Genomic DNA, 56,744 nt, shown 5'->3' with positions numbered 1-56,744 from the left:
GCATGTGATCGACAACGGGCCAGGCGTTCCCGATGCCATCAAGGAGCGGATCTTCTATCCGCTGGTATCGGGAAGGGATGGCGGTTCGGGACTGGGGCTGACGCTGGCGCAGACCTTCGTGCAGCGCCACCAGGGGCTGATCGAATGTGAAAGCCAGCCGGGCCGCACGGATTTCCGCATCCTCATTCCCCTGCCTTGAGGCCCACGGAAGTCAACACTGCAACAAGGGAAGGAAGCACCACCAATGAAACCGATCTGGATCGTGGATGATGACCCTTCCATCCGCTTCGTGCTGGAAAAGGCACTGGGCCGGGAAGGCTGGGCAACGCGCAGCTTCGTTCAGGCGCGCGACGTGCTCACGGCACTGTCCGATGTCGATGCCAGCGACCCGGCGCGCCAGCCACCACAGGTGCTGGTCAGCGATATCCGCATGCCCGGCGGCTCCGGCCTGGAACTGCTCGAGCAGATCCGCGCCCAGCAGCCCGGCCTGCCCGTCATCATCATGACCGCGTACTCCGACCTGGACAGTGCCGTCTCGGCCTTCCAGCGCGGAGCCTTCGAGTACCTGCCCAAACCCTTCGACCTGCCCAAGGCGGTGGAACTCATCCGCCGCGCGGTCGAGGAAAGCCTGCGCGAGGACGTGGCCGAGGCACAGGCCCCGCTGCAGGCCGAGATGCTGGGCCAGGCGCCTGCCATGCAGGACGTGTTCCGCGCCATCGGCCGGCTCAGCCAGAGCCAGGTCACGGTGCTGGTCACGGGCGAGTCGGGCTCGGGCAAGGAACTGGTGGCGCGCGCGCTGCACAAGCACTCGCCCGTGGCGGGCGGCCCCTTCGTGGCCATCAACACCGCCGCCATCCCCAAGGACCTGCTGGAGTCCGAGCTGTTCGGCCACGAGCGCGGCGCCTTCACGGGCGCACAGACCCAGCGGCGCGGCCGCTTCGAGCAGGCCGAGGGCGGCACGCTCTTTCTCGATGAAATCGGCGACATGCCTTTCGACCTGCAGACGCGCCTGCTGCGTGTGCTGTCGGACGGGCATTTCTACCGCGTGGGCGGCCACCAGGCCGTCAAGGCACATGTGCGCGTCATCGCCGCCACCCACCAGGACCTGGAGCAGCGCGTGCGCAACGGCGCCTTCCGCGAGGATCTGTTCCACCGTCTCAACGTCATCCGCCTGCGCCTGCCCGCGCTGCGCGAGCGCAACGAAGACGTGCCCATGCTGGCACGCCACTTCCTGCAGCAAAGCGCGCGGCAGCTGGGCGTGGAGCCCAAGCGCATGGGGGTCGATGCCATGCAGCGGCTGCAGTCGTTCGCCTTTCCCGGCAACGTGCGCCAGCTGGAGAACATCTGCCACTGGCTGACCGTCATGGCGCCAGCCCAGGTCATCTCGGTCAAGGACCTGCCTCCCGAGGTGCTGGGCGAGGCAGCGCCACCCGTGGGCGGCGGCAATGCCGGCGTGCCCGCACCGGTGGTGCTGTCGCATGCGCCGGCCGTGGCGGAAGAGGGAGTGGGCCGCATCGCCATGCCAGCCCCGTCGCTGGCCCAGCCGCATGACGGGGGGCTGGCCACGTCCGACCTGGACTGGGTGCATCTGCTGGGGCAGCAGGCGCGCCAGCTGCTGGAGCACACCCAGGCCCAGGGGCATGGCGAGGTCTGGGACCAGCTGTCCCGCCGCTTCGAGGCGCAGTTGATCCGCTCGGCCCTGGCCGTCACCCACGGCCGCCGGGTCGAGGCCGCCCAGCGCCTGGGCATAGGCCGCAACACCATCACCCGCAAGCTGCAGGAGCTGGGCATGGACGAGGACGCCTTCGAGTAAGGCAAGCCGGCGGGCGGCCGGGCCCTTGCCTTGGCAAGGGTCCGGCTCCTACAGGCCGGCGCCCGGGGTGCTGACGGGCCGGGCCGCCCGGGCTTGGGACAATGGAGTCCTCTTCGCTGGAACGGCCTACGTCCCGACCTATCGTGCCCACAGTCCTCTCCAACCTCTGGCAAAAGGCCAAACCCGCCCGCCCGGGCGTGATGTACCCATCGACACCGCGCAAGCTCGGCGAGCCGGTCGATGCGTACTGGCATGACCGCTATTTCCTGGAGCCGTACTTCGTGCCGGGGCGCGGCTACGACCAATACCGGCCCGCCTATGCACTGGGCTGGAAGGCTTCCCTGTCGCCGGAACACGCGCAGCAGGATTTCGAGTCCGCAGAAGCCCGGCTGGAAGAACGCTGGGAGCAGGAACGGGGCGGCAGCCTGCTGCACTGGAACCAGGTGCGTGAGGCCGTGGAGGCCTCCTGGCTGCAGGCGCGCCGGCGCACGCCCGCACAGCCTGCGGCTTCCACGCTGGAACTGCAGACCACGGCGCTGCTCAATGCCGTGCTGGCCCTGGGTCGCCAGGCCCATGTCCGGTTGGGCGAATGCATGGATCCCATGCCCCAGGGACTGATAGGCCAGGTACTGGCGCGCCACTTCAATGCCAGCCAGGTCCTGGTCGATGACCTGGAACGCGCCATCGACGCCAACGGCGGCGTGGTGCTGCCCGTGCGCGACAGCCGTGCCGCGCTGCGTCGCAACGCCTTCTGGGACGGGCTGCTGGGCAGGGAAGAGGGCGCGGACTACGTGCTGGACCAGGCAGAGTCCTGCCAGCAGCAATGGCTGAGCGCCTATGAAGCCGCCGAGCAGGCACGCCTGCCCAGGGCGCTCAGCGAGATTCTCCACCGCCAGTCCCTGATGCTGCGCGGCCATATCGAGGCCATCCACTGGCTGCGCTGCTACATGCTGTAGCGCAAGTCTGAAAGCCTAGCCCAATGTCACGACGACCGGCGCATGGTCGCTGGGCTGAGGGTTCTTGCGCGGCGCGCGGTCCACGATGCAGGCGGTGACGCTGGGACGCAAGGCCTCGCTGACCAGGATGTGGTCGATGCGCAGGCCCCGGTTCTTCTGGAAACCCAGCATCCGGTAGTCCCACCACGAATAGCTTTTCTCGGGCTGGTCGAACATGCGGAAGGCATCGGTCAGGCCCAGCTGCAGCAGCGCCTGGAAATGCGTGCGCTCTTCCACCGTGTGGTGGATCGTGTCCTTCAGGCCGATGGGATCGTAGGAGTCGCGGTCCTCGGGGGCCACGTTGAAGTCGCCCACCAGCACCAGGCGCGGATGGGCTGCCATCTCGCTTTTCACCCAGTCCTGCAGCGCCTGAAGCCAGCGCATCTTGTAGGCGAACTTGTCGGTGCCCGGCGCCTGCCCATTGACGAAGTAGCCGTTGATCAGGCGCACCGGGCCGCCTTCGGCATCGAGGGTGGCGGCAATGATGCGGGCCTGCTCGTCATCCAGGCCCGGGATATTGCGCACCACGTCGTGCACCGGCGTGCGCGTCAGCCAGGCCACGCCGTTGTAGGTCTTCTGTCCATGGCTGACCGCGTGGTAGCCGGCTTCCAGCAGCGCCTGCAGCGGAAACTTGTCGTCGGTGAGCTTGAGCTCCTGCAGCGCCAGCGCATCGACAGGATTGGCCTGCAGCCAGGCCAGCACCTGCGGCAGGCGCACGGACAGGGAGTTGACGTTCCAGGTGGCGATTTGCATAAATAAATCCAATTAAATCAAATGGTTGCGTGATTTTTCGATGGCTGCTCTTGTGGTGGTTGCCAGCCTGTTCACCCGAAAAATCATGCCCTTGCCGCAGCAGTCAGCCCCTATTTTGATGCGCGATTGCGCTTGGGTGTTTTTCAGGCGATTCGGCAGCGCGGCTGTCAGCCCTGGCTTCGGCCAGCGTATCGGCATGCGGGGCCGTTGACGTGATGGGACCTGCCTCGCCACGACCTTCATGGCACCGGGCAGACCTTGAATCAGATTGATCTGATTTCATCTCGGATGAAAGGTCCCTATGATTGAAAATTTACCAAGGAAATGCGGCCTTGGAATTTTTTATTATCCGGAGGTATTCAAAATGCATATATTCGCAGGTGCTTTTTGCAGAATAAACAAGGCTGTCATGATATTTATTTTGGCAATGATGGCCACCTCCGCATGGTCCCAATGCGAAATTAAAGATACAAGTGATGGGGCAGGCTATTACAAGTATGTGTTCAGTAATTTCAATCCCCCAGAATTCAATCCCACTGTGGCCAAGAACACGGTGATTTACTCAAAAGCCGCTGTGGCGGTACTGAGTAATGGGGTTGGCAAGAGATTGATGAATTGTAAGCAACGGGTCATGGGCTATAGCGTAGGTAAATCTACACCAGTCAATAATATATACCCGACGACAGTCGAGGGTATTGGAATGAGGGTTTCGACTATACATGGTGCTGCGCCTGTAAGTACTTCGGAGCATTCCGATCACCCCGGATCTTTTGCATATCAATTTTCCGATGTCAAAGTTGAGTTGATCAAGACCGCAGATGGCGATATCACTGCAGGTGGCGTGCTGGACAGCGATTTCCTGTATGAACGCGCGACTGATGCATCTGGCCAGATTCTCGCTCAATACAGCTTTTCCTCGCCCGTCGTCCTCCGGCCCAGGGTGCCCACTTGTACCCCACAGGCGCCGGAGCCCGTGCGCATGGCCCAGACTGTCGCTCAAAAACTCACCTCAATCGGCTCCACCGGTGCTCCCCGCTCCTTCCTCATCTCGTTGTTGTGCAAGGGCGGCATCCCAGGTTCGTTGACCAACGCCTATGTCACGCTGACGGACGTGGAAAATCCTGCAAATATCGGGAATGTTTTGACCCTGTCCAAAACCTCGGTGGCAAAAGGTGTGGGTGTGCAGATCCGCAAGGATGACCAGATACTGGGCTTTGGCCCGGACTCCAATGCCGCCGGCAACAGGAATCAATGGTTTGCAGGGTCTGTTGCCTACGGGCAGGAGCGGTTGGATATCCCGCTGACGGCGCGCTATGTCAAGACCGGAGAGAACGTGACCATAGGCAGTGCCAATGCGGCGGCGACCTTCACCATCAGCTACCAGTAGTTCCCCCTGATCCCTTGCGCTTTCGGTCTGACCGCTGCCAGGCCATTCAGCGTGGTCAGGCAAGTCTGCGGGTGCGCGGCCATGCCCGCAGAATACGCAGATGCTTGATCTACTCGTCATTCACGCCACGCTGCCCGACGGCCGCCAGGACATGTCCATCGCCGTGCAGGGCGGGCGCATCGTCGAGGTCGCGGCGGGCCTTTCAGCGCCTGCCCACCAGGTGGTCGATGCACAGCACCAGCTGGTGTCGCCTCCCTTCGTCGATCCGCATTTCCACATGGATGCCACGCTGAGCCACGGCCTGCCGCGCGTCAACCGCAGCGGCACGCTGCTGGAGGGCATAGCGCTGTGGGGCGAGCTCAAGCCGCTGCTCACGGCCGAGGCGCTGATCTCGCGCGCGCTGGAGTATTGCGACTGGGCGGCGGCCAAGGGGCTGCAGGCCATCCGCAGCCATGTGGATACCAGCGATGCCCGCCTGCTGGCCGTCGATGCGTTGCTGGAGGTCAAGCGCCAGGTGGCTCCCTATATCGACCTGCAGCTGGTGGCGTTTCCGCAGGACGGCGTGCTGCGCTCGCCCGGCGGCGTCGCCAACCTGCGGCGGGCGCTGGACAAGGGCGTGGACGTGGTGGGTGGCATTCCCCACTTCGAGCGCACCATGGCCGAGGGTGCCGACAGCGTCAGGCTGCTGTGCGAGCTGGCGGCCGAGCGCGGCCTGCTGGTGGACATGCACTGCGACGAGTCCGACGACCCGCTGTCGCGCCACATCGAAACCCTGGCCTTCGAGGCGCAGCGCCTGGGCCTGCAGGGCCGCGTCACGGGCTCGCACTGCACCTCCATGCACAGCATGGACAACTACTACGTGAGCAAGCTGCTGCCGCTGATCGCCGAAAGCGGCGTGGCCGTGATTGCCAATCCGCTGATCAACATCACGCTGCAGGGCCGCCAGGACAGCTATCCCAAGCGCCGCGGCATGACGCGCGTGCCCGAGCTGCTGGCCGCAGGCGTCAACGTGGCCTTCGGCCATGACTGCGTGATGGACCCGTGGTACGGCATGGGCTCGGGCGACATGCTGGAGGTCGCCCACATGGGCCTGCATGTGGCGCAGATGACCGGCCAGGACGGCATGCGCGACTGCTTCGACGCCGTGACCACGCGCGCGGCGCGTGTGATGCACCTGGACGGCTATGGCATCGAGGCCGGCTGCGATGCCAGCTTCGTGCTGCTGCAGGCGCGCGATGCGGCCGAGGCGATACGGCTGCGCGCCACGCGCCTGAAGGTGTTCCGCAAGGGCCGGTTGCTGGCCGAGGCGCCTGCTGCAACGGCTGCGCTGCATCTGCCGGGCCGCCCGGCAAGAATCGACTGGCGGCGCTGAACCGGCGCTGAACCGCCGGCGCGCTGGCGCCGGCCTCAGGCGCCGGCCAAGCTGGCCTCGCGCACGATGGTCTGCAGGGCCACCAGGTCCCTCACCACCAGGCCCTGGGCTTCCACGCGAATGCAGGCGTCGCGCTCCATGCGCTTGAGCTCCTGGTTCACGCGCTGGCGCGAGGCGCCCAGCAACTGGGCCAGCTCCTCCTGCACCAGTTGCAGGCCTATGCGCAGCTCGCGCGGGTCGTCCAGCACCTGTGTGCCGTAGCTGCGCGACAGGTGCAGCAGCTGCTTGGCCAGGCGTGCGCGCAGGGGCAGGGTGTTGAGGTCTTCCACCAGCCCGTAGGTCTGGCGTATGCGGTGGGCCTGCAGGCGCAGCAGGGCGTCGTAGAACTCCACATGCGTGGCCAGGATGGCGTGGAAGCTCTCCTTGTCCACGCACAGCAGCGTGGTGTCGCCGTGGGCATAGGCATCGCGCGTGCGCGGCTCGTCAAGAAAGGTGGACATGGCGCCGAACCAGGCGCCCGGCTCCACATAGGCCAGCGTGGTCTGCCGACCCGACAGGCTGGTCGAGCTCATGCGCACGGCGCCCTGCGCACAGGCATACCACCTGTGCGGCACATCGCCGCGTGCATAGATCAGTGCCCCGTCCTTGAGCCGCCGGACCGTGGTCTGGCGCAGGATGTCATGGCGCAGCGAGGGCGAGAGGCTGCAGAACCACTGGCCGGAATTGATGGCCTCGCGCTCGGCGGGGGTGAGCATGGGCTCGTGGGTACTCGTTTGCAAACCGCTTGTCTCCAATCGGCCGCAATTTTAGGGCGTGCGGGCCTGCGGATAGGCGTGCAATTGCTCGCGCAGCAACTGCACGAAGCAGTCGGCCCTTTCGGTGGGGGCGTATTGGGGCGGCAGGGCCAGCACCACCTCCACCGCGCAGGCTGGCAGCAGTGGCAGCACACGCAGGTCGCGCGCGAACACCGAGGCCACGTAGGGGTTGACCACGCCCAGCCCCAGCCCTTGGGCGGCCAGGGTGCAGATGGTGGAGGAGTAGGTGGTCTCCATGGTGGAGCCGGCTTCTATTCCGTGTTCCTGCATGGTGTGGCGCAGTTGCAGGTAGATGTCGTCATCGGCGTTGAGCGTCAGCAGCAGCTGGCCCTGCAGGTCGCGCACATGCAGCCGTGTGCGCGTGGCCAATGCATGGTCCGGGTGCATGACGCAGACGGCGCGGCTGCGGTGCAGCACGGTGGCGTCCAGCTCGGGCGTGCTCAGCGCCATGGTGCTGACCACCAGGTCGAAGTGGCCATGCAGCAGGCCCTCGCGCAAGGGCGTGGAGCCCAGGGTCTGCAGGCTGATGTGGGTGCCCGGGTAGCGCTGCGCGAAGCTGCGCACCACGGCCGGGATCACGCTCAGGCCCAGGGCCGGCGTGCAGCCTATGCGCAGCGTGCCGGCGCCGGACTGGCGCAGTGCGGCCAGGTCGCGCTCTATGCGCTCGCGCCCCAGGAAATGCTGCTGCACGGTGGCGAACAGTTCCACGGCCTCGGCCGTGGGGCGCAGGCGGCCCTTGTGCATGTCGAACAGCTTGAGCCCTGCGGCCGCCTGCATCTGGGCCAGCAGCCGGCTGACCGAAGGCTGCGTGGTGTGCAGCAGCCGCGCGGCGGCCGTGGTGGTGCCGGTCTGCATGACGGCGCGGAAGGCCTCGATCTCTCGGGAGCTCAGGGGTCTGGACATGGCGGTTCGGTCCTGCTCGGGGTGGCTGGCAATGTATATCTTTTCTGTATAGAGGCCACGGAAAAATGCATTTTTCCAAAGATGCCCCGCTTTCTACACTGGCCTCATTGCATCGTTTGCCCAGGCGCAGCAGCGCCATCGAAAGGATTCCATGATCAAGACAAGCGCAGGCCGCAAAGCCGCCATGCTCGCTGTGGCCATCTCCGCCTCGTTGGCTGGCACGGCACCAGTCGCCGCCATCGCGCAGGATGGCTTTCCCCAGCCGGGGCGCCAGCTGCGCATCATCGTGCCGTTCACTGCAGGCGGCAGCTCCGACGTGCAGGCACGCATGCTGGCCGACCGCCTGAGCCGGCTCTGGGGCCAGCCGGTGGTGGTGGAAAACAAACCCGGCGCGGGCGGTCATCTGGGAGGCCGATATGTGGCCGATCAGCCGGCCGACGGCTACACGCTGATGGTGGGCTCCATCGGCCTGCATGCCGCCTATGGCGTGTACGGCAAGCTGGCCTATGACCCCGCAAAGGATCTGCGCGTGGTGACCGTGCTGGCCGAGATGCCGCATGTGGTGGTGGCCACGCCCAGCCTTGCCGCCAGCAACCTGGCCGAGCTGACGGCGCTGGCCAAAAAGGCGCCTGGCACGGTCAACTTCGGCTCGGCCGGCGTGGGCTCGTCGGTGCACATGATGGGTGAGCTGTACAAGCTGCAGGCGGGCGCGCCCATCGTGCACGTGCCTTATCGCGGCAGCTCGGCCGCGATCAACGACCTGCTGGGCGGCCAGATCCAGCTCATGTTCGAGAACCCGCCCACGGTGCTGTCGCACATACGCGGCGGCAAGCTCAAGGCGCTGGCCGTCACGGGCAGCCAGCGACTGCCGGCCCTGCCGGACGTGCCCACGGCGGCCGAGTCCGGGCTCAAAGACTTTGTGGCCACCTCCTGGACCACGGTGGCCGTCTCCTCCAAGGTGCCCGAGGCCATCGTCAAAAAGCTCAATGACGACATCCGAAAGGTCGTGGCCACGCCCGAGTTCCGCAAGGGCCTGCAAGAGCAGGGCATGAGCGCCGTCGCCAACAGCCTGCCTGAGGCGCAATCCTTCGTTGCCCGCGAAAAGCAGCGCTGGGACCGCGTGATCGCCGAAGGCCACATCTCCGCCCAATGAAACGCTCCATGACTTCGAACACCCCCGCATCCTTCGTCCCCTGCCGCCGCCTGGGCGATGGCCGCCAGCACCACTTTTTCGGCTACTACAACAAGTCCAGCTGGGACCGCAGCAATCGCCTGGTGCTGGCGCAGCAAACGCCGTGGATGGACCAGTACCTCACGCCCCAGGCGCGGGCGTCCATCGGCTACTTCGATACCGAAAACGGCGACCGCTTCCACGCCGTGGGCGAGACCGGCGCCTGGAACTGGCAGATGGGCAGCCAGCTGCAGTGGCTGGACGGGCTGGCGGGCCGCCAGCTGATCCACAACGACAGGACGGCAGATTCCGGGGGGCGCTATCCGGGCTTCGGCTCCGTGGTCATCGATGTGGACAGCGGCGCGCGGCGCACCCTGCCCATGCCCGTCTATGTGGTGGCGCCCAGCAGTGCCTGGGCGCTGTGCGTGGACTACCGGCGCCTTTACATCACGCACGAAACCATTGGCTACAGCGAAGAGGGTGGTCCCTTCGCCTTGCCCCTGGCGCCCGAGGAAGACGGCATCTGGCGCATGGAGGTCGCGACGGGCGAGGCAAGGCTGCTGGCCAGCTATGCGCGCCTCAAGGCATTTCATCACCGCACATCGATGGACAAGGCCATCCACTGGGTCAGCCATATCGAGGTCAACCCGTCTTCCTCGCGCATTCTTTTCCTGCACCGCTGGACCGAACGCGTCAAGGACGAAACCTGCTTTCTGCACCGCCTCATCACCATGGCGCCTGATGGGTCCGACATGCGCCTGCTCGAATGCTCGGACCATCCGCTGCCCCAGCTGGCCGACGACTTCGACCCGATGGCCGTGGGCACGTTCGACTACGAAAAGTCCGAATACCAGATCTCGCATCCGCTGTGGCAGGACGACAGCCACATCATTGTGTGGGGCCCGCATGCCGGGGAGATCCACTATCACCTCTATGACGATGTGGACGGCGGTGACGTGCAGGTGGTGGGCGCAGGCGTGCTGGTGGAGAACGGCCACATGAGCTTCTCGCCCGTGGACACGCGCTGGCTGCTCAGCGACACCTATCCCGACGACCGAACGCACGAGCGCTTCCTTTTCCTGTACGACATGCACACGGGCGAGCGCCACGACCTGGGCTGCTTCTACGCCTCTCCCGATCTCAGCAAGGAAAACCGCTGCGACCTGCACCCGCGCTGGAGCCGTGACGGGCGCCAGGTCTGCATCGACTCCGTGCACGAGCACCAGCGGCAGATGTATGTGCTGGATGTGTCGGGGATCGTGGAGGCCCCGAGATAGCTATTTGCGGGGCCTTGGAACCTCAGTGCCCCCAGCGCAGCACCAGCGGATCGAGCCGCCGTGCAATGTCCAGCAACTGGCGGCGCACCTCGGGGTGCATGGGCGGCCAGGGCGCGCGCGGCGCGTCGCAGGCGATCACGCCGCCGGCCTTCATCAGCGCCTTGGCGGCCAGGAAGCCGGCCTGGCGGTTTTCGTGGTTGATCAGGGGCAGCCAGCGCTGGTAGAGGGCGAATGCGGTGTCGGGGTCGCCGTTTCTGTGGGCTTCGATGATGGGGCGTATGCCGTCGGCAAAGCCGCCGCCCGTCATGGAGCCCGTGGCGCCGGCCTCCAGGTCGGCCAGCAGGGTGATGGCTTCCTCGCCGTCCCAGGGGCCTTCGATGGCCTCGCCGCCCAGGGCGATGAGTTCGCGCAGCTTGCCGGCGGCGCCTGCGGTTTCCATCTTGAAGTAGCAGACCTGCTCGATCTCGCGGGCCATGCGCGCGAGGAAGGCGGGGGACAGCGGCGTGCCTGCGGCCGGCGCGTCCTGCACCATGATGGGAATGGCGATGGCATCGGACACGGCCTGGAAGAAGCCCTGGATCTGGGGCTCGCCGAAGCGGAAGGTGGCGCCGTGGTAGGGCGGCATGACCATCACCATGGCCGCACCCATGTCCTGCGCGCGGCGGCTTCGCTCGGCGCACACGCGCGATGAGGTGTGCGTGGTGGTGACGATCACGGGCACGCGGCCCGCCACATGTTCCAGCGCCGTGCGCGTGAGGACCTCGCGCTCGTCATCGGCCAGCAGGAACTGCTCGGAGAAGTTGGCCAGGATGCACAGGCCGTCCACGCCCGAGTCGATCATGAAGTCCAGGCAGCGCCTCTGGCTGGCCAGGTCGAGCGTGCCGTCCTCGTGGAAGGTGGTGGGTACCACGGGGAAGATGCCGCTGTAGCGCGGCCGAGAAATTCCGGGCATGGCGTGCTCCCTCATTCGACGATGCGGAACTGGTCCAGGTACTCGGTCTTGAGCGTGAGGCCCAGGCCCGGCACATCGTCCCTGAGCTGCAGGAAGCCGTTCTCGGCCACGGGCTCGCCGTCGAAGATGTACCAGAACAGCTCGTTGCCCACTTCCACGTCGAAGATGGGGAAGTACTCGGCCATGGGCGAGGCCAGCGTGCTCATGGTCAGGTGGTAGTTGTGCATCTGGCCCGCATGCGGGATCACGGGCACGCTGAACGCCTCGCACAGTGCATTGATCTTGTGCGCGGCCGTGATGCCGCCCACGCGGTTGGTGTCGTACTGCACGACGCTGACGGCCTTCTTGTCCAGCAGCTGCTTGAAGCCGTAGAGGCTGAACTCGTGCTCGCCGCCCGAGATCGGAATGCTGCTGAGGCGGCTGAGTTCGGCGTAGCCGTCGATGTCGTCGGCGATCACGGGCTCCTCCAGCCAGCGCGGCTCGAACTTCTCCAGCTTGGGCAGCATGCGCCTGGCGTACTCCAGGTTCCAGCCCATGTAGCACTCCAGCATCAGGTCGCAGTCGTAGCCTATGACTTCGCGCACGGCCTCGACCGAGCGCAGGTTCTCGCGCACGCCTTCCTGCAGATGGGCCGGGCCGTAGCCGAAGCGCATCTTGAAGGCCTTGAAGCCCTGGTCCAGGAATTTTTGCGCCTCTTGCTGCATGGCCTTGAGGTCGGTGCGGTAGAGCTTGCTGTAGTAGCAGGGAATCCTTTGCTTGGTGCGCCCGCCCAGCAGCTTGAACACGGGCTTGTTCACGCTCTTGCCCAGGATGTCCCAGATGGCCAGGTCCACGGCCGAGATGGCGGCCATGGTCACGCCCTTGCGGCCCCAGGCGTGCGTGGCGCGGTACATGCGCTGCCACAGGTATTCGTAGTCCCACGGGTCGTGGCCGATGACCAGGGGCGCCAGGTACTCGTCGATGATGGCTTTGGCGATGCGCGGCGCCAGCGCCACGTTGCCCAGGCCGACGATGCCGTCGTCGGTCTCGATCTCCACCACCGTCCAGGAATGGAAGCGGAAGGTGGACATGGTCTCCTGCGGCGCATAGAGCAGGTCCATGGCGTTGGAGCAGAAGTTGCCCTGGGGCGGCACGGTCTTGCCTTGCCATTCGTAGACGCGGGAGCGGACGGATTTGATTTTCATGATGGTGAGGGCGGGGGAGTGAAGTCAGTCAGGACAGGCGCGCGGCGCCCATGCGGCAGGCGATCAGGAAGGCCTGCCAGGTGGCCTCCACGCTGGCCCGGCCCTGGCCCGCGATGTCATAGGCCGTGCCGTGGGCCGGCGTGGTGATGGGGATCGGCAGGCCGCCCTGCACGGTCACGCCGCGCGAGAAGCCCAGCAGCTTGATGGCGATCTGGCCCTGGTCGTGGTACATGGTCACGATGGCCTGGTACTCGCCGGCCTGGGCCTTCAGGAAGATGGTGTCGGCCGGGAAGGGGCCGTGGAACGGGTCGGGCGTGGGCCAGTCGCGGGCCTGCAGCGCGCGCACGGCCGGCGCGATGATGTCGATCTCCTCGCGCCCGCAGGTGCCGCCGTCGCCGTTGTGCGGGTTGAAGCCCGCAATCGCCACCTTGGGGGCTGCCATGCCGCTGGCCAGCAGCGCGCGGTAGATCAGCTCGGCCGCCTGGGCGATGCGCTCCTGGCTCAGATAGCTGGCCACGTCCCTGAGCGGCACATGGGACGAAATGCGCGAGGTCCACAGATCGCCCAGCGTGTTGAATTCGCAGAAATAGCCGCTCACACCCAGGTACTCGGCAAAGTGGTGCAGCTCGTCCTCATGGCGCAGGCCGCCCAGCTTCATGGCCTGCTTGTTGAGCGGCGCAAAGCAGATGGCGTCGATCTGGCCGGCCTGGGCCGCGTCCATGCACCGGTCCAGCACCTGCAGCACCGAGCGCCCGCCTGCGGCTTCGGCACGGCCTGGGTGCACGGCATCGGGGGCCACCGTGTCCAGGGCCAGGAAGGCGGGCAGTGCAGTATCGGTGCGGCCCCGTGCAAGGGCCATGCTGGCGATGGGCGCGGTGGCCACCTGCAGGCCCGCGATGCGCTGGCCCTGCTGCCACAGCCAGGGGTCGCCGGCCAGCACGATGTTGGCCTTTTGCATGGCCTCGGGCCGCGCCAGCAGGCGTGCGATCAGTTCGGCGCCTATGCCGGCGGGATCGCCCAGGGTCAGGGCGACGACGGGAAGTTCGGATGCGGGCATGTGCGGCTCAGTCGATCTTGATGTGGTTCTTGCGGATGATTTCGCCAAAGCGCTGGTACTCGGCGTTGTGCAAGGCAATGAACTCCGCCTGGCCCATGGGCTGCAGCTCGGCGCCCACGGCCTCCAGGCGCGTGCGCGTCTCGGGCAGGGCCAGCACCTTGTTGACTTCGTCGTGCACCCGGGCCTGCACGGCGCGGGGTGTGGCCGCTGGCATGTAGATGCCGTACCAGGCGCCTATCTCCACGCCGGGCAGGCCGGCCTCGGCCAGCGTGGGCACCTGGGGCAGTTGGGCGTTGCGCCGGGCCGATGTCACGCCCAGGGCGCGCAGCTTGCCGGCCTTGATCTGGCCGATCACCGAAGGCATGGTGTCGAAGCTCATCTGCACCTGGCCGCTGACCAGGTCCACCAGGGCGGCGGCGCTGCCCTTGTAGGGCACGTGGGTCAGTTCAATGCCGGCCGCGTCCTTGAACATCTCGGCCGCGATGTGCTGGGTGCTGCCCGTGCCGCTGCTGGCGAAGTTGATCCTGCCGGGCTCCTTGCGGGCCAGGGCGACCAGTTCCTGCACCGAGTTGGCGGGCAGATTGTTGCCCACCACCAGCACATTGGGCACTGCGCCCACATAGGCCACCGGCACCAGGTCGCGGTTGCTGTCGTAGCCCAGCTTGAGCAGGTGCGGGGCAATGGCATGGGCCGTGACCACTCCCATCACCATGGTGTGCCCGTCCGTGGACTTGGCCGTCATGTCCACGGCCAGGGTGTTGGAGACGCCGGGGCGGTTTTCCACGATCACGGGCTGGCGCAGCAGCGGCGCGAGCCGGTCGGCCACGGCGCGTGCCATGGCATCCGTGCCGCCGCCCGGGGCCGAGCCCACCAGCATGCGCACGGGCCGCGCGGGCCAGTCGGGCGGGGTTGGCGGGGTTTGAGCGGTGGCGAGCGAGGGCAGCAGGGCGGCTGCGGCCAGCAGGATGCGGCGTTGCATGTCTTGTCTCCGGTGCTTTTGTTGTGGGTCCATGCTAGGCAGGCAATTGATTGCCGTAAACTGAAAATTGCTGATGAATGGATAACTCCAGGCAATCAATTCAAAGGGACTTCCATGGGCTCCATCGACCGCAGGGACAGCACGCCGCAACTGCTCAACCGCCTGCGCATGCGGCAGGTGGCGCTGATGCTGGCCATAGAGGAGCAGGGGACGCTGCGCGGCGCTGCAGCCCGGCTGGGCCTGAGCCAGCCGGCGGCCACCAAGATGCTGCATGAGCTGGAAGGCGCGCTGGGCCTGCCGCTGTTCGAGCGCGTGGGCCGCGGCCTGCAACTGAACGCCGCCGGCGAGCGCGTGACGGGCTACTTCCGCCACCTGCGCGGCGGCATGGAGGCGCTGAACCGCGAGCTGCAGGAACTGCGCGAAGGCAGCGCGGGGCGGCTGGCCGTGGGCAGCATCATGGCGGCGTCGCCGGGCCGCCTCACGCAGGCGCTGCTGGCGCTCAAGCGCCAGTGGCCGCTGTTGTCCATCGAGGTGGCCGTGGACACCAGCGACCGGCTGCTGGCGCAGTTGCAGGACGGGGTGCTGGAGGTGGTGGTGGGCCGTCCGGCCGGGCCGTCCGACGCGGATCACCGGTTTTGCTCGCTCGATGATGAGGCCCTGTCCATCATCGCGGGCTGCAGCCATCCGCTGGCGCGTGCCCGCAGCGTGGGCTTTGCGCAGTTGCAGGCCTATGGCTGGGTGCTGCAGCCGCCGGGCAGCCCCATGCGCGCGCTGATCGACCAGGAGTTCCAGGCCCACGGCCTGCCGCTGCCGCGCGGCCTGATCGAGACGGGCTCCATCCTCACCACCATGAACCTGGTGCGCAACTCCGATCTGGTGGCCGTGATACCGCAGGCCGTGGCCCGCGACCATGCCGAGCACGGCATGGTCCGCATCCTGCCCTACCGCATGCGCCGCAACCTGCAGTCCTACGGCAGCCTGGTGCGCCGCGACCGGCCGCTGAGCCAGGCGGCCGCCAGCTTTCTGGCGCTGTTGCACGGGCAGGAGCCGCCGCCGGCATCCGCGCCCTAGCCGATGTACCGCACCAGATGCGGGCTGACCCGCTTGCAGTAGCTCTTGCAGACGCGGCGCAGCACCTGGGCGGTGTCGGTGACGCCGGGCGGCGGGCTCTTGGGGTACCAGGTGGTGATGCGAAAGGAGGGTGGCGTGGGCAGATCCAGCTCCACCAGCTCCCCGCTTGCCAGCTGCGGCGCCACCAGCATGCCGTGCATGATGGCGACGCCCAGGCCCTCGCGCACCAGCGAGACCAGCGCCGCCAGCGAGGGCGATCCCGAGATGCGCAGATCGCTGGAGACCATGCCGCTTTGCACGGCCAGTTGCTGTGCCATGGCCACGGCCTGCTCGTAGGGGCCGGTGCCGCGCATCTGTGTCAGCAATTGCTTGCCCAGCGCCTTGTGCAGTCCATCCTTCCTGGGCACCAGGCCCCGCCTGGCAATCCAGTGCACGGGCACCTCCAGCAGGTTCTCGACCACGGCGAACTGGGGGTCCACGCCGCTGCCGGTGCGCACGATCAGGTCCAGGTCGCGCCGCATCATCTGCTCCGACAGGTGGGTGCTCAGATCGACGGTCAGGTCCAGCTCGATGTGCGGCAGGCTGGCGCCCATCGCCTTGACGAATTCGGGCAGGAAGGTGTGTACCGCCGTCTCCAGCACGCCGACCCGCAGGCGGCAGCCGATGGCGTCGTCGGACCTGGCGGCACGCTCCAGGGTGCGTGCGGCTTCAATGACGGCCTCCGCATGCCGCAGCAAGCGGGCGCCGGCGTCGGTGATCTGCAGCGTCTTGCGGTCCCAGTGGAACAGGGTCACGCCCAGGTCCGACTCCAGCCCGCGTATGCGCATGGAGACGGCGCCGGGGCTGGCATGCACCAGTTCGGCCACGCGGCGCACGCTGCCGATGCGTGCCAGCAGCACAAAGGTTTCCAGAAAGCGGATGTTCATGGGGGTCTGCGCGGGCTGTGGTGGCTGTTCAGTTTTTCTGGGAGAGGCTGCGCACAATTCCTGAGTGGACCGGTGGCCTGCTGCTTTTTACATTGGGAGGCATCTCCACTCAATAGAGGCTCACCCATGACGCACTGGACCCATCCGACCGAGTTCCGACAGGAGGTGCGCGCCGGCCGCTTTCGCGGGCAGACGGCAGGGCAGTGCCCCGGCTACACCCAGGGCAACCTGGCGATATTGCCGCGCGAGTGCAGCGAGGAGTTCCTGCGCTTTGCTCGCCTCAACCCCAAGTCCTGCCCGCTGATCGGCGTGACCGAGCCCGGCAGCAGCCGCGTGCCCGAGCTCGGCGATATCGATCTGAAGACCGACCTGCCCTCGTACTGGGTGTTTCGCGATGGTCACAGGGCCGAGCAGGTGAATGACCTCACGAACTTGTGGCGCGACGACCTGGTGGGCTTCGTCATCGGCTGCTCCTATTCCTTCGAGGATGCGCTGCGCGAGGCGGGCGTGCCCGTGCGCCACATCGATGAAGGCCGGGGCGCGCCCATGTTCATCTCCAGTATTCCCAACGGCCGGGCCGGCCGCTTCGGCGGCAGCATGGTGGTCAGCATGCGGCCCATGACGGCGGCCCACGCCATCCGCGCCATCCAGGTCACTTCGCGCTTTCCCAGCGTGCATGGGGCGCCCGTGCACCTGGGCGATCCCGCGCAGATAGGCATTGCCGACATCGACAGGCCGGACTTCGGCGAGCCCATGGCGCTCAGGCCGGGAGAGATTCCCGTGTTCTGGGCCTGCGGCGTGACGCCCCAGCAGGCCATACGCTCGGCGGCCCTGCCATTCGCCATCACGCACGAGCCGGGCCACATGCTGGTGACGGAGTTGCGCAACAGCCATCTGGCCGCGTTCTGACGGCCTGCCTGCCTGGCTTGGGGCCCGCTTCGGCGGGCCTTTTTCTTTGCGTCGCTGGCCGGCAAGGGGCCGCTCCTGTTCAGTTTTCGTGAACAGAGGGGGCGAAAACTTCTCGATGGACGCGGTCCAGGGGCACTTTTAGATTGGACGCCAGTGGTGGGCACCGGCGGAGGGCCGTGCTCCAGGCCACGGTTTTCCTGACTTCAACTTCGAGACAAACGGGTTCCGACACCATGCAAGAACGCTCCATTCCCCATGACAGGCGCTGGCAATTCTGGATAGACCGTGGCGGTACGTTCACCGATGTGGTGGGCAAGCGGCCCGATGGCAGCCTGGTCACGCACAAGCTGCTGTCGGAGAACCCCGAGCAGTACCGGGACGCGGCCGTGGCCGGCATCCGCCACCTGCTGGGGCTGGCGCCGGGCGAGCCGGTCCCCGCCGATCAGGTGGAGTGCGTGAAGATGGGCACCACGGTGGCCACCAATGCGCTGCTGGAGCGCAAGGGCGAGCCCACGCTGCTGGTGACCACGCGGGGCTTTCGCGATGCGCTGCGCATCGCCTACCAGAACCGTCCGCGCCTGTTCGACCGCCATATCCAGTTGCCCGAACTGCTCTACAGCGAGGTGGTCGAGGCCGTGGAACGTGTGGATGCCCATGGGAAGGTGCTGCGCGAGCTGGACGGGCTGCACCTGCACACGGCGTTGGCCGCAGCCCATGCGCGCGGCCTGCGCAGCGTGGCCATCGTCTTCATGCATGGCTACCGCCATACGCGGCATGAGCAGATGGCGGCGCGCATTGCGCGGCAGTTGGGTTTCACGCAGGTCAGCACTTCGCACGAGACCAGTCCGCTGATGAAGTTCGTGAGCCGGGGCGATACCACGGTGGTCGATGCCTACCTGTCTCCCATCCTGCGCCGCTATGTGCAGCAGGTGGCTGCAGAGATGCCGGGAGTGCGGCTGTTCTTCATGCAGTCTTGCGGAGGGCTGTCCGACGCGGGCAGTTTTCAGGGCAAGGACGCCATCCTGAGCGGGCCGGCCGGAGGCATCGTGGGCATGGCGCGCACGGCGGGCCTGGCCGGGCACGACAGGGTCATCGGTTTCGACATGGGTGGCACATCCACCGACGTCAGCCACTATGCAGGCGCCTTCGAGCGCGAGTTCGAGACCCAGGTGGCCGGCGTGCGCATGCGCGCGCCGATGATGAGCATCCACACCGTGGCCGCCGGCGGCGGCTCGGTGCTGGCCTATGACGGCTCGCGCTTTCGCGTGGGACCCGAGAGCGCGGGTGCCCATCCCGGCCCGGCGAGCTATCGCCGCGGCGGCCCCCTGGCCGTGACCGATGCGAACGTGATGGTCGGCAAGGTCCAGCCGCGCTACTTTCCCAGCGTGTTCGGGCCTGCCGCCAACGAGCGACTGGACGGCGAGGCCGTGCGTGTCCGCTTCGAGGAACTGGCGCGGCAGACGGGGCGCACTCCCGAGGACGTGGCCGAGGGCTTCATCCGCATCGCCGTGCAGCAGATGGCCAACGCCATCAAGAAGATCAGCGTGGCGCGCGGCTATGACGTCACGCGCTATACGCTGCAGTGCTTCGGCGGCGCGGGCGGCCAGCATGCCTGCCTGGTGGCCGATGCGCTGGGCATGTCCCGCGTGTTCGTGCATCCGCTGGCCGGCGTGCTCAGCGCCTATGGCATGGGCCTGGCGGACCAGACCGTGATCCGCGAGCAGGCCATGGAGCTGGCGCTGACTGCCGAGGCCCTGCCGCTGATCGCCGAATGCCTGGATGCGCTGGGCACGGGCGCGCAGGCGGAGCTGGAGCGCCGGCAGGTCGGCGCAGGCCCTGTGCAGGTGCGGCACAACGTGCATGTGCGCTACGAGGGCTCCGATTCCGCCTTGGTCGTGCCCTTTGGCTCCCTGCCGGGCATTCAGTCGGCTTTCGAGTCGGCCTACCGCCAGCGTTTCGCCTTTCTGATGGCGGGCAAGGGGCTGGTGGTGGAAGCCGTGTCGGTCGAAGCCGTGATTGCGGGCGATGCGCCCGGCGAGCCGCTGCAGCCGGAGCATCCGCCGCGCGAGCATCCGCGCCGCGAAACCGTGCGCATGTACTCCGGCGGCGCCTGGCATGGCGCGGCCCTGGTGGTGCGCGAGGACCTGCGGCCCGGCGACGTCATTGCCGGCCCGGCCATCATCGCCGAGCGCAACGCCACCACCGTGATCGAGCCTGGCTGGTCGGCCAGGCTCACCGGGCTGGATCACCTGGTGCTGGACCGGGTGGTGCCGCGCAAGGTCGAGTACGCGGCCGGCACGACGGTGGACCCTGTGCTGCTGGAGGTCTTCAACAACCTGTTCATGAACATCGCCGAGCAGATGGGCCTGCAGCTGCAGAACACCGCCTATTCGGTGAACATCAAGGAGCGGCTGGATTTCAGCTGCGCGCTGTTCGATGCCCGGGGCCATCTCATCGCCAACGCGCCGCACATGCCCGTCCATCTGGGCTCCATGGGCGAAAGCATCCAGACGGTGATCCGCAGGAACGCCGGGCGCATGGCCCAGGGCGATGTCTATGTGCTCAACGACCCCTACCAGGGTGGCACCCATCTGCCGGACATCACCGTCATCACGCCGGTCCATATCGCCGGCGAGGCATCTCCGACCTTCTACGTCGGCAGCCGGGGCCACCATGCCGATGTGGGTGGCATCACGCCGGGCTCCATGCCGCCGTTTTCCACGCGCATCGAGGAAGAGGGCGTGCAGATCGACAACTTCAAGCTGGTCGATCGCGGCGTGCTGCGCGCCCAGGAGATGGTCGAGCTGCTGCAAAGCGGCGAGTACCCGAGCCGCAACCCGCAGCAGAACCTGGCCGACCTGAAGGCCCAGATCGCGGCCAATGAAAAAGGCGTGCAGGAGTTGCACAAGATGGTGGCGCAGTTCGGCCTGCCCGTGGTGCAGGCCTACATGGGCCATGTGCAGGACAACGCCGAGGAGTCGGTGCGCCGCGTCATCACGCGGCTCAGGGACGGGCAGTTCACGCTGGAACTGGACAACGGCGCGCAGATCCGCGTGGCCGTCACCGTCGATACGGCCGAGCGCAGTGCCGTCATCGATTTCTCGGGCACCAGCGTCCAGCAGACCAACAACTTCAATGCGCCGCGCGCCGTGTGCATGGCGGCCGTGCTCTATGTGTTCCGCACGCTGGTGGACGACGACATCCCGCTCAACGCGGGCTGCCTCAAGCCTTTGAAAGTCATCATCCCCCAAGGCTGCATGCTCAACCCCAACCCGCCCGCTTCGGTGGTCGCGGGCAATGTGGAGACCTCCACCTGCATCACCAACGCGCTGTTCGGCGCGCTGGGCGTGATGGCGGGCAGCCAGCCCACCATGAACAACTTCACCTTCGGCAATGCGCACCACCAGTACTACGAAACCATTGCCGGCGGCAGCGGCGCAGGCGCGGTGCTGGACGCCGAGGGCCGGGTGGAGCGCGGCTTCAACGGCACCAGCGTCGTCCAGACGCACATGACCAATTCGCGCCTGACCGATCCGGAGGTGCTGGAGTTCCGCTTCCCCGTGATGCTGGACAGCTATGCCATCCGCGACGGCTCGGGCGGCGGCGGGCGCTGGCACGGCGGCAACGGCGGCGTGCGGCGCGTGCGCTTCCTGGAGCCCATGACGGCCAGCATCCTGTCCAACGGGCGCCTGAATCCGGCCTTCGGCATGGCAGGTGGCCAGCCGGGGCAGCCGGGCATCAACCGTGTGCTGCGTGCCGATGGCCAGGTCGAGGAACTGGACCACATCGGCGCCGTGCACATGCAGCCGGGCGACATCTTCGAAGTCTGCACGCCGGGGGGCGGCGGCTACGGAACGGCGGCCTGACACGCCGCCAGCAGGGGGCATGGCGCGGGCGGGGGAGGGCCGCCCGGCCAGGCCCGGATCACAACCGATGGAGTGCCATTGAATGCAAGACGCTTCGCGCAGCCGAAGTGCAAGGAGACAACAAATGACAAGCCTTGACAACGCAAGGACCCTGGCCGCAGAGCAGCCCCGGGGCCACTGGCTGGGCCAGCTCGAGCCCAAGGAAAAGCGGGCGCTGACGGCCTCGTTCGGCGGCTATGCCGTGGACGCCTTCGACTACTACACGCTGCCCCTGGTCACCCCGATCCTGCTGTCGCTGTGGGGCATGAGCAAGACCGAGGTCGGCCTGATCGGCACCTCGACGCTGGTGGCCTCGGCCATCGGCGGCTGGATGGCCGGCATCCTGGCGGACCGCTACGGGCGCGTGCGTGTGCTGCAGTGGACCATCCTCGTATTCGCTCTTTTCACCTTCGCCTGCGGCCTGGCGCAGACACCGGGCCAACTGCTGCTGGCCCGCACGCTGCAGGGCCTGGGCTTTGGCGGCGAGTGGGCCGTGGGCTCGGTGCTGATCGCCGAGACCATACGGCCGGCCTTCAGGGGCAAGGCGGTGGGCCTGGTGCAAAGCAGCTGGTCCATAGGCTGGGGCGCGGCCGTGCTGGTGTCCATGGCGCTGTTCTCGTTTCTGCCGCCCGAGATCTCATGGCGGGCCATGTTCCTGCTGGGCCTGCTGCCGGCCCTGCTGATCCTGTACATACGCCGCACCGTCAAGGACCCCGAGGTCTACCTGAAGACGCGCGCCGCCGTGGGCCGGGGCGAGCGCAGCGGGCACTTCCTGGACATCTTCAAGGGCGGCATGCTCAAGACCACGGTGCTGGCCAGCCTGATGTTCACGGGCATGCAGGGCGGCTACTACGCCATTGCCGTGTGGCTGCCCACCTTCCTGAAGAACGAGCGCCACCTGACGGTGCTGGGCTCGGGCGGCTACCAGTTCATGTTCATCTTCGGCGCCTTTGCAGGCTACCTGTGCGGTGCCTACGCCTCCGACCGGCTGGGCCGGCGCCTGGCCTTCACGCTGTTCGCCATCGGCGCCGGCAGCCTGGCCTATGCCTATACGCTGCTGCCCATCACCGATGCCTGGATGCTGGTGCTGGGCTTTCCGCTGGGCTTTTTCATGTCGGGCATCTTCAGCGGCGCCGGAGCCTTCCTGGCCGAGCTGTTCCCCAACGAACTGCGCGGCTCCGGCCAGGGCTTTTGCTACAACTTCGGCCGCGGCATCGGGGCCACCTTTCCTGCGCTGGTGGGCGTGTTCAGCGACCGGCTGGGCCTGTCGCTGGGCATGGCCATCGGCATCTGCGCCACGGCGGGCTACGTGATGGTGGTGTTGTTTGCCATGTGCCTGCCGGAGACGCGAGGCCGGGATCTGGCCGCGCAGTGAAGCGCTGGCCAGACCGGCCACGGCACGCTCAGTAGCTGCCCATGTAGTCGCGCTTGCCGACCTCGACGCCGTTGTGGCGCAGCAGGGCATAGGCGGTGGTCACATGGAAGAAGAACTGCGGCAGGCCGTAGTGCAGCAGGTAGGCGCTGGCGGTCAGCTTCTTTTCCTTGGGCGTGCCGGGGCGCAGCACGATCTCGCGGGACTCGCTTTGCGCGAACTGCTCGGGTGCGAACGAGCCCACATGGTCCAGCGCCTTGGTGATCAGCGCCTGCAGGTCGGCAAAGCTGGTCTGCGTGTCGGGCCACGAAGGCACCTCGGCGCCGGCCAGGCGCGAGGCGATGCCCTTGGCGAAGTCCGCAGCAATCTGCACCTGGCGCACCAGCGGGAACATGTCGGGGAACAGGCGGGCCTGCAGCAGGGCGTCGGGATCTATGTTCTTCTGCGCGGCGTGTTCCTCGGCCTTTTTGAGCACGTCGGACAGGGCTTTCAGCATCTGCTGCAGGACGGGAATGGAGGCGGTGTACAGGGGGCTGGTCATTGCGGGCTCGCTAAGGATTGTGAAGGGCTGGCAATCGCATGCATCTGCATCCATCGCCAGCCGGCACAGGCTAACAGCAACTGCTTTCACTTGCCGCCTGCGCTAGCATGCGCGCCATGCAAATCCCTGAAGCCGCTCCCTCGTTCGAAGGCCTTGGCCAGGCCGGATTCGGCGCCGCCATCTTCGACATGGACGGCCTGCTCATAGACTCCGAGCCCTTCTGGAAGCGTGCCGAACGCGAGTCCTTTGCCGAGGTCGGCATCGACATCACGGCCGAGATGTCCCGCGTGACGGCGCCCATGACCACGGCGCAGGTCGCCGCGCACTGGTATGCCCACCGGCCCTGGCAGGGGCCCAGCCAGCGCGAGCTGGAGAGCCGCGTGGTCGCGCGCGTGGCGGCCCTGGTCAGCGCGCATGGACAGGCCCTGCCCGGCGTGCGCGAAACACTGGGCGCCTGCCGCGCCCTGGGCTGGCGCGTGGCGCTGGCTTCGAACTCTCCTTTGTCTTTGTGCCACCACACCCTGGATGCGCTGGGCCTGCGGCCGGCGTTCGACGCCATCGTCTCGGCCGAGCAGGTGGTGCGCGGCAAGCCCGAGCCCGACATCTACCACTTCGCGGCGCAACGCCTGGGCGTGTCGGCCGGGCGCTGCCTGGTGTTCGAGGACTCGGTCTCGGGAACACATGCGGCGCGGCAGGCCGGCATGACCGTCATCGCCGTGCCGTCCGAGGACCAGTGCTTCGACGGGGCGCAGCCTGCGCCGAACTGGGTGGTGCCCACGCTGGTGGCGCTGCATGGGGCAGCGGGCCGGTAAGGCATCCGCAGCACCCGCATCGCATGGCGCGTGCCGGCCGCAAGGGCGTTGATGAGAACCATTCTCAGTACAATCGCCGCCCGTGCCGTTCTTCTTCGTCCTGTCCGTTTCCCATGCTGGCGTGCCTGCCTGCGTCCTGACCGCTGTGCCGGGAGCCTGCCCGTGAGCGCGCGCGTGCCTGGCGCGGACGATGATGCCGCCCCCTCCCTGCTGGCCCGCGTGTATGCACGCTGGCACCAGCCTCTGCGCCGCCTGCTGGGCCGGCAGATGCGCAACCGCGAGGATGCCGAGGATGCGGTGCAGGAGGTCTTCGTGCGCTATGCGGCCTCGGGCAAGGCCCTGCCGCCCGAGGAGCAGGAGCCCTATCTGCGCGTGATCGCCCGCCATGTATCGCACGATGCCTGGCGCCGCTCGGCGGGCGCGCCGGGGCGCGAATCGGTCTCGCTGGATGAACACATGGAACTGGCGCAGCAATTGCCGGCCGGCGAAGGCTCGGACCCCCTGCAGGCGGCGCACCACCGCGAGCGCCTGGGCCGGCTGGAGCAGGCCATGGCCGAGCTGCCCGAGCGCCGCCGCGAGGCCTTCGTGCTGCACAGCATCGACGGGCTCACGCAGACCGAGGTGGCGCAGCGCATGGGCATTACGCGCCGCATGGTGCACAACCATGTGACGCTGGCCATGGCCTATTGCGAGCTGCGCGTGCAGTACGGCAGCGCCGAAGACATGCGCCTGATGCAGGGCCTGCTGGCGCAGGCCGCGACGGACGGGGAGGGCCGGGAATGACGCTGACCCCGCAACGCCTGCAATTGCATGCCCGCGCCGCCGACTACTTTGCCCGCCGCCGCGAAGCCGACTGGACCGGCGCCGACGAGCGCGAACTCGACGCCTGGCTGGCCGCCGACCCGCAGCACCGCAGCATCTTCGAGAGCCTGGGGCGCACGGTGCTGGACCTGCAGCAGTTGCGCAGGCCGGTGCTGGCCTGCGACGCGGCTGCTGCGCCGCAAGCCAGGGCGAGCGGGCCGCGTGCGCAGACACAGGCCCACTTGCCCGCGCCGGCACGTCAGCGCACACGCCGCGGCCTGATGCCGGCGTTGCTGTCGGTGGCTCTGGTCACGACGCTGGCCCTGGGCGGCGGCTGGTATGCCTGGGACAACCACGCAAGCCATGTGATCGAGATGGTCACCGGCCCCGGCGAGGTGCGCGAGGCCGAACTGCCCGATGGCACGCGGGTCACGCTGAATTTTTCCTCCAGGCTGCAGGTGCGCTACTACCCGCGCCGCCGCGAGACGGTGCTGGACCAGGGCGAGGCCTTCTTCCAGGTCGCCGCCGACCGGTCACGGCCCTTCACCGTGGACAGCGGCGCCAGCCAGATCCGCGTGGTGGGCACGGCCTTCAATGTGCGCGCCGGGCCGCCAGCGCTGGTGGTCAAGGTGCTGGAGGGCAAGGTGGAGCTGCGCCCCGATCGCCATGCGGCGGACGACCGGCGCCTGCTGCTGGGCGCGGGCGCCGGCATGTCCGTCGATGCCCGCGACGGCACGCAGCATCCGCTGGCGGCCGGCGCGGACACGGTGGGCGACTGGCGCAGCGGCCAGATGGTGTTCCAGCAGGCAACGCTGGCCGAGGTCGCCGCCGATCTGTCGCGCTACCTGGGCCAGCCCGTACGGGTGGACGGCGATGCGCGGCTTGCCGCGCTGTCCGTGTCCGGCGTGGCGCTGACCGGCAAGCCCGAGGTGTTTCTGCGCTCGCTGCCGCACTTGTTGCCGGTGCGTGTGCAGGGCGATGCGCAAGGCGGCTGGCGGATCTCGGCGCACTGAGTGCTCTTTCTCTTCTTTTTGTAAATAAATGTAAATTACCCGTTTTCCTGGTCTCGCCACATTCCCACTTTGGCGCGAAGGCGGGTTTTACCTTCATGGAGGCCGGGTTTTCTCGCGCCTCCATGGTTGCCAGCCAGGCCGCTGCCCAGTGCACAGCTCAGCCAACAACCGCGACGGCCGCGCACGCGCGTGGCGGGTGGACGCTCAACTGTCTGCCTGCCACCCACCGCGCACACCGCGACAGCGGGCAATGGACACAGTGCAGCAGGAGCAGGGATGCAAGCAGGAAAAGAACACGGCAGCGCCGCCATGGGCGCGGGCATTTGGGGAGGAGAGTTTCAGCGCAGGGGCAGGCCATGGCGGCGGGCAAGGATGCCGTCGCTGGTGGCCGCAGCCCTGGTCGCGCTGGCGCAGCCGGCGGTGCAGGCGCAGCAGCCATCGTCCGTGCAGGCGGGGCAGGCGGGCCAGGCAGGGGAGCTGGCCTTCAGCATTGCGCCCCAGCCGCTGGCCGGCGCGCTGCGCCAGTTCACGCAGCAGGCCCAGCACCAGGTGCTGTTCGATCCGCAGATCGTTGCAGGCCGCACTTCGCCGGCCTTGCAGGGCCGCTTCACGCCGCGCCAGGCGCTGGACCGGCTGCTGGCCGGCACCGGCGTGACCGTGATCGACGCCGTACCGGGCGCCTACACGCTGAAGGCACCGGCCAGGGAGCCGTCGCCGGCAGCCGATGCTGCGCTGGGCACGGTGCTGGTCACGGCCCAGGCACACGCTGGCGATACCACGGAGGGTTCGGGCTCCTATGCGGCCTCGCGCGTGTCGCTGGGCAAGGGGCAGAGCGTGCGCGAGACGCCGCAGTCCATCTCCGTGGTCACGCGCCAGCGCATCGAGGACCAGGGCCTGGTCTCCGTGGGCGACGTGATGCAGCAGACCACGGGCGTGACGGTGGACTACGCGGGCTCGGGTGGCCTGGGCGGCACGGCCAACAGCTTTTATGCGCGGGGCTTCCAGATCAGCAATGTCCAGATCGACGGAGCGGCGGTGGACGCCTTCAGCCAGGGCACCTTCGACCCCAACATGGCCATGTACGACAGCGTGCAGGTGATCCGCGGCGCGGACGGCCTGTACAGCGGCAATGGCGAGCCCGGCGGCTCCATCAACCTGGTGAGAAAGCGCCCCACGGCACAGCCGCAGGTGCTGGCCTCGGCCTCGGTGGGCAGCTGGAACCAGCGCCGTGCCGAACTTGATGTGGCGGGCCCGCTGGCCGCCGATGGCCGGGTGCGCGGCCGCGCCGTGCTGGCGCACAGCGACCGCGAGTTCTTCTATGACTACGCCGATGCGCGCAACACCTTGCTCTACGGCATCGTGGAAGCCGATCTCACGCCTGCGACCAAGCTGACCCTGGGCGGCAGCTACGACAAGTCGGCCAGCCTGCCCTGGCGCAGCGGCCTGCCGCGCGCGGCCAATGGCGACGATCTGCACCTGCCGCGCAGCACGGCGCTGATGGCCGGCTGGGGCCACTACGACAGAACCAACAAGGAACTGTTTGCGCAGCTGGAGCAACGGCTGCAAGGCGACTGGCGCGTCCGAGCCCATGCCAACTACGTCAAGGTCGACAGCGACAGCCGTCTGGCGGACATGTCCGGGGCGGTGGACCCCTCGACCGGCCTGGGCGCGGCGCTCAGCGGGTTCTCCAACGATTTCTATTCCACCAAGAAGGCGCTGGATGCCAACGTCAGCGGAACGTTCTCCCTGCTGGGGCGCAGGCACCGGCTGCTTTTGGGCGCGGACTGGGTCAAGATCCGCGACACGCAGGACACCTTTCTCTCCGAGGTGGATACGCCGGCGGGGGGGATCAGTGTGTTCGGCTTCGACCCGGGCGCCATTCCCCTGCCCAGCTTCGTCTGGAAGACGCGCAGCTTCGCGGGCTATGGCGCCACGCAGAAAGGCCTGTACGGCCGGCTCAACCTGAGCCTGACGGACCGCCTGACCGCCATCGTCGGCGCGCGCCGTGCCAGCTACGACACGCAGACGCCCTGGCTGCGCTTCGACCGGGCCGGCAATCTCACCAGCCGCATCGTGTCGTCCTATGGCGAGAGCGGCATCTTCACGCCCTACGGTGGCCTGGTCTACGACATCGACGACCGCTGGACGGCCTACGGCAGCGTCGCCGAGATCCACAAGTCCCAGGCCGACAAGCTGGGTGGGCCCTTGCCAGGCACGCCGCTGGACCCCATCAAGGGCCGCAATTTCGAGCTGGGCGCCAAGGGCGAGTTCAACGAGGGCCGGCTGATGGCCTCCATGGCCCTGTACCGCATAGAGCGCAATGGCGAGGCCGTGGCCGATCCCTCCTACCCCAACACCGACATCGGCGACGCGGGCCTGAACTGCTGCTGGCTGAGCAAGGGCAAGGTGGTCAGCCAGGGCGTGGAAGGCGAGATCTCGGGCGAGCTGGCGCGCGGCTGGCAGCTGTTTGCCGGCTACACCTTCAACCGCAACCACAACAAGACGCCGGGCATCGAAGGCATCTACCACTCCGTCACGCCCAAGCATCTGTTCAAGCTGTGGAGCACCTACCGCCTGCCCGGCGAGCTGTCGCAATGGACGATTGGCGGCGGCGCCAATATCCAGAGCGCGCATTTCGTGAGCGGCTCGGCCAATGCCTTCAATCCTGACACGGGCAAGTTCGACGGCGCGGCCGTGCCCTTCAAGTTCAGCCAGGGCGGCTATGCCGTGTGGAATGCCAGCGTGCAGTACCGCATCAACCGCAACTGGCAGGCCGTGCTCAACCTGAACAACCTGTTCGACAAGGTCTACTACCGCACGGTGGGCACCAGCGGCGGCAACAACTGGTATGGCGAGCCTCGCAATGTGATGCTGACGCTGCGCGGAACGTTCTGAGGCACTCCTGAGCGGCTGCGCCGCTTCCCCCTCTCTTCGGAGGGGGGCGGACACCCTCTGGGCGTGGCGCCCAACGCCAGCAACCTGCTGGACAGGCGCTGCTACGTGCCTTCGTTCAACACGGTGTCGGGCAACAACTGCTACGGCGCACCGCGCTCGCTGCTGCTGACGCTAAGCGCCGCGTATCTGGCGCGTGCTATGCGGCAGCGGCCGCCGCAACGCCGAACTCCTCGCTGTCCGCCTGGGCACCGTCGTCGAACACCAGGCGGCGCTCGGGCCAGCGCATGGCGGCAAGCTTGAAGCGCTGCTGCGGGTCCTCGCCCGCCAGGCGGGCATTCCAGCGGCCGCCGACCGAGTAGTCCACGCAGAACACATTGCCGCGCCGGCCGTGCCAGGACAGCGGGCCCGTCTGGCCGAACAGGTTCTCGGCCTGGGCACCATGGAAGGACGGGCCGCCGCGATTCAGGCGCCGCCAGTAGTGGCCCACGACCACGGCCTGGGCATCCTCGTATTCGTTCCACCAGGCCACGCGCTCGACGAAGCGCCACTTGCCGCCCGCGTAGAAGGGGTTGCGGCATTCGCGCTCCACGCCCGAGGTCAGCACCTTCAGCGGATTGACCATGGCCTTGGCCAGCTCGCTTTCGCTGTGCGCGGGCAGGAAGGGCGGCAGCCAGTTGCGGTCTTCCAGGTCGTGCGGCCATTGCCGGCGCTCGGCGCGCATGCGTTCGGCCACCTTGTTGACCTGGGCCTGCTGGGCGGCCACGGCCTCGAAGTGGTCATAGGCGCTGCGCGCGCTGCCTGGCGGCAGCTCGCGCGCCATGGCGATCTGCTGCGGGCGCCAGGCCGCATGGACCACGCGCAGGTCCTCGCGCTCCATGGCGATCGGCAGGCGTTCCAGCAGGGCCAGGGTGTCGGGGATATCGCACAGCGGCATGCGTGCGAACGGGGCGTACTTGGGTGTGTCGGAGGCCACGCGGCTGTCGAAGAACCAGCCGGAGCCGTCCTTGGCATCCTCGCGCAGCAGGTTGATTTCGTGGTTGCCGAGCACGGCCAGCGCATGGCCCGACTCCAGCATGGGCACCACGCGGGCCAGCACGCCCGGGCTGTCGGGACCCCGGTCGCAGAAGTCGCCCACGAAGACCAGGCGCCTGCCCTGGGGGTGGCGGCCCAGCGCGTCGTAGCCCAGGTGCCCCAGCAGATGCTCCAGCGCTTCGGCTTCGCCATGGATGTCGCCGACGATGTCGAGCGGACCGGGGGGCAGGGGCTGGACGAGGCTCATGGCGGAAAGATGCAAAAGACGGCGCAGGCTTGGAAAACCGACATTATTTGCACAGACCCGCCGTGCCCGCCAGCCCCGTTTGCGACAGGACCGTGTCAGCGCCGTTGCAGGCGCACAAAGCTGTAGGGCAGGCCGTTGGCTGCCACATGGCGGCTGCGTGAGACTTCCTGCCACTCGGGGCCCGGCGTGGGCGCGAAGGCGTCGCCTTCGTAGTCGCGTTCGATTTCAGTCACCTCGATGCTGTCGGCCAGCGGCAGGGCCTGGGCGTAGATCTGGGCACCGCCCATGACCCACACGTCGGCGGATGCCTGGCGGCCCAGCGCCAGGGCCTGCTCCAGGCTGGTGGCATGCAGCACGCCGGGGGCGGCCGGCTCGGGCGCCCAGTCCGCCTGGCGCGTGACCACGATGTTGGTGCGCCCGGGCAGCGGCCTGAAGCGGGCCGGCAGCGAGTCCCAGGTCTTGCGGCCCATGACCACGGCCGAGCCCTGGGTCAATTGCTTGAAGTGCGCCAGGTCCTCGGGCAGGTGCCAGGGCATGGCATTGTCCTTGCCGATGACGCCGTTGGCGGCGCGTGCGTAGATGAGATGGATGGCCATCGGGCGGGTCTTTCTGCTGCCTCAGACGGCCACGGGGGCCTTGATGGGCTCGTGGTGCTGGTAGCCGACGACCTCGAAGTCCTCGTACTCGTAGCCGAAGATGGAGTCGGGCCGGCGCTTGATCTGCAGCGTCGGGTAGGCGAAGGGCTGGCGCGCCAGCTGGGTCTCGACCTGGGTGAAGTGGTTGTTGTAGATGTGGCAGTCGCCACCGGTCCAGACGAAGTCGCCCACCTGCAGGTCGCATTGCTGGGCCAGCATGTGGGTCAGCAGCGCGTAGCTGGCGATGTTGAAGGGAACGCCCAGGAAGATGTCCGCGCTGCGCTGGTATAGCTGGCAGCTGAGCTTGCCGTCGGCCACGTAGAACTGGAAGAAGGCGTGGCAGGGCATGAGCGCCATCTGCGGCAGGTCGGCCACGTTCCAGGCGCTGACGATGATGCGGCGGCTGTCCGGGTTGCTCTTGAGCTGCTTGACCACTTCGGCGATCTGGTCGATGTGGCCGCCGTCCGGCGTCGGCCAGTTGCGCCATTGCACGCCATAGACCGGGCCCAGGTCGCCGTCCTCGCGGGCCCATTCGTCCCAGATGGTGCAGCCGCGCTCCTGCAGCCAGCGCACATTGCTGTCGCCGCGCAGGAACCACAGCAGTTCCAGGATGATGGACTTGAGGTGCACCTTCTTGGTGGTGACCAGCGGAAAGCCTTCGGACAGGTCGAAGCGCATCTGGTGGCCGAACACGCTGCGCGTGCCCGTGCCGGTACGGTCGGTCTTGGACACGCCGTGCTCGTACACATGGCGCATGAAATCTTCGTACTGGGAGCGGGCTGGGCGGGGCGCAGGAGTCGTGTTCATCTTCCGGATTATCCCTTGATGAATACGGCGTCTTGTCCGACGGTATCCATGCCCCTTGAAACAAGGTCTGGCGCCCCGGGTGCGAAAATGCCCGCAGACTGGTGCCGGTGCATTGCCCAGGCTTTCGCACCGGCGTCACCGCTTTTTTCGCATCCGCTTTGACAAGGAGCTTGCGCATGTCTTCCATGCTCTCCCCCTGGCAGGCCGCCGTTGCATTGGGTGTCGCCATGCTGGCGCTGACAGCCTGCGATCCGCGTTCTCCCTCCGTCCCGACTCCCAAGGCCGCGCAGTCCGTCGCACTCGATGTGGCTGCGCCAGCTCCGGAATTGGTGCTGGCGTTTCCCGCGCGCACGCGCATGCCCTCCACCGCCAAGGCAGGGGAGCCCGGCCTGGACAGCTTGGCCGAGTACGTGGGCAAGTATCCCTACGACGGCACCAACTACCTGGAGCAGGGCGTGCTGGCCGACCGGCTCAAGGCGCTGCTGGGCACCAGCTACCCGACCCTGCTGAGCAATATGCGGACCGTGGGCCCGCTGACCAAGGAAGGAGATGTCTGGAGCATCGTCGGCCTGCGCCCGCACCAGGGCGGCGAGGAAATGGGCGCCATCGTGATCGATCCCGCCCGCAATGCCCTGCGCGTGTGGCTGCTCACCGGCGGCAAACAGTCCGACTTCTCCGATGCGGCCGGCGCCGACATCGCCTGGCCCGAACAGGTCAACAAGACGATGGCCAATATCGAAGCCAAACCGGTTTCCTGACAAGGCAGGCACGGGCCGCTCCTGGCTCAGGACGGCGCGTGCAAACCCGGCGCTGCCCCAGAAGGGGCGGCGTTGCGCTCAGGAGGCTTGCCTTGGCAGGATGCAGCCCGGGTTCATCAGTCCCTGCGGGTCCAGCGCCTGCTTGATGGCGCGCATCATGCCCAGCGCCACGGGTGACTGGTACTTCTGCAGCTTGTCCACCTTGAGCGCACCCACGCCGTGCTCGGCCGAGAACGAGCCGCCGAATTCGGCCACGGCTTCATAGACGAGGTGGTTGACCAGGTGCTCTCGCTCGTTGAGGAAGGCCTTGGCGTCACCGCCCTCGGGCGCCTGCACGTTGTAGTGCAGGTTGCCGTCGCCCAGGTGGCCGAAGTTGACCAGGCGCACGCCAGGGATCTCGCGCTGCAGCACGGCATCGGTGTGCTCGACGAAGGCGGGGATGCGCGATGCGGCGATGGAGATGTCGTGCTTGATGTTCAGGCCTTCCTCGGCCTGGGCCAGCGGAATGCTTTCGCGGATGTGCCACAGCTCATGGGCCTGCGACAGGCTTTCGGCCACCACGGCGTCGAGCACGCAGCCGTCCTCGAAGGCCAGCTCCAGCAGCGCCTCGAAACGCTCGCGCGCATGCTGCTCGGACTCGCTGTCCGAATTCTCGACCAGCACGTAGTAGGGCGGCGCGCCGATCAGCCCGGCAAAGGGCACGCGCAGCTGGGGCATGTGCTTGATCACCAGCGACAGAGCGAACTGGCCCATGACCTCGAAGCCCGTTAGGCCCGCGCCCAGGTACTGGTGCGCCATGCCCAGCAGGCGCACGGCCGCTTCCATGGAGGGCACTGCGGCGAAGGCCGTGAGCTGGGCCGCAGGCTGGGGGAACAGCTTCATGGTGGCGGCGGTGATGATGCCCAGCGTGCCTTCGCTGCCGATGAACAGGTCGCGCAGGTCGTAGCCGGTGTTGTCCTTGCGCAGGCCCTTGAGGCCGTCCCAGATCTCGCCCTGCGGGGTGACCACTTCCAGGCCCAGGCACAGCTCGCGCGTGTTGCCGTAGCGCACCACCTGGGTGCCGCCCGCGTTCGTGCCCAGGTTGCCGCCAATGGTGCAGCTGCCTTCGGCGGCCAGCGACAGCGGGAACAGCAGGCCCTCTTTCTCGGCAAGCTCCTGCAGGCTTTGCAGGATGCAGCCGGCCTCGACGGTGAAGCTCAGGTTGTCGCGGTCGATGTGGCGCACGGCATTCATGCGCGTGAGGCTGAGCACGACCTGCGTGCCGCTGTCGTCCGGCGTGGAGCCCACCGACAGGCCGGTGTTTCCGCCCTGCGGGATGATGCTGGTGCCTGCGGCCGCGCATTCGCGCACCACGGCGGCCACCTCTGCCGTGCTGGCCGGGCGCACCACGGCCAGGGACTTGCCGCGCACGCGGCGGCGCCAATCCTGTTCGTAGGCCACGAGGTCGCCCTCGGTGAGGACATGGGCTTCGCCGACGATCTGGCGCAGGCGTTCAAGCAGTGCAGTCATGTTGCAACTTCTTTCAAAGACGTGAAGGCATGAAAACGGGGGGCTCAGCCGCCGGCCGCCTGGGCCGCGCGGCGCGCGCTGCGCTGGCGCCAGCGCACATGCAGGGCGCAGGCGGTGAACAGCATCAGGCACAGGAAAACTTCGAGCAGCGCCAGCCAGCGGCCGGGCGCGGGATCGCTCCAGGCGCGCACCACGCCCTCGGTGAAATAGATCCACACCAGCAGGCTGACCCAGCGGTAGGTGTACATGCGGTGCTTGAGCAGGCCGATCAGCGGAATCGCCAGCGGCAGGGCCTTGAGCACCAGCCAGGAGCCCCCGGGCCGCATGGGCGCCAGCCACAGTTCCCAGGCCAGGCTCAGCACGATCAGGCCCATGAGGCTGGAGACCGCCAGCCAGCGGGTGGCGGCGACATCGGCGCCGGGGCGAGAAATGGAATCAGTCATCGGGGTGGCATCATATCGGCCATGGTCTTGACCTTTGAACATGTGATTGCTTGGATGGCCGCGCCCGCTGCAGACATGCGCCTTGCGGCGGAGATGGGGCGATGAGCGGCGGCCCCGAAAAGGAGCCCGTCGATGGCCTGGAGGATGGCTCCCTGGCGCTGCCCGTTCCTGCCCGGGAGCGCAGCCTGTCCCTGGCCGAGCCGCCCGAGCCTGCGGTGCCGCGATCGTGGCGCGAACGCTGGCGCTGCTTTCCATGGCGCAATACCGCACACACGCTGCGCGAACGCTTTCGCGAGGACCGGCTGGGCGTGACCGCCAGCAGCCTGACCTTCACCACGGTGCTGGCCCTGGTGCCGTTCTTCACGGTGGCGCTGGCGCTGTTCACGGCCTTTCCCATCTTCTCCCGCGTGCAGATCGTGCTGGAGCGCTGGCTGATCGACAGCCTGATCCCCGAGACCATCGCGCGCCAGGTGCTGGGCTATCTGACGCAGTTCGCCTCCAAGGCCAGCCAGCTGGGCATGGCGGGGTTTTCCATTCTGGTGATCACGGCGGTGGCGCTGATCCTCACCATTGACCGCACGCTCAACAACATCTGGCGCGTGCGCCAGTTGCGGCCGCTGGGCCAGCGCGTGCTGATCTACTGGGCGGCGATCACGCTGGGCCCCCTGGTGCTGGGCCTGAGCCTGGTGCTGTCTTCCTATGTGATGTCGGCCTCGCGCGGGCTGGTCAATGCGCTGCCCGAAGGCTTGCGCTTCATCTTCGATTCCATCGAGTTCCTGGCACTGGCCGCAGGCATGGCGGGCCTGTACCACTACGTGCCCAACACGGCGGTGCGCTGGCGCCATGCCTGGGTGGGCGGCCTGTTCGTGGCCACCTGCATGGAGCTGGCGAAGAAGGCGCTGGGCCTGTACCTGGCCTCGGTGCCTACCTATTCGGTCATCTACGGCACCTTCGCCACGCTGCCCATCCTGCTGATCTGGATCTACATGGCCTGGGTCATCGTGCTGCTGGGCGCCGTGGTCACGGCCTACCTGCCCATCGTGATGGCGGGCGTGCAGCGCATGCCGGGCCAGCAGGGCTGGCAGTTCGAGATGGCCGTGGAGATCCTGCAGTACCTCGCACAGGAGCGCGAGTCGCCCGCCAAGGGCTTGTACGCCAGCGATCTGGCGCGGCGCCTGCGGGTGGACTGGCAGCAGATCGATCCGGTGCTGCAGGCGCTGTCGGTGCTGGACTGGGTGGGCACGGTGCAGGCCCCCGGCACTGTGGCGGCCAGCGAAGGCCCCGAGCCCCGCTACATGCTGCTGGTGGAGCCCCATCGCACGCCGCTGCAGCCGCTGGTGCAGCGTCTGCTGCTGGCGCCGTCGCCGGCCGTGCAGCCGCTGTGGGATCGCACGGGGCTGGCAGGCATGACGCTGGCCGATCTGCTGGAGCAAAGGCCGCAGGCTCCGGTCTAGAGCGGGATGCGGCCCGTCAGGATGTCGCGCCACATCACCCAGTCGCCGCGAAAGCTGTAGAGCGGGCGCTTGAAGCTGGCGGGCCGGTTCTTCTCGAAGCCGAAATGCCCTATCCAGGCAAAGCCGTAGCCAAACAGCAGGCCGCCCAGCAGGAACCAGAAATTGCCGGTCAGGAACAGCGCGAACAGGCACAGCAGCGCCAGCGTGGAGCCCACGAAGTGCAGGCGCCGGCAGGTGCGGTTGCTGTGCTCCTGCAGGTAGAACGGATAGAACTCGGCAAAGCTCTTGAACTGGCGCGGGTCCACGGCAGCCTGTGCGGCGCCGGGCAGGGGAGCGGAAGCGTGTGACATGGCAGGCCTTCGCAAGCATGGGGTAGGGTCAACTTATACGCTGCTGCCTTGCCGCTCACCATCGGAGGAACCCGCGCGCCCAGGTTCGCAAAAGCTGCCCCGAGAGAGACAAAAGCTGCCGCATTCCGCCCTGCGCGTCGCCACGGTGTCGCCCTCTGGCGGCATGCGGGCGCATGATGTCTGCCGGGCCGGCGCTGACCGGCATGGAGTTTTTCGATGCCTTCCTCCTGCATGACCGACATCCCCGCATCCCTGAGCGAAACCCGCATTTCCACGCCCCAGGGCAGCATCTACGTCAGGCGCTGGCAGGCGCCGGCGGCCGGCGAAGAGTCCCTGGCCCGCGCCCCCATCGTGCTGCTGCACGACTCGCTGGGTTCGGTGGCGCTGTGGCGTGATTTCCCGCAGCAACTGGCCGAGGCCACGCGCCGCGATGTGCTGGCCTACGACCGGCTGGGCTTTGGCCAGTCCGACCCCTATCCGGGCACGCTGGGGCCGGGCTTTGTGGCCCGGGAGGCAGAGACCGTGTTTCCGGCAGTGCACCAGGGGCTGGGCCTTGGGGATTTCATCGTGCTGGGCCACAGCGTGGGCGGCGGCATGGCCGCCATGGTGGCGGCCCGATACGGCGCGCAGTGCAAGGCGGTGGTCACGGAGTCCGCCCAGGCCTTCGTGGAAGATCGCACCTTGCAGGGCATTCGTGCGGCCCAACAGGATTTCGCCCGGCCCGGCCAGCTGGCGCGCCTGGAGAAATACCACGGCGACAAGGCCGCCTGGGTGCTGTCTGCCTGGGTGGACACCTGGCTGTCGCAGCCATTTGCCGACTACCGGCTGGACGAGGCGCTGGAGCGCGTGCGCTGCCCGGTGCTGGCCATCCACGGCGAGCATGACGAGTTCGGCTCCCTGGTCCACCCCGAGCGCATCCGCGACCGGGCGCGCGGCCCTGTGGAGGTGGAGATCGTGGCCGGTGGCGGCCACGTCCCCCACCGCGAACAGCCCGAGCGCATCGCCCAGCGCATCGCCCGTTTCCTGGCACGGGTCTGATCCCGGGTGGGCTTCATGGGCCGGCCTGGGCGGACGCCGAGAGCTCCGGCGGAAACAGCTTCTTCTTGATCACGGCGTGCACGCCCCAGTTGCCGTCCACCACCTGCGTCACGGCGAAGTCCACGGCCACGGAGATCAGCGATACGGCCTCGTCCTCGTCCAGCCCGTGGGCCAGCATCAGATAGCGCCTTGCCTTGTGGAAGGCGTCACGCATGGCGCCTTCCAGCGATGACTTGCGATAGACCTGGGACTGCGCCTGGCTGCCCAGTTCGGCCAGGTGGTCGGTGAAGCTGAAGCCCTGTATCACCCACTCGGAGCCGGTCTCCAGGAAAGGGTGGTCCAGCTCTGCAAGGAAGCGGTTGTCCAGCGCGGCGCGCTTGTGCACCCGCAGCTCGAAGCTGCCGGTCAGCGAGCATTCGATGGCCGTGCCGCACAGTTCCGAGTCGCCTTGGGATGCATGAGGGTCTCCCACCGAAAACAGTGCGCCGGGCACCGATACGGGCAGGAAGAGGGTGGCTCCCTTGCCCGCGCGCCAATTGTCCAGGTTGCCGCCGAAGTAGCTCGGCGGTATGGAGTCGATCAGGCCGGCCTCTCGCGGTGCCACGGCCAGCATGCCGAAATGCGGACGCAGCGGCACGCGTGCCTTGTCCAGCACACCAAAGCGCCGGGTGATGCTGGCGGGGTCCACGGGCACGCCCGGGTAGTCGATGGTCGGATGGACCACGCCGAAGGGGTCGGTCTGCGGCGTCCAGCGGTAGTTGTAGACGGCGCGGGCCGTGGGCTCCTCGGGCAGTGCGTGGTCGATTTCGTAGATGGTGACCACTTCGCGCTGGCGGGGCTCCGTGATCTGGTCGCGGTAGTGAAAGCCCCACCAGGCGGCGGCGTTGCTGCCGAAGACACGGCCGTGGTGGGCGGGGCTGCAGCTGGGGCGTGGCTGCACGTCGAGGATGCGTATCTCCAGCAGGTCGCCGGGTTCGGCCTCATGCACATAGACGGGGCCGGTGCAGATGTGCACGCCGAAGCCCTCGCCCGCGCCGCGGCCGTAGATCGAGGCGTCCATCGGGCCCGCGCCGCGCCGGTCCACGGCCTTCTGGGCTGCGGTCCAGTGGAACACGCTTTCGGCGCCCGGATCGCCTTCGATCATGCGTTCCCAGTCGTCCGAGGCATGCTGGGTCAGCGTCTCCATGGTCACCACGTCACCCGAGCGCACCGAAAGCACGGGCTTGAGTGAACGGCTCAGGTAGCCCCAGTGCACGGTCTTGTCGGAGACCGGAAGGTAGTAGTGCTGGGGCGACGTACCGCCATTGTCTGCGTGCGCCGAGCGCTTGGGCACAAGGGCCAGCGCCTGGGCGTAGCGTGCATGGTCGCGCAGCAGGGCCTGGAACGGACTGTGCGCCAGGCGCGCTGCGGCCGGTTCTGCACCCTGCGCAGCGCTCTCTGCGGGCGAGGGGCGTCCGCGCTGGCCGGGCGGCGCATCCTGCACGCGCGCCGGACTGGCGCGATAGGCCTTGGGGGACAGCCCATAGCGGGCCGCGAAGGCACGGCTGAAGTTGGCGGCATCGCCAAAGCCCCAGCGAAAGCACAGCTCGGCGATGGAGAAATGCTGCAGCGAGCGGTTGCTCAGGTCCATGCGGCAGCGCTCCAGTCGGCGTTCGCGCAGGTAGGTGCTGAAGCTGGTGGCCGCTCCCTTGAACAGCTTTTGCAGATAGCGCGTGGACAGCCCCTCGGCGTCGGCGATGGCATCGATGGACAGCTCGGCATCGCCCAGCCGGGTTTCGATGGCGCGGCAGATGCGGCGCAGATGGCCAAGCTGCACGGCGCTGGGCGGCTCGGTCGCCTCGGCCTGCTCCTGGTCGGGATTGCCGGCGCGCGGTGTCAGGCAGGTGACCAGCATGTCGGTGAGCGTGGTCTCCACCGACAGCAGATCGTCCTGTGCCAGTGTGTCGATCTGCTCTGCCAGTGAGGCCGCCATTGCCATGCACATGGCCCCCACACCGCCTGTCCCGCCGATGTGCCTGGCCTCGGGCGGGCACGAGCGCAGCAGGCGCAGCAGAAAGCTCGAGGACTCCAGCCGCGCAAGCAGCAGGCGGCCGTCGCCGGGCAACTGCAGCTGCCATTCCCGGTCTGACTCCAGCAGCAGCGCGGAGCCGGCCTTGAGCGGGAACGCGGCGTCCTCGACCACCGCATCGGCGCTGCCTTGCAGCAAGGCGCACAGCAGCAGGCCCGGGCCGCGCAGCCGCTTGGCCACGGCCCGCAGCGTCAGCGGCGAGGTGGCCAGCGTAATGAATACCGATCCCAGTGGCGAGCTGCGCAGCGCCAGGTGGGTGGCCGGCGGCGTGGGCGCTTCGCCATGGATGTCTGCCCTGGACAGCGCCTCATTGAGCGCAGCCTGCCGCAAGGCATCGGGAAATGCGTGGGTGGAAAAGCGTCTTGGATCGTCGTGCATCAGGGGCGAACTATGAACTGCCGCGTACTGCCTGTCCAAGCCCGGCGCACCGGATGGCAGCCGCGACAAGTTTTTGTGCGCGCAGGAACAACCGGCCTGGACATGCTCGCCTGGACACTGGCGCTGCCGGCACCGATCCACAACAGCAGGAGTATTTTCGATGACCATCCCCCACCAGGAACATATCTGCGGCCCGGGCTGCCAGCACGGTGCTTCGCCAGTCGATGAGACGCTGATCCGCGAGGAATTCCAGGTTGCACGCCGTTCCTTCCTGCGCGACGCCATGGTGGTCGGTGGCGGCGCGGTCTCGGCCGGCGCCATCAGCGGTGCGATGGCACCGTCCCGGGCCTTTGCCCAGGGTGCGCCTGGCGCCCGGGCCGGCCAGGGCATGGCCAACCACTACTACATTCCCGCCTCTGCCAGTACCGTGCTCTGGGGCTACTTCAGCAGATCGGCCAAGCCGGTGGTCGAAGTCGAATCGGGCGACTACGTGACCATGGAGACGCTGACCCACCATGCCAATGACGATGCCGAACGCATGGTCCGGGGCGACCCTGGCGCCGAGAGCGTGTTCCACTGGGACAGCCAGCGCAAGAACGTCGATCGCCGGGGCGCAGGCCCCATGGATGCCAAGAACGGCGCAGGCGGAGGCCAGGGCGTGCACATCTGCACGGGGCCGGTACGCATCAAGGGCGCCCAGCCCGGCGATGTGCTGGAAGTACGCATCATTGATGTGGTGCCGCGCCCCTCGGGCAACCCGCAGTTCAAGGGCCGGACCTTCGGCAGCAATGCGGCGGCGAACTGGGGCTTTCACTATGGCGACACGCTCACCGAGCCCCGGAAGCGCGAGGTGGTCACCATCTACGAGGTGGATGCGACCGGCGAGCGCAACTGGGCCCGCGCCGTCTACAACTACCGCTGGACGCCGCAGACCGACCCCTTCGGCGTGGTCCACCCGACCATCGACTATCCGGGCGTGCCCGTGGACCACCGCACGATCAGCAAGAACGAAAACGTGCTGCGCAATATCCGCGTTCCCGTGCGCCCGCATTTCGGCACCATCGGCGTGGCGCCGGCCGAGGCGGAGATGGCCAGCTCCATTCCGCCCAACCACACGGGCGGCAACATCGACAACTGGCGCATCGGCAAGGGGGCGACCATGTATTTCCCCGTGGCCGTGCCAGGGGCCAACTTCACCGTGGGCGATCCGCATGCCTCGCAGGGGGACTCCGAGCTGTGCGGCACGGCCATCGAGTGCTCGCTGACCGGCACCTTCCAGTTGATCCTGCACAAGAAGGCGGACCTGCCTGGAACGCCGCTGGCCGAGCTGGCCTATCCGCTGCTCGAAACCCAGGACGAATGGCTGCTGCACGGCTTCAGCTACGCCAACTACCTGGCGGAGCTGGGGCCGGATGCGCAAAACCAGATCTTCAAGAAGTCTTCCGTGGACCTGGCGCTGCGCGACGCCTATCACAAGATGCGCCACTTCCTCATGACCACCCAGGGGCTGGGAGAGGACGAAGCCATCTCGCTGATGTCGATCGCAGTGGACTTCGGCATCACCCAGGTGGTGGATGGCAACTGGGGCGTGCACGCGCTCGTGAAAAAGAGCATCTTCCCCGCGCGCGGGGCGTGAGTGCGTGAGTGAGTGCGTGCCTGCCCTGCGGGCCGGACCCGGCCGGTCTCAGCGCGCCAGGAAATCCCGGATGGCGAACAGCGTCTGGTCGGGCGCCTCGGTCATCTGGTTGTGGCCGCTGGGCAGGTGCACGATGCTGACCTGGCGCTGCGCGCCCCGGGCCGCCTCGATCAGGCCCTTGGCGGCCTTGGGCGGCGTCATCTGGTCCTGCTCGCCCAGGGCGAACAGGACCGAGCATTGCAGCGCCGCCATGGCCGCCTCGCCGCCCGCGTAGCTGTCGCAGGCCTTGAAGCCGGCGTGCAGCAGGTTGGTGCGGTCATTGCTGGCCAGCACGCGCCGGCCCAGCGCCATGCCGGCGCCGAACACCCAGCTGCCTGCGCCGCTGGGTGGCGCCAGCGTGGCGCGCGAGAACACATTCACCATGTGGATGGCCTGCTCGGGCGTGCTGAGCGCGGAGTCCAGCAAAGCAGGCGAGACCTTCATCGGGTAGGCCGTGCCCACCAGCACCAGGTGGCTGACGCGCGCGCCCAGCCGCGCAGCCGCTTCCATGGCGATCAGGCTGCCCCAGCTGTGGCCTACCAGCGCGGCCTTCTCGATGCCTGCCGCATCCATGAGCTGGCCGATGAAATCCGCCGCCGCCTCCACGCTGGCCGGCGCATCGCCTGCGCTGCGGCAGTGGCCCGGCAGGTCTATGGCCAGCACGTTCCAGCCGTGGTTGGCCAGGTAACGGCTTTGCAGTGCCCAGACGCTGTGGTCGCACAGCACGCCGTGGATGAGGATGGCCGTCGGCTGTGCGGGATTGAAGGCCTTGCCGCCGGTATAGGCGTAGATGGCGTGGCCGTGAACATCGATCTTCATTGTTGGTGTCTCCCTTGCCGATTCACGCGGCCTTCTCGGCCGCCTTGAGGGCGCGCTTGAGGTCGTCGATCAGGTCGTCTGCGTCTTCCAGCCCGATGGACAGGCGGATCGTGCCCTGGCCGATGCCGGCCTGGGCCAGCGCCTCGTCGCTCATGCGGAAGTGCGTGGTGCTGGCAGGGTGGATGACCAGGCTGCGGCAGTCGCCCACGTTGGCCAGGTGGCTGAAGACCTTGAGCGTCTCGATGAACTTGCGGCCCTGGTTGCGGTTGCCCTTGATGTCGAAGCTGAACACCGAGCCTGCGCCGCGCGGCAGCAGCTTCTTGGCGAGCTGGTGCGAGGGATGGGTATCGAGCAGCGGGTGGCCCACGCGGCCCACCAGCGGATGGCTGGCCAGGAATTGCACCACCTTCTCGGTGTTGCGGATATGGCGCTCCATGCGCAGCGGCAGCGTCTCTATGCCCTGCAGGATCAGCCAGGCCGTGTGCGGGCTCATGCAGGCGCCGAAGTCGCGCAGGCCTTCGCGGCGTGCGCGCAGAAGGAAGGCGCCAGTGCTGCTTTCCTCGCTGAACACCATGTTGTGGAAGCCGTCGTAGGGCTCGGTCAGCTCCGGGAAGCGTCCCGACTTTTCCCAGTCGAAGCTGCCGCCATCCACCACGATGCCCCCGACCACGGTGCCGTGGCCCGACAGGAACTTGGTGGCCGAGTGGTAGACGATGTCCGCGCCATGCTCCAGCGGCTTCATCAGCCAGGGCGAGGTCAGCGTGGAGTCCACCAGCAGCGGCACGCCGGCTTCATGGGCTATGGCGCTGATGGTGGGAATGTCGAGCACGTCCAGGCCCGGGTTGCCCACCGTCTCGCCGAAGAACAGCTTGGTGTTGGGGCGCACCGCGGCGCGCCAGCCGTCGATGTCGCCGGGCTTGACGAAGGTGGTTTCTATGCCGAAGCGCGCCAGCGTGTAGTGCAGCAGGTTCTGCGAGCCGCCGTACAGCGCCGTGCTGGCCACGATGTGGCTGCCCGCGCCCATGAGCGTGGCCACCGACAGGTGCAGCGCCGCCTGGCCGCTGGCCACGGCGATGGCGCCCACGCCGCCTTCCAGGGCCGAGACACGCTGCTCCAGCACGGCATTCGTGGGATTGGAGATGCGGCTGTAGACGTGCCCTGGGCGCTCCAGGTTGAACAGCGAGGCCGCATGGTCGCTGGACTCGAACACGAACGAGGTCGTGAGGTGGATGGGCGTCGCGCGCGCACCGGTGGCGGGGTCGGGCTGTGCGCCCGCGTGCAGCGCCAGAGTGTCAAAGCCGGGATCCGAGTAGCCGGGCATTCCTGTCTCCATGGTTGTCAAGGCAAGCGGGCATTGTGGGCTATATTTCCCGGCAGACATGGGCTTGCCGCAACCACGGCGACACAGACAATCTTGGAGATACGGCATGAAAGTAAGTGACATCCTGCGCGTCAAGGGCAACACCCTCTACACGGTGTCGCCGGACGAAAGCCTGGCCAGCGCGGTGCAGGTGATGTCCGAGCGCGATATAGGCTCCCTCGTGGTCATGGAGCACGGCGACGTGGTCGGCATGCTGACCTTCCGCGAAGTGATCCAGGGCTTTGTCAAGCACGGCGGCGTGGGCGAGACGCTGGTGCGCTCGGCCATGGACGACGCTCCCATGACCTGCACCATGGAAACCGACATGGACGAGGTGCGCCGCATGATGCTGGACCGCCATGCGCGCTACATGCCGGTGATGGACAAGCGCATGCTGATGGGCGTGATCAGCCTGTACGACGTGGCCAAGGCCGTGGTGGACAGCCAGAACTTCGAGAACCGCATGCTCAAGGCCTATATCCGCGACTGGCCCGAAGGCGAGCGCCAGGGCGCGGACTGATCATCCGGTCGCGGCAAGACCGCCCCTGCCCATGCAGCAAGGCCTGCGACCGCAGAACGCGGCGCAGGCCTTGGTTTTTTTACGGCCGGGCGCAAGCCCGTTCAATGCACGCTGCTGCGCCGGGGCTTGAGCAAGGCGCTGGGCGGCACGGCATAGGTCTGCCTGAAGACGCGGCTGAAGTGCGAGAAGCTGGTGAAGCCGCAGGCCATCGCCACATCGGTCACGCGCCGCGCATTGTCGGCCTGCAGCAGCAGGTGGGCCTGGGCCAGGCGCTCGTTCCAGAGCCAGCGGCTGGGAGTCAGTCCCTCGGTGGCGAACAGGCGCGCCAGGCTGCGCAGCGACATGCCCAGGCCCTGGGCCACCTGCAGCGGCTTGAGCTCGGGGTCATCCAGCCGGGCCCGCATGTACTGCTTGGCCTGGGCAAGCCGGTTGCGGGTTCTGAAATCATCGGGCCTGGCTGAGACCAGCAGCATGGTCATCAGGGTGGGGTGAAGATTCTGGTCACCGGCATCCTGTTGAAGGATGGGTGAGGGCGGTGGAGTGCTGCTCGCAGGATCGCTGCGATCCTGGCGTTGCGTTGAGCCGGAAGAGGTCTGCATTTCACGAATCTCCCGCAAGTTGCGGCTGGTGCCTGAGGGATGGTCCGCAGGCGGTTGAAGAACAATGTTCTGTAATTCTAGCTATCAATATTTGTAATTTGATAGTTTTATTGTTTCTTTGCAGGAGATGGCAGCCTGCGCAATGCACCGCTGCAGCGGGAGCGGCGCCTGGGGGCGACCCGGGCATAATCATCGGCCTATGAGCGGCAACACCTTCGGAACCCTATTCACTGTCACCAACTTCGGCGAATCGCATGGCCCGGCCATCGGCTGCGTCATCGACGGTTGCCCGCCGGGCATGGCACTGAGCGAGGCGGACATCCAGCACGACCTGGACCGCCGCCGCCCCGGCACCAGCAAGTTCGTGACGCAGCGCAACGAGCCGGACGCGGTGGAAATCCTCTCGGGTGTCTACGAAGGCCGTACCACGGGCACGCCGATCGCTTTGCTGATCCGCAATACCGACCAGCGCAGCAAGGACTACTCCAACATTGCGCAAAGCTTTCGTCCCGGCCATGCCGACTACGCCTACTTCCAGAAGTACGGCATCCGTGATCCGCGCGGCGGCGGCCGCTCCTCCGCACGGCTGACGGCGCCCACGGTGGCGGCCGGCGCCGTGGCCAAGAAGTGGCTCAAGGAAAAATTCGGCACCGAGTTCCGCGCCTGCATGACCCAGGTGGGCGAGCTGTCGCTGCCCTTCGAGAGCTGGGAGCATGTGCGCAACAATCCCTTCTTTGCGCCGGTGGCCGATGTGTCCCGCTACGAGGAATACATGGATGCGCTGCGCAAGTCGGGCGACTCCTGCGGCGCCGCGCTGCGCGTGCAGGCCAGTGGCATGCCGGTGGGCCTGGGCCAGCCGCTGTATGACCGCCTCGATGCCGACGTCGCCTACGCCATGATGGGCCTGAACGCCGTCAAGGCCGTGGAGATCGGCGCGGGCTTCGACAGCGTGGTCCAGCGCGGCACCACGCACGGCGACTCGCTGAGCCCCGAAGGCTTTCGCAGCAACAACGCCGGTGGCATCGTGGGCGGCATCAGCACGGGCCAGGATCTGGAGGTGCGCATCGCCATCAAGCCCACCAGCTCCATCATCACGCCGCGCGAGTCCATCGACACCCAGGGCCAGAGCACCGAAGTCATCACCAAGGGCCGCCATGACCCCTGCGTGGGCATCCGCGCCGCGCCCATCGCCGAAGCGTTGCTGGCCCTGGTGGTGATGGACCACGCCCTGCGCCACCGCGCCCAGTGCGGCGACGTCGATTCAGGCCTGGCGCCGATTCCTGCCGCGGCGCCCTGAAAGCGCTGCCAGGTCGCCAAAGAGAAAGCCGCCCAAGGGCGGCTTTCTTGTATCCTGCCGGCCTGATCAGCCAGGATTGCGGACTTCATCCATGACGTTCTTGAAGTCGTCCACGTCCTCGAAGCTGCGGTAGACGCTGGCGTAGCGGATGTAGCCGACCTTGTCGAGCAGCTTGAGCTCGCGCATCACCATCTCGCCCAGGCGGCTGGAGAGCACTTCGCGCTCGCCCAGGTTGCGCAGCCGTTCCTCGATGCGCTCGATGGCGGCATCGATCTGCTCCGTGCTCACGGGACGCTTGCGCAGCGCAATCTTGAACGAACCCAGCAGCTTGGCGCGCTCGTACTCGATGCGCCGCCCGTCCTTCTTGACGATGGCGGGGAAGCTGACCTCGGGCCGCTCATAGGTGGTGAAGCGCTTGTCGCAGCCGCCGCATTGGCGGCGGCGGCGGATGAAGCCCCCATCCTCGGCCTCACGGGTCTCCACGACCTGGGTGTCCGGGTGGCTGCAGAACGGGCACTTCATGGCAGGCCTCTATGCGCTCAAATCAGGCGCCGTAGACCGGGAAGCGGGCCGTCAGCTCGGCCACCTGGGCGCGCACGCGGGCCAGGTTGGCTTCGTCGCTGGGGTTCTCCAGCACGTCGGCCAGCAGGTTGGCCGTCAGGCGGGCTTCCTCTTCCTTGAAGCCGCGCGTGGTCATGGCGGGCGTGCCCACGCGGATGCCGCTGGTGACCATCGGCTTTTCGGGGTCGTTGGGGATGGAGTTCTTGTTGATCGTCATGTGGGCGGCACCCAGTGCGGCTTCTGCCGCCTTGCCGGTGATGCCCTTGGCGCGCAGGTCCACCAGCATGACGTGGCTTTCCGTGCGGCCGGAGACGATGCGCAGGCCGCGGGCCGTCAGCGTTTCGGCGACGACCTTGGCATTCTTCACGACCTGCTCCTGGTAGGCCTTGAACTCGGGAGACAGTGCTTCCTTGAAGGCCACGGCCTTGCCGGCGATGACGTGCATCAGCGGGCCGCCTTGCAGGCCGGGGAAGATGGCGCTGTTGATGGCCTTCTCATGCTCGGCCTTCATCAGGATCACGCCGCCGCGCGGGCCGCGCAGGCTCTTGTGCGTGGTGGTGGTGACCACGTCGGCGTGGGGCACGGGGTTGGGGTACACGCCCGCGGCGATCAGGCCGGCGTAGTGGGCCATGTCCACCCAGAAGATGGCGCCGACTTCCTTTGCGATCTTGGCGAAGCGCTCGAAGTCGATGGCCAGGGCGTAGGCCGATGCGCCGGCCACGATGATGCGGGGCTTGTGCTCGCGCGCCAGCGCTTCCATCTTGTCGTAGTCGATGGCTTCTTCGGCGTTCAGGCCGTAGGAGACCACGTTGAACCACTTGCCCGACATGTTCAGCGGCATGCCGTGCGTCAGGTGGCCGCCTTCGGCCAGGCTCATGCCCATGATGGTGTCGCCGGGCTTGGCAAAGGCCATCAGCACGGCCTGGTTGGCCTGGGAGCCGGAGTTGGGCTGAACGTTGGCTGCCTCGGCGCCGAACAGCTTCTTGACGCGGTCGATGGCGAGCTGCTCGACCACATCGACGTTTTCGCAGCCGCCATAGTAGCGCTTGCCTGGATAGCCTTCTGCGTACTTGTTGGTGAGCTGGGAGCCCTGGGCTTCCATCACGGCGGGCGAGCAGTAGTTCTCGCTGGCGATCAGCTCGATATGTTCTTGTTGACGCAGGTTCTCGGCCTGGATGGCGGCAAAGACTTCGGCGTCGACCTTCTCGACGGTATTGGTGCGTTGAAACATGGCAGTCCTGTGAACTTGAAATTCCCTTGAGGCCAAGGGCTGCCCAGGCGAACGGCGGAACACTCCAGATCCCGCGTGCGCATGGAGGCTGGGCGGTACGCTCCCCGGTGGTTCACAGAAGGTGGTTCTTTTCAGGCCTTCTGCTGGTTTCCACGTCAGCGGCAGCGGTGCGTGAAGCGGCTGCGCCTATCGCCAGTTGCGTACCCCGCTAGTGTAGCTGAGCTGATGGAGCCGAAGACAGGCGAGGGGCGTTGGCGAAGCCGCCTGCCTGGCAGATCAGCGGGTGCAGGCAGGCATGAAAAAAGCTGGCCTTAGCCAGCTTCGTGCGCCATGTCGGTGGTTCCGGTTACAGCGCCGGCTCCTGTGTCTGCAGGGCCACCTGTTCGGTGCGCGCGGACATGCTGCTCGAGCTGACCGGCACTGCCGGGGTGCCAGCGGACGCAGCCGAGGCCGCAGGTCCGGCTGCCTCGGCCGTGGATGTGGCCGGCTTGGTGGCTGCGATCTGGACGGCCTGCTTGGGCTGCTCGATCTTGGCGGTCATCAGCGGCACGGCACGCAGGCCGGCGGCCATGCGCAGGCGCTGGTGCTCGGCCAGCACCTTGGCGGCATAGCCGCCGTCGGTGGGCAGGTTGGCCGCGCCCACGTAGTAGCGCAGGCCACCTTCGATGGAGCCGGCGCGCTCAATGCACTCCTTGAGCACGCGCACGCCCACGCGCAGATTGCTGACGGGGTCGAACGCGGCGTTCTGGCCGCCGAAGTTCTCGTACTTGTCGGTATGCACCGTGGTCATCACCTGCATCAGGCCTTGCGCGCCGACAGCGCTTTGCGCGAACGGATTGAAGCTGGATTCGATGGCCATGATGGCCAGGATCAGCGTCGGGTCCAGGCGGTTGACCTTGCCCAGGTCGTAGGCTTCGCTGACCAGTGCCGCGATGGGCTCGGGCGCCACGCGGTACTTCTTGCTGAGCCAGAAGGCCACGGCCGCCTGATCCTTGGGCAGGTTCTTCGGGTTGGTCGCCGTCGCGCGGTCGCTGGCCGCGAGTTCGACGGGCGCACCCAGCTCGGCCATCTGGCGAGCGGTCAGCCAGGAGCGCAGCTGGCTCTCTCCGGCATCGCGCAGGTCGGGACGGGCGAACAAGGTAATGGCCAGGAAGGCCACAGCCAGGCCCAGAAGGGCGAAGCTGTTGTGGATGATGGCAAGAAAACCGTTGGCCACATCGATGGCGAACGTTCGCGCGGCGGCGAAAAATTTTCCTGACGCTGGCATAGCTTTTTCCTTTCTAGGGGCACCAACCCGAAACGGCCTTCGCCGAAGCGAAGGCCGGTGAGGCTGACACCCTGGATTGGGTGCTGCGGATCCGGGAGGCTGGCGCTTGGTGCACCGTTGCGTTGTAGGCCTGCGGGATCTGCTCAGTCGTGAGGCAGCAGAAACAAAAAACGCTCTATTCGAGCGCTGGCGGATTCTAGGAGTTCACCAAATACACGGTCAACACTATGAAGTGCGTTTGTTAGATCGATGAATAATAACAAACCATGGATGCAAACACAGTTTCTGAGTGTTTGAGAGCAGGTTGCGTGCTACCGATGTGGGGCGCTTGCGGCGGTTGTACAGGGCTTCATGAAATTGCAATGAAATGCAAAAGCACTGGCAGGCCTGGCCTGCGTCCTTCTATATTGGAGCCGACTGCTCCTGCAGTCGTCTCGCCAAGGTGGAAGACGGGTAAAAGTGGTGTTCGATGGTTCGGGCACAGTCGTTCAAGTCTTCTTCCGCGGCCTTCCTGGAAGCAATCTCTTGCTTCCGAGCAGCAAGGACCATCCTCTCCTTGACTGCGGAAAACGGCCAGGACTTGTGCCTGCCGTAAAGCCCGGAAGCCGGTTCAAGGCTTCCGGGCTTTGTCGTTCCAGGGTGACTGCAACGTCAAGAAATGTGCGGTGATGCGGGTTGAGGTCTTGCTGCCAGCCCAATTTCTGATGCAATGCAGCCACCGCTGCGTCCTCTGTCCAGGATGGCGCCGTACTAGTTATTAGAGCCCCATGCAACTTCTCTTCAAGCACCGCTGGCTGCGCAGGCTGGCCATCGCCTTTGCAGCGTTTCTTTTGCTGTGGCTGCTGCTGTGGGCGCTGGTGCCCGTTGTCGCCAAAAGCCAGCTGGAAAAGCAGGCATCGGCCAAGCTGGGTCGCCAGGTCCATGTGGGGGCAGTGGAGTTCCGGCCCTGGTCGCTGGAGCTGACCCTGCGTGATCTGCGCATTGCCAAAAGCCAGCCGGCGGGCGCAGGGCAGGCAGAACCCGCGCCGTCGTCGCCACAGCTGCAGGTCGACCGCATCTATGTGAATGCCAGTATCCAGTCCCTCTTCAGGCTGGCGCCTGTCCTGGATGCCATCGAGGTCGATGCGCCGGTGCTGCGCCTCACGCAGCAGAGCCTGGGGCACTTCGATGTGGATGATGTGCTGGCCCGGCTGGCCGAGCCCAGCGATACGCCGCCGGCCAAGCCCTTGGGCTTTGCGCTGTACAACATTGCGCTGCGCGACGGCCGCGTGCAATTGCAGGACGATGTCCAGCAGCGTGAGCACATGCTGGATCAGCTGCAGCTGAAGCTGCCGTTCATCAGCAATCTGGAGTCCAAGCGCGAGATCAAGGTGCTGCCGCACCTGTCCTTCGCGCTCAACGGCAGCCGCTTTGAATCCAGTGCCCAGAGCACGCCTTTCACCGACCAGCGCCAGACGGCCGTCGATCTGAGCTGGCAGGGCGTGGACCTGACGCCTTACCTGGGCTATGTGCCCGCCAATGCTCCCGTCAAACCGCGCTCCGGCGTGCTGGATACCAATCTGCACATCTCCTTTGAGCAGGCCGAGCAGGCCGTGGTGCGGATCACCGGCGAGGTCAGCCTGTCCGGTGCCGAGTTGCTTGACCGCGATGAGGCGCCCCTGCTGCGTTTCGAGCGCCTGGCGGCCGTGCTCAAGAACGTGCAGCCCCTGCAGTCGGTGGTGGAGCTGGAGTCCGTGCAGTGGAGCGCTCCAGAGATTTTCGCGGCCCGTGATGCGCAAGGCCGCATCAACTGGATGGCGATGGGCAGTCGCTCTGCCTCCGATTCCAGGCCGGCAGTGGAAAAGCCTGCCTCCGATGCGCCCCAGCCCTGGAGGGTGAGCCTGGACAGGCTGGCCATTGCCGATGCCACGGTGCATTGGCGCGATGCGTCGCCCGGCGCAGGCCAGTCGGGTGCGGCGCTTCAGGCGCGCCAGCTGTCATTGGAAGTGCGCGATGTCCGCTGGCCGCTGGAGCAGCCTTTGCAATTTGATGCCGGCATGCAGGTGCAGTCTGCAGTGGCAGGAGAGGGCGCAAAACCCGCCGAACTGAGGCTGAGCGGCGCCATGACCGACAGGCAGGGGCAACTGGCCGTCTCCGCGCGCCAGTTGCCTCTGCAACTGGCAGCGCCGTATCTGTCTGCCCATCTCAAGCCGGAGCTGACCGGCCTGCTGAGCACCGACGCCGGCCTGGGCTGGAGCGGCTCCGCCATGGTGGTGCAGGTGGCCGAGCTGGGCGTGGAGCAGTTGAGCCTCAAGGACAAGGCCGCGCCGGTCGACATCGCGCGCCTGCAGCTGGAGCAGGTACAGGTCAATCTGGCCAGCCAGCAGGTTTCCGTGGGGCGCCTGGCGCTGCAAAAGCCGCAGCTGGGCGTGTCGCGCGACGCCCAGGGCCGGTGGATGTATGAGCAATGGCTGCCACCCGCAACCTCGGCACCTGCGACGCCGGACCCCGCCAAGGACAAGCCCAGGCCCTGGGGTCTGAGGCTGCAGGCCGTGGAAGTGGACGGTGGCGCCGTTGCGCTGCGTGACGAAGCGCCCGTGCGCAACGCCGATTCGGCGCGCACCGTGTCCCTGGATCTGAGTTCGCTGCGCCTGCGCCTGGGCGCCATCGAGCCGCTGGCGGCCAAGTCCGCTCCCACGCCGCTGGAGCTGTCCGCCCAGGTCGGCTCGGGCCGGCGTGTCCAGGCAGGATCGCTGAGCCTGCGCGGCGATCTGGGACTGGCGCCACTGTCGCTTCAGGGCAGGCTGCAGGCGCGCAGCCTGCCGCTGCACGCGCTGGAGCCCTACTTTGCCGACATGCTCAATGTGGAGCTGGTGCGCGCCGATGGCAATTTCCTGGGTCAGCTGCGCTTTGCCAGCCAGCCTGCCGGCCCCGAGCTGATGGTGCAGGGCGATGTCGAACTGGTGGATCTGCGCATGCGTTCCGCGCTGGCCTCGCCCGTGCAAGCCGGGGGTGAGGCTGCGGTGCAGGGCGCACCCAGCACGGCTGCAGGCGCCGTGGCAGCCGTGCTCAGCGAATCCACGGCCGACCGGGCCAAGGCTCGATCGGCTGCCTTGGGCCTGGGCCTGCGCGATGAACTCGTCGCCTGGAAAACCTTGGCCGTGCGTGGCCTGGACCTGCAGATGCAGCCCGCCCAGCCGCTGCGCCTGAGCGTGCGCGAGACGGCGCTCAGCGACTTCTTTGCACGCGTGATCGTGCAGCGCAATGGCCGCATCAATCTGCAGGACATCGTCAAGTCGGCCCAGTCTCAGCAGTCCCTGGAGCAAAACACCGCGCCGGCTGCGGATGGCGCGGCGGCTCCTGCCGAGCCCGTCCCGCCGAAGGCCGCTTCCGGGCCTGCACCGGTCATCAAGATAGGCCCCATCGTGCTGACGGGCGGCAAGGTGCAGTTCTCCGACTACTTCATCCAGCCCAACTACTCGGCTGACCTCAGCGAGCTGGCCGGCCGCCTGAGCGCCTTCTCGTCCGAACAGCCGGCCGGGGAGCAGGGGCCGCAACTGGCGGATGTGGAGCTGCGCGGCCGCGCCCAGGGCACGGCTTCGCTGGAGATCACCGGCCAGGTCAATCCGCTGGCCAAGCCGCTGGCCCTGGACATACGCGCCCAGATGCGCGATCTGGAGCTGCCGCCGCTGTCGCCGTACTCCATCAAGTACGCGGGCCATGGCATCGAGCGCGGCAAGCTCAGCATGGATGTCAGCTACAAGATCGAGCCCGATGGCCAGCTCACGGCGCGCAACAAGCTGGTGCTGCACCAGCTCACCTTCGGCGAAGCCGTCGAAGGTGCGCCGGCCTCGCTGCCCGTGCGCCTGGCCGTGGCATTGCTGGCCGACCGCAACGGCGTCATCGACCTGGACCTGCCGGTCAGCGGCTCGCTCAACGACCCGCAATTCAGGTTGGCGCCAGTCATCTTCAAAATCATCGGCAACCTGATCATGAAGGCCGTCACCTCGCCGTTCTCGCTGCTGTCGGGCGCATTTGGCGGCAGCAGCGAGTCGGGCGTGGTGGCCTTTGCGCCGGGCCGATCCCAGATCGATGCCAAGGCCCGCGAAAGCCTGGACAAGGTGGTCGCCTCCCTCAAGGAGCGCCCGGCCCTCAGGCTTACCGTGATCGGCGAGGCGCGCGAGGCCCAGGACAAGGAGGCCTGGAAGCAGGCCGAACTCGACCGCCTGTTGCTGGCCCAGAAACGCCGCCAGGTGCTGCGCGAGGGCAAATCGGCAGAATCGGTGACCGAGTTGTCTGCTGCCGAAGTGCCGGCTTTGACCAAGGCGCTTTACAGCCGTGCCGACTTTGCCAAGCCGCGCAATGTCATCGGCATGGCCAAGGACTTGCCCACCGACCAGATGCGCAGCCTGCTGCTGGAGCAGATCACCGTGCCCGACGATGCCATGCGCGAGCTGGCGCTGGCGCGCGGCGTGGCCGTTCGCGACTATCTGGCGCAGCAGCAGTTGCCGCTCGAGCGCCTGTTTCTCGGGGCCCCAAAACTGGATTCCGACGACCAGGAATGGAGCCCGCGCGCCCAGCTCAGCCTGTCCGCACAGTAGCCCGGTTTTGGCTCCGCTTCAAATAACGGCGAGAATATGGTTTTCCCGGCCCGGCTAGCATGCCCGCATGCAGCCCGGCCGGCCGCGTCTGGCGGCCCGCGGCAGCCAGGCATTCAACGATTGATTCATGTCTTCTCTTTCCCCCCGCAGCACCATGTCCGATGCACCTGAAGTGAGCCCTGCTTCTGCCAAGAATCCTGAACAACACCCCTTGGATGTGCTCACGGGCGGTGCCTTCTCCGCCGAAACCTCGGGTGATCGCGCCTCGCGCATCCGCGACTGGCTGGCAACCCAGCCTTCGGTCGAGCAATTGCAGGACGTCCTCAAGGAGCTGAGCGCGCGCGACAAGAGCGCGGCCCGCGCCGTGCGTGAGCGTCTGGATGAAATCCGCCGCACCAAGGACCAGGAAAAGATCGCAGTGGAATGGGCTGAAAAGGCCCAGGCACTGCTGGTCGCATCGCCCTTCAATGCCGCCGACGCCATCGCCTGGCAGCGCGACGCCGCCAAGGCAGGCGCCCCGCTGTCGCGTGAGCCGCTGTCGCAGTACAAGGCCCAACTGGCCGAGCGCGTCAAGGCCATCGAGGAACTGCAGCATCGCGTGCAGGTCCAGCGCGAAGTGGCTGTCTTGCTGGCCCAGCGCATCGAAGTCCTGTCCACCAAGCCATGGCGCGACGCCCAGGCTGTGCTCGACAACCTGCGCGCCGACGTGGCCCGCTGGCAGGAGCAGGCCGGCGAGCTCACCGGCGATGCCAACTGGGCCAGCGTGGATGGACGCTTCCCGCCCCAGCTGGAAGCCGCCAGCGCACAGCTGATCCTTGTCTGGGATGCCTTCCAGTCTGCCCTTGCGCTGACCGAGGCCGCCGCAGCGGACGAAGCAGCCCCGCTGCCCACCGTGCCCGTGTGGGCCGATGAACTGCGTGTGGCGCGTGGCCTGCCTCCCGAGGCAGCGGCCGCCGAGCCGTCCAAGCCAGCGCCTGCCGGCCGCAGCGCAGCGCAGCCCAAGGCCAAGACGTCGCCTGAGCAGGTGGCTGCCGCCAGCGCTGCCCTGACCCAGGCGCTGGAACAGCTCCAGGCCGAGACGGCTGCCGGCGAAAGCAAGGCTGGCTCCGCTGCCGTGCAAGCCGTGCGTGCCGCCATCAAGGCCCATGGTCGTCTGGTGGACGACGCGCTGGTCACCAAGGTGCACGAGGCCCTCTTGGCGGCAGGCGAAGCCGAAGGCTGGCCGCGCCAGAACGCAGACAAGCTGCGTGAGGAGCTGGTTGCCAAGGCGGAAGCTCTGCTGAACCGTCCCGAAGGCCAGGCGCTGGGTGGTCGCAAGATCCAGGAATCCCTGCGCAGCCTGCGTGAGCAGTGGAAGCTGGCCGACCAGGGCAGCGCGGCCAACCACGCTCTCTGGAAGAAGTTTGACGAAGCCTGCAACGCGGCCCACAAGGTGGTCGAGTCCTGGCACGACAAGCTGCGCACGGAAACCACCCAGTCCAAGGCACAGCGCCTGGCGCTGATCGAAGAGATCAAGGCCTGGGCAGCGCAGCAGGCCGCCAGCGAAGATCTCAAGGGTGCGGCCCGCGCATTGCGCCAGTTCGCTGAACGCTGGCGCGAGAGCGGTCATATCGGTGAAAAACTGTTTGCCGAGCTGCAGCCCCAGTTCAAGCAGGCCATGGCCCTGGCCGAGGCTCCGCTGCATGCTGCGCAAAAGGCCAGCCTGCAGCGCCGCCACGCCATGATCGACGAGGCCACGGCGCTGGGCGCCGCACCCAGCCTGCGCATCGATGCCGTCAAGGCGCTGCAGCAGCGCTGGCAGGCCGAGGCGCAGGCCGTGCCGCTGGATCGCAAGCACGAGCAAAAGCTGTGGGACGCCTTCCGCAAGCCCCTGGACGAGGCTTTCAACCGCAAGGGCAGCGAGCGTGGTTCCCGGGCCGCAGCCGTGCAGCTCAGCGACCATGACCGCCGCGTACTGGAGGCTTCGCAGGCCGTGGAAGCTGCCAACACATCGGGTGACGTGCAGCAAATCCGCGCTGCGGTGGAGGCTCTGGAGCAGGCGCTGCGCGGCCGTGCCGATGCCTCCGTCAACGCTGCCCAGCCGGAACAGGCGCCAGTGGCTGCGGCCGGCTCGGAAGAATCGCAAGCGAAGCCGGCGCCGGTGCGCCCCGTGGTTGCCGTGCGCGGGGATGATCGTCCCGGCATGAAGAAGGAAGAGGGTGGTGCGCGCGCTGCCCGTCCTGGCGACCGCCGCGACGGTGGCCGTGGCCGCGATGGAAGGGACGGACGCGACAACCGTGACAATGGCCGCTTTGGCCGCGAACCGCGTGAAGAGCGCGGTCCGCGCCTGGCCGATCCGGCCTTCCGTGCCCAGCGTGAAGCCATGGAGCATGCGCAGGACGCTCTGCGCAAGCTCGCGGCCCAGGCCCATGGCGAAGCGCTGACCCAGCTGATGGCGGCCTGGGAATCGCGTGACGCTACGCAGATTCCGGCGGCCCAGCAGCTCGGCGGTCGCGTGTCTGCGCAAGTGCGCAACGCCTGGTCGCAGGCACTGGCCCAGGCGCCCAAGGGTGATGCGGGTGAAGCCCTGCTGCGCCTTGAAATGGCTGCCGACGTGCCCACGCCTGCAGAGCATCTGAGCGCCCGCCGTGCCCTGCAGCTGCAACTGCTGACGCGCCGCAACGATCCGGCCCCGCAGGAAACCTGGGGTAGCGATGCCGCGCGGGTGCTGGCATCGGCACGCGATGACGCCACCGCACGCCGCCTGCAGAACGTGCTCAAGCAACTGCTGCGCAAGTGACGGGGTGGGGTTGATACCTTCATCGTCAAGAAAGGGAGCCGTCGGCTCCCTTTTTTTTGGCCCTGCCGATACCTGATGGTGCTTGGGATGGAGGCACCCCAAGCAAAAAGGCCGTTGCATGTGCAACGGCCTTTTCATGTTTGGTGCCCAGGAGAGGACTCGAACCTCCACGGAGTTACCCGCTAGTACCTGAAACTAGTGCGTCTACCAATTCCGCCACCTGGGCATTTCAGAGTACGCAAATTATATAGCGCGAAAGCGATGTGCCGGGCAGGTTTGCAAAGATTTTCGTGAAATTTTTCTGGCGAGAGGCGCGTGACGTCGCTTTTCGGAAACGGCAAAGAAAAAGGCCGTTGCATGTGCAACGGCCTTTTCATGTTTGGTGCCCAGGAGAGGACTCGAACCTCCACGGAGTTACCCGCTAGTACCTGAAA

General features: G+C 67.1%; 45 protein-coding genes, 1 tRNA gene and 1 riboswitch (1 of these 47 running past the window's edge). Of the genes, 23 read left to right on the top strand and 23 right to left on the bottom strand.

Features of this window, described 5'->3' with window-relative positions; all coding sequences use genetic code 11:
• The 3 genes from glnL to AC5I49_RS05815 form a co-directional block, all read left to right on the top strand.
• Positions 1–199, top strand: partial view of a nitrogen regulation protein NR(II) gene (glnL, locus tag AC5I49_RS05825; protein ID WP_016447543.1) — the 3' end only. Its footprint begins 878 nt before the window's first position; the window shows 199 of its 1,077 coding nt (coding positions 879–1,077); its start codon lies off the left edge, out of view; its stop codon occupies positions 197–199.
• A gap of 45 nt (positions 200–244) precedes the next feature.
• On the top strand, positions 245–1,813 hold the full coding sequence (gene ntrC, locus AC5I49_RS05820; protein WP_016451298.1) for a nitrogen regulation protein NR(I): 1,569 nt from the start codon (positions 245–247) through the stop codon (positions 1,811–1,813).
• 143 nt (positions 1,814–1,956) lie between these two features.
• Positions 1,957–2,769 carry a hypothetical protein gene (locus tag AC5I49_RS05815; RefSeq protein ID WP_254787853.1) on the top strand — a complete coding sequence of 271 codons (813 nt, stop codon included), beginning with the start codon at positions 1,957–1,959 and terminating at the stop codon, positions 2,767–2,769.
• Between the two features lie 15 nt (positions 2,770–2,784).
• Here AC5I49_RS05815 and xth read toward each other — a convergent pair whose 3' ends face one another.
• Positions 2,785–3,561: an exodeoxyribonuclease III gene (gene xth, locus AC5I49_RS05810; RefSeq protein ID WP_495788978.1), complete on the bottom strand. Its 777-nt coding sequence runs from the start codon at positions 3,559–3,561 to the stop codon at positions 2,785–2,787.
• 301 nt (positions 3,562–3,862) lie between these two features.
• Between xth and AC5I49_RS05805 the strand changes: the two genes are divergently transcribed.
• A complete protein-coding gene (locus tag AC5I49_RS05805) occupies positions 3,863–4,948 on the top strand; it encodes a fimbrial protein (protein WP_495788977.1) in 1,086 nt (361 codons plus the stop codon).
• A gap of 100 nt (positions 4,949–5,048) precedes the next feature.
• Positions 5,049–6,320 (top strand): amidohydrolase family protein, encoded by a 1,272-nt coding sequence (locus AC5I49_RS05800; protein WP_016451303.1) that lies wholly within the window; start codon positions 5,049–5,051, stop codon positions 6,318–6,320.
• Between the two features lie 35 nt (positions 6,321–6,355).
• On the opposite strand, the gene AC5I49_RS05795 is transcribed toward AC5I49_RS05800, so the two are convergent.
• Entirely contained in the window at positions 6,356–7,075 is a 720-nt protein-coding gene (locus AC5I49_RS05795) for a Crp/Fnr family transcriptional regulator (protein WP_016451304.1), read from the bottom strand.
• Positions 7,076–7,126: 51 nt separating this feature from the next.
• The gene (locus AC5I49_RS05790; RefSeq protein WP_495788976.1) at positions 7,127–8,038 is read right to left on the bottom strand and encodes a LysR family transcriptional regulator; all 912 of its coding nucleotides are present in this window, start codon (positions 8,036–8,038) and stop codon (positions 7,127–7,129) included.
• Positions 8,039–8,189: 151 nt separating this feature from the next.
• On the opposite strand from AC5I49_RS05790, the gene AC5I49_RS05785 reads away from it, so the two are divergent.
• Positions 8,190–9,191, top strand: a complete 1,002-nt coding sequence (locus AC5I49_RS05785) for a Bug family tripartite tricarboxylate transporter substrate binding protein (protein ID WP_046238152.1) — start codon at positions 8,190–8,192, stop codon at positions 9,189–9,191.
• Positions 9,188–10,486, top strand: coding sequence for a hypothetical protein (locus tag AC5I49_RS05780; RefSeq protein ID WP_495788975.1), 1,299 nt, complete (start codon positions 9,188–9,190; stop codon positions 10,484–10,486). The genes AC5I49_RS05785 and AC5I49_RS05780 overlap by 4 nt, the downstream gene beginning before the upstream one ends.
• Positions 10,487–10,508: 22 nt before the next feature.
• Here the strand turns inward: AC5I49_RS05780 and AC5I49_RS05775 are convergent, their stop codons facing one another.
• Genes AC5I49_RS05775 through AC5I49_RS05760 form a run of 4 tightly spaced genes read right to left on the bottom strand, consistent with a single transcriptional unit; the run spans position 10,509 to position 14,658 of the window.
• Positions 10,509–11,438 (bottom strand): dihydrodipicolinate synthase family protein, encoded by a 930-nt coding sequence (locus AC5I49_RS05775; RefSeq protein WP_495788974.1) that lies wholly within the window; start codon positions 11,436–11,438, stop codon positions 10,509–10,511.
• Between the two features lie 11 nt (positions 11,439–11,449).
• Entirely contained in the window at positions 11,450–12,622 is a 1,173-nt protein-coding gene (locus AC5I49_RS05770) for an L-rhamnonate dehydratase (RefSeq protein WP_043790762.1), read from the bottom strand.
• A 28-nt stretch (positions 12,623–12,650) separates the two neighbouring features.
• Positions 12,651–13,679 (bottom strand): 4-hydroxythreonine-4-phosphate dehydrogenase PdxA, encoded by a 1,029-nt coding sequence (locus AC5I49_RS05765; protein ID WP_495788973.1) that lies wholly within the window; start codon positions 13,677–13,679, stop codon positions 12,651–12,653.
• A gap of 7 nt (positions 13,680–13,686) precedes the next feature.
• Positions 13,687–14,658 (bottom strand): Bug family tripartite tricarboxylate transporter substrate binding protein, encoded by a 972-nt coding sequence (locus AC5I49_RS05760; RefSeq protein WP_016451316.1) that lies wholly within the window; start codon positions 14,656–14,658, stop codon positions 13,687–13,689.
• Positions 14,659–14,772: 114 nt separating this feature from the next.
• Between AC5I49_RS05760 and AC5I49_RS05755 the strand changes: the two genes are divergently transcribed.
• A complete protein-coding gene (locus AC5I49_RS05755; RefSeq protein WP_034367284.1) occupies positions 14,773–15,729 on the top strand; it encodes a LysR family transcriptional regulator in 957 nt (318 codons plus the stop codon).
• Here the strand turns inward: AC5I49_RS05755 and AC5I49_RS05750 are convergent.
• Positions 15,726–16,655 (bottom strand): LysR family transcriptional regulator, encoded by a 930-nt coding sequence (locus tag AC5I49_RS05750; RefSeq protein ID WP_016447520.1) that lies wholly within the window; start codon positions 16,653–16,655, stop codon positions 15,726–15,728. The two genes, AC5I49_RS05755 and AC5I49_RS05750, sit on opposite strands and share 4 nt — an antisense overlap.
• 126 nt (positions 16,656–16,781) lie before the next feature.
• On the opposite strand from AC5I49_RS05750, the gene AC5I49_RS05745 reads away from it, so the two are divergent.
• The 3 genes from AC5I49_RS05745 (at position 16,782) to AC5I49_RS05735 (ending at position 22,844) form a co-directional block, all read left to right on the top strand.
• Positions 16,782–17,564, top strand: a complete 783-nt coding sequence (locus AC5I49_RS05745) for a putative hydro-lyase (RefSeq protein ID WP_392449917.1) — start codon at positions 16,782–16,784, stop codon at positions 17,562–17,564.
• 233 nt (positions 17,565–17,797) lie between these two features.
• Entirely contained in the window at positions 17,798–21,430 is a 3,633-nt protein-coding gene (locus AC5I49_RS05740) for a hydantoinase B/oxoprolinase family protein (protein ID WP_495788972.1), read from the top strand.
• Between the two features lie 124 nt (positions 21,431–21,554).
• A complete protein-coding gene (locus AC5I49_RS05735; RefSeq protein WP_154833816.1) occupies positions 21,555–22,844 on the top strand; it encodes an MFS transporter in 1,290 nt (429 codons plus the stop codon).
• Between the two features lie 28 nt (positions 22,845–22,872).
• On the opposite strand, the gene AC5I49_RS05730 is transcribed toward AC5I49_RS05735, so the two are convergent.
• Positions 22,873–23,382 carry a DUF1993 domain-containing protein gene (locus AC5I49_RS05730; RefSeq protein WP_016447516.1) on the bottom strand — a complete coding sequence of 170 codons (510 nt, stop codon included), beginning with the start codon at positions 23,380–23,382 and terminating at the stop codon, positions 22,873–22,875.
• A gap of 116 nt (positions 23,383–23,498) precedes the next feature.
• Between AC5I49_RS05730 and hxpB the strand changes: the two genes are divergently transcribed.
• The 4 genes from hxpB to AC5I49_RS05710 all read left to right on the top strand — a co-directional run bounded on the left by hxpB (position 23,499) and on the right by AC5I49_RS05710 (position 28,903).
• On the top strand, positions 23,499–24,194 hold the full coding sequence (hxpB, locus tag AC5I49_RS05725; protein ID WP_495788971.1) for a hexitol phosphatase HxpB: 696 nt from the start codon (positions 23,499–23,501) through the stop codon (positions 24,192–24,194).
• A gap of 162 nt (positions 24,195–24,356) precedes the next feature.
• Positions 24,357–24,977 (top strand): RNA polymerase sigma factor, encoded by a 621-nt coding sequence (locus AC5I49_RS05720; RefSeq protein ID WP_126310652.1) that lies wholly within the window; start codon positions 24,357–24,359, stop codon positions 24,975–24,977.
• Complete coding sequence (locus AC5I49_RS05715; protein WP_495788970.1) at positions 24,974–26,008, top strand: FecR family protein; 1,035 nt, start codon at positions 24,974–24,976, stop codon at positions 26,006–26,008. The genes AC5I49_RS05720 and AC5I49_RS05715 overlap by 4 nt, the downstream gene beginning before the upstream one ends.
• Before the next feature lie 276 nt (positions 26,009–26,284).
• Positions 26,285–28,903, top strand: a complete 2,619-nt coding sequence (locus tag AC5I49_RS05710) for a TonB-dependent siderophore receptor (RefSeq protein WP_495788969.1) — start codon at positions 26,285–26,287, stop codon at positions 28,901–28,903.
• A 196-nt stretch (positions 28,904–29,099) separates the two neighbouring features.
• On the opposite strand, the gene AC5I49_RS05705 is transcribed toward AC5I49_RS05710, so the two are convergent.
• The 3 genes from AC5I49_RS05705 to AC5I49_RS05695 form a co-directional block, all read right to left on the bottom strand.
• Entirely contained in the window at positions 29,100–30,182 is a 1,083-nt protein-coding gene (locus AC5I49_RS05705) for a metallophosphoesterase (protein WP_016447512.1), read from the bottom strand.
• Positions 30,183–30,277: 95 nt separating this feature from the next.
• A complete protein-coding gene (locus AC5I49_RS05700) occupies positions 30,278–30,778 on the bottom strand; it encodes a dihydrofolate reductase (RefSeq protein ID WP_016447511.1) in 501 nt (166 codons plus the stop codon).
• A 21-nt stretch (positions 30,779–30,799) separates the two neighbouring features.
• A complete protein-coding gene (locus tag AC5I49_RS05695; protein ID WP_016451328.1) occupies positions 30,800–31,624 on the bottom strand; it encodes a thymidylate synthase in 825 nt (274 codons plus the stop codon).
• Between the two features lie 176 nt (positions 31,625–31,800).
• Between AC5I49_RS05695 and AC5I49_RS05690 the strand changes: the two genes are divergently transcribed.
• The gene (locus tag AC5I49_RS05690; protein WP_016447509.1) at positions 31,801–32,382 is read left to right on the top strand and encodes an Ivy family c-type lysozyme inhibitor; all 582 of its coding nucleotides are present in this window, start codon (positions 31,801–31,803) and stop codon (positions 32,380–32,382) included.
• Positions 32,383–32,460: 78 nt separating this feature from the next.
• Here the strand turns inward: AC5I49_RS05690 and AC5I49_RS05685 are convergent, their stop codons facing one another.
• Positions 32,461–33,891: an FAD-binding oxidoreductase gene (locus AC5I49_RS05685; RefSeq protein ID WP_016447508.1), complete on the bottom strand. Its 1,431-nt coding sequence runs from the start codon at positions 33,889–33,891 to the stop codon at positions 32,461–32,463.
• A 44-nt stretch (positions 33,892–33,935) separates the two neighbouring features.
• Positions 33,936–34,334 carry a DUF2069 domain-containing protein gene (locus AC5I49_RS05680; RefSeq protein WP_016451330.1) on the bottom strand — a complete coding sequence of 133 codons (399 nt, stop codon included), beginning with the start codon at positions 34,332–34,334 and terminating at the stop codon, positions 33,936–33,938.
• 101 nt (positions 34,335–34,435) lie between these two features.
• Between AC5I49_RS05680 and AC5I49_RS05675 the strand changes: the two genes are divergently transcribed.
• Complete coding sequence (locus AC5I49_RS05675) at positions 34,436–35,788, top strand: YihY family inner membrane protein (protein WP_209801497.1); 1,353 nt, start codon at positions 34,436–34,438, stop codon at positions 35,786–35,788.
• Here AC5I49_RS05675 and AC5I49_RS05670 read toward each other — a convergent pair.
• Positions 35,785–36,138: an Mpo1-like protein gene (locus AC5I49_RS05670; RefSeq protein ID WP_016447505.1), complete on the bottom strand. Its 354-nt coding sequence runs from the start codon at positions 36,136–36,138 to the stop codon at positions 35,785–35,787. The two genes, AC5I49_RS05675 and AC5I49_RS05670, sit on opposite strands and share 4 nt — an antisense overlap.
• A gap of 216 nt (positions 36,139–36,354) precedes the next feature.
• Here AC5I49_RS05670 and AC5I49_RS05665 point away from each other — a divergent pair, with 216 nt between their 5' ends.
• Positions 36,355–37,176 (top strand): alpha/beta fold hydrolase, encoded by an 822-nt coding sequence (locus AC5I49_RS05665; RefSeq protein ID WP_016451331.1) that lies wholly within the window; start codon positions 36,355–36,357, stop codon positions 37,174–37,176.
• A gap of 13 nt (positions 37,177–37,189) precedes the next feature.
• On the opposite strand, the gene AC5I49_RS05660 is transcribed toward AC5I49_RS05665, so the two are convergent.
• Positions 37,190–39,622: an acetamidase/formamidase family protein gene (locus AC5I49_RS05660; protein WP_495788968.1), complete on the bottom strand. Its 2,433-nt coding sequence runs from the start codon at positions 39,620–39,622 to the stop codon at positions 37,190–37,192.
• Between the two features lie 160 nt (positions 39,623–39,782).
• Here AC5I49_RS05660 and AC5I49_RS05655 point away from each other — a divergent pair, with 160 nt between their 5' ends.
• Positions 39,783–41,258, top strand: coding sequence for an acetamidase/formamidase family protein (locus AC5I49_RS05655; protein ID WP_495788967.1), 1,476 nt, complete (start codon positions 39,783–39,785; stop codon positions 41,256–41,258).
• A 48-nt stretch (positions 41,259–41,306) separates the two neighbouring features.
• Here AC5I49_RS05655 and AC5I49_RS05650 read toward each other — a convergent pair whose 3' ends face one another.
• Both AC5I49_RS05650 and AC5I49_RS05645 read right to left on the bottom strand, forming a co-directional pair.
• Positions 41,307–42,116 carry an alpha/beta fold hydrolase gene (locus tag AC5I49_RS05650; RefSeq protein WP_495788966.1) on the bottom strand — a complete coding sequence of 270 codons (810 nt, stop codon included), beginning with the start codon at positions 42,114–42,116 and terminating at the stop codon, positions 41,307–41,309.
• A gap of 22 nt (positions 42,117–42,138) precedes the next feature.
• Complete coding sequence (locus AC5I49_RS05645) at positions 42,139–43,437, bottom strand: O-acetylhomoserine aminocarboxypropyltransferase (protein WP_017406117.1); 1,299 nt, start codon at positions 43,435–43,437, stop codon at positions 42,139–42,141.
• A gap of 106 nt (positions 43,438–43,543) precedes the next feature.
• Here AC5I49_RS05645 and AC5I49_RS05640 point away from each other — a divergent pair, with 106 nt between their 5' ends.
• Positions 43,544–43,996: a CBS domain-containing protein gene (locus AC5I49_RS05640; RefSeq protein WP_012206758.1), complete on the top strand. Its 453-nt coding sequence runs from the start codon at positions 43,544–43,546 to the stop codon at positions 43,994–43,996.
• 101 nt (positions 43,997–44,097) lie between these two features.
• Here AC5I49_RS05640 and AC5I49_RS05635 read toward each other — a convergent pair whose 3' ends face one another.
• Positions 44,098–44,475, bottom strand: coding sequence for a helix-turn-helix domain-containing protein (locus AC5I49_RS05635; protein WP_017406116.1), 378 nt, complete (start codon positions 44,473–44,475; stop codon positions 44,098–44,100).
• 319 nt (positions 44,476–44,794) lie between these two features.
• Here AC5I49_RS05635 and aroC point away from each other — a divergent pair, with 319 nt between their 5' ends.
• Positions 44,795–45,892 carry a chorismate synthase gene (gene aroC, locus AC5I49_RS05630; RefSeq protein WP_016447498.1) on the top strand — a complete coding sequence of 366 codons (1,098 nt, stop codon included), beginning with the start codon at positions 44,795–44,797 and terminating at the stop codon, positions 45,890–45,892.
• Positions 45,893–45,958: 66 nt separating this feature from the next.
• Here aroC and nrdR read toward each other — a convergent pair whose 3' ends face one another.
• From nrdR to AC5I49_RS05615, 3 genes are all read right to left on the bottom strand, one after another.
• Positions 45,959–46,414, bottom strand: coding sequence for a transcriptional regulator NrdR (gene nrdR / locus AC5I49_RS05625; protein WP_012206755.1), 456 nt, complete (start codon positions 46,412–46,414; stop codon positions 45,959–45,961).
• A gap of 22 nt (positions 46,415–46,436) precedes the next feature.
• Positions 46,437–47,684 (bottom strand): serine hydroxymethyltransferase, encoded by a 1,248-nt coding sequence (glyA, locus tag AC5I49_RS05620; RefSeq protein ID WP_016447497.1) that lies wholly within the window; start codon positions 47,682–47,684, stop codon positions 46,437–46,439.
• 34 nt (positions 47,685–47,718) lie between these two features.
• Positions 47,719–47,894, bottom strand: a riboswitch (ZMP/ZTP riboswitch).
• 136 nt (positions 47,895–48,030) lie between these two features.
• Positions 48,031–48,951 carry a lytic transglycosylase domain-containing protein gene (locus tag AC5I49_RS05615; protein ID WP_016447496.1) on the bottom strand — a complete coding sequence of 307 codons (921 nt, stop codon included), beginning with the start codon at positions 48,949–48,951 and terminating at the stop codon, positions 48,031–48,033.
• Positions 48,952–49,718: 767 nt separating this feature from the next.
• On the opposite strand from AC5I49_RS05615, the gene AC5I49_RS05610 reads away from it, so the two are divergent.
• Together AC5I49_RS05610 and AC5I49_RS05605 are read left to right on the top strand one after the other, a co-directional pair.
• On the top strand, positions 49,719–53,531 hold the full coding sequence (locus tag AC5I49_RS05610; protein ID WP_495788965.1) for a DUF748 domain-containing protein: 3,813 nt from the start codon (positions 49,719–49,721) through the stop codon (positions 53,529–53,531).
• 154 nt (positions 53,532–53,685) lie between these two features.
• Positions 53,686–56,310 carry a DUF349 domain-containing protein gene (locus tag AC5I49_RS05605; RefSeq protein ID WP_043792014.1) on the top strand — a complete coding sequence of 875 codons (2,625 nt, stop codon included), beginning with the start codon at positions 53,686–53,688 and terminating at the stop codon, positions 56,308–56,310.
• A 141-nt stretch (positions 56,311–56,451) separates the two neighbouring features.
• Here AC5I49_RS05605 and AC5I49_RS05600 read toward each other — a convergent pair.
• Positions 56,452–56,536 (bottom strand) — tRNA-Leu (locus AC5I49_RS05600).
• Between the last annotated feature and the right edge of the window lie 208 nt (positions 56,537–56,744).

The sequence above is a fragment of the Delftia sp. genome (genome assembly GCF_059499305.1).
The sequence above is the reverse complement of the archived record's forward strand: the minus strand, read 5'-3'. Positions and strand labels throughout refer to the sequence as shown.

Excerpts from the sequence above, each read along its gene's own strand:
- ntrC (WP_016451298.1), top strand. The coding sequence starts at position 245 with ATGAAACCGATCTGGATCGTGGATGATGACCCTTCCATCCGCTTCGTG.
- xth (WP_495788978.1), bottom strand. The coding sequence starts at position 3,561 with ATGCAAATCGCCACCTGGAACGTCAACTCCCTGTCCGTGCGCCTGCCG.
- AC5I49_RS05805 (WP_495788977.1), top strand. The coding sequence starts at position 3,863 with ATGATTGAAAATTTACCAAGGAAATGCGGCCTTGGAATTTTTTATTAT.
- AC5I49_RS05800 (WP_016451303.1), top strand. The coding sequence starts at position 5,049 with ATGCTTGATCTACTCGTCATTCACGCCACGCTGCCCGACGGCCGCCAG.
- AC5I49_RS05795 (WP_016451304.1), bottom strand. The coding sequence starts at position 7,075 with ATGCTCACCCCCGCCGAGCGCGAGGCCATCAATTCCGGCCAGTGGTTC.
- AC5I49_RS05790 (WP_495788976.1), bottom strand. The coding sequence starts at position 8,038 with ATGTCCAGACCCCTGAGCTCCCGAGAGATCGAGGCCTTCCGCGCCGTC.
- AC5I49_RS05785 (WP_046238152.1), top strand. The coding sequence starts at position 8,190 with ATGATCAAGACAAGCGCAGGCCGCAAAGCCGCCATGCTCGCTGTGGCC.
- AC5I49_RS05780 (WP_495788975.1), top strand. The coding sequence starts at position 9,188 with ATGAAACGCTCCATGACTTCGAACACCCCCGCATCCTTCGTCCCCTGC.
- AC5I49_RS05775 (WP_495788974.1), bottom strand. The coding sequence starts at position 11,438 with ATGCCCGGAATTTCTCGGCCGCGCTACAGCGGCATCTTCCCCGTGGTA.
- AC5I49_RS05770 (WP_043790762.1), bottom strand. The coding sequence starts at position 12,622 with ATGAAAATCAAATCCGTCCGCTCCCGCGTCTACGAATGGCAAGGCAAG.
- AC5I49_RS05765 (WP_495788973.1), bottom strand. The coding sequence starts at position 13,679 with ATGCCCGCATCCGAACTTCCCGTCGTCGCCCTGACCCTGGGCGATCCC.
- AC5I49_RS05760 (WP_016451316.1), bottom strand. The coding sequence starts at position 14,658 with ATGCAACGCCGCATCCTGCTGGCCGCAGCCGCCCTGCTGCCCTCGCTC.
- AC5I49_RS05755 (WP_034367284.1), top strand. The coding sequence starts at position 14,773 with ATGGGCTCCATCGACCGCAGGGACAGCACGCCGCAACTGCTCAACCGC.
- AC5I49_RS05750 (WP_016447520.1), bottom strand. The coding sequence starts at position 16,655 with ATGAACATCCGCTTTCTGGAAACCTTTGTGCTGCTGGCACGCATCGGC.
- AC5I49_RS05745 (WP_392449917.1), top strand. The coding sequence starts at position 16,782 with ATGACGCACTGGACCCATCCGACCGAGTTCCGACAGGAGGTGCGCGCC.
- AC5I49_RS05740 (WP_495788972.1), top strand. The coding sequence starts at position 17,798 with ATGCAAGAACGCTCCATTCCCCATGACAGGCGCTGGCAATTCTGGATA.
- AC5I49_RS05735 (WP_154833816.1), top strand. The coding sequence starts at position 21,555 with ATGACAAGCCTTGACAACGCAAGGACCCTGGCCGCAGAGCAGCCCCGG.
- AC5I49_RS05730 (WP_016447516.1), bottom strand. The coding sequence starts at position 23,382 with ATGACCAGCCCCCTGTACACCGCCTCCATTCCCGTCCTGCAGCAGATG.
- hxpB (WP_495788971.1), top strand. The coding sequence starts at position 23,499 with ATGCAAATCCCTGAAGCCGCTCCCTCGTTCGAAGGCCTTGGCCAGGCC.
- AC5I49_RS05715 (WP_495788970.1), top strand. The coding sequence starts at position 24,974 with ATGACGCTGACCCCGCAACGCCTGCAATTGCATGCCCGCGCCGCCGAC.
- AC5I49_RS05710 (WP_495788969.1), top strand. The coding sequence starts at position 26,285 with ATGCAAGCAGGAAAAGAACACGGCAGCGCCGCCATGGGCGCGGGCATT.
- AC5I49_RS05705 (WP_016447512.1), bottom strand. The coding sequence starts at position 30,182 with ATGAGCCTCGTCCAGCCCCTGCCCCCCGGTCCGCTCGACATCGTCGGC.
- AC5I49_RS05700 (WP_016447511.1), bottom strand. The coding sequence starts at position 30,778 with ATGGCCATCCATCTCATCTACGCACGCGCCGCCAACGGCGTCATCGGC.
- AC5I49_RS05695 (WP_016451328.1), bottom strand. The coding sequence starts at position 31,624 with ATGAACACGACTCCTGCGCCCCGCCCAGCCCGCTCCCAGTACGAAGAT.
- AC5I49_RS05690 (WP_016447509.1), top strand. The coding sequence starts at position 31,801 with ATGTCTTCCATGCTCTCCCCCTGGCAGGCCGCCGTTGCATTGGGTGTC.
- AC5I49_RS05685 (WP_016447508.1), bottom strand. The coding sequence starts at position 33,891 with ATGACTGCACTGCTTGAACGCCTGCGCCAGATCGTCGGCGAAGCCCAT.
- AC5I49_RS05680 (WP_016451330.1), bottom strand. The coding sequence starts at position 34,334 with ATGACTGATTCCATTTCTCGCCCCGGCGCCGATGTCGCCGCCACCCGC.
- AC5I49_RS05675 (WP_209801497.1), top strand. The coding sequence starts at position 34,436 with ATGAGCGGCGGCCCCGAAAAGGAGCCCGTCGATGGCCTGGAGGATGGC.
- AC5I49_RS05670 (WP_016447505.1), bottom strand. The coding sequence starts at position 36,138 with ATGTCACACGCTTCCGCTCCCCTGCCCGGCGCCGCACAGGCTGCCGTG.
- AC5I49_RS05665 (WP_016451331.1), top strand. The coding sequence starts at position 36,355 with ATGCCTTCCTCCTGCATGACCGACATCCCCGCATCCCTGAGCGAAACC.
- AC5I49_RS05660 (WP_495788968.1), bottom strand. The coding sequence starts at position 39,622 with ATGCACGACGATCCAAGACGCTTTTCCACCCACGCATTTCCCGATGCC.
- AC5I49_RS05655 (WP_495788967.1), top strand. The coding sequence starts at position 39,783 with ATGACCATCCCCCACCAGGAACATATCTGCGGCCCGGGCTGCCAGCAC.
- AC5I49_RS05650 (WP_495788966.1), bottom strand. The coding sequence starts at position 42,116 with ATGAAGATCGATGTTCACGGCCACGCCATCTACGCCTATACCGGCGGC.
- AC5I49_RS05645 (WP_017406117.1), bottom strand. The coding sequence starts at position 43,437 with ATGCCCGGCTACTCGGATCCCGGCTTTGACACTCTGGCGCTGCACGCG.
- AC5I49_RS05640 (WP_012206758.1), top strand. The coding sequence starts at position 43,544 with ATGAAAGTAAGTGACATCCTGCGCGTCAAGGGCAACACCCTCTACACG.
- AC5I49_RS05635 (WP_017406116.1), bottom strand. The coding sequence starts at position 44,475 with ATGACCATGCTGCTGGTCTCAGCCAGGCCCGATGATTTCAGAACCCGC.
- aroC (WP_016447498.1), top strand. The coding sequence starts at position 44,795 with ATGAGCGGCAACACCTTCGGAACCCTATTCACTGTCACCAACTTCGGC.
- nrdR (WP_012206755.1), bottom strand. The coding sequence starts at position 46,414 with ATGAAGTGCCCGTTCTGCAGCCACCCGGACACCCAGGTCGTGGAGACC.
- glyA (WP_016447497.1), bottom strand. The coding sequence starts at position 47,684 with ATGTTTCAACGCACCAATACCGTCGAGAAGGTCGACGCCGAAGTCTTT.
- AC5I49_RS05615 (WP_016447496.1), bottom strand. The coding sequence starts at position 48,951 with ATGCCAGCGTCAGGAAAATTTTTCGCCGCCGCGCGAACGTTCGCCATC.
- AC5I49_RS05610 (WP_495788965.1), top strand. The coding sequence starts at position 49,719 with ATGCAACTTCTCTTCAAGCACCGCTGGCTGCGCAGGCTGGCCATCGCC.
- AC5I49_RS05605 (WP_043792014.1), top strand. The coding sequence starts at position 53,686 with ATGTCCGATGCACCTGAAGTGAGCCCTGCTTCTGCCAAGAATCCTGAA.